37 protein-coding genes are annotated in these 41,165 nt (G+C 60.2%); 25 read left to right on the forward strand and 12 right to left on the reverse strand.

Annotated features, from left to right (window positions below; translation table 11 throughout):
- Nucleotides 1–271: 271 nt before the first annotated feature.
- Nucleotides 272–400: a hypothetical protein gene (locus M6G53_RS25535; RefSeq protein ID WP_301286277.1), complete on the reverse strand. Its 129-nt coding sequence runs from the start codon at nucleotides 398–400 to the stop codon at nucleotides 272–274.
- A 231-nt stretch (nucleotides 401–631) separates the two neighbouring features.
- On the opposite strand from M6G53_RS25535, the gene M6G53_RS21260 reads away from it, so the two are divergent.
- The 15 genes from M6G53_RS21260 to M6G53_RS21330 all read left to right on the forward strand — a co-directional run bounded on the left by M6G53_RS21260 (nucleotide 632) and on the right by M6G53_RS21330 (nucleotide 16,017).
- Nucleotides 632–1,018 (forward strand): DUF2502 domain-containing protein, encoded by a 387-nt coding sequence (locus tag M6G53_RS21260; RefSeq protein WP_253334318.1) that lies wholly within the window; start codon nucleotides 632–634, stop codon nucleotides 1,016–1,018.
- A 178-nt stretch (nucleotides 1,019–1,196) separates the two neighbouring features.
- Nucleotides 1,197–2,204 (forward strand): vitamin B12 ABC transporter permease BtuC, encoded by a 1,008-nt coding sequence (gene btuC / locus M6G53_RS21265; RefSeq protein ID WP_253334320.1) that lies wholly within the window; start codon nucleotides 1,197–1,199, stop codon nucleotides 2,202–2,204.
- Between the two features lie 43 nt (nucleotides 2,205–2,247).
- On the forward strand, nucleotides 2,248–2,799 hold the full coding sequence (locus M6G53_RS21270) for a glutathione peroxidase (protein WP_253334322.1): 552 nt from the start codon (nucleotides 2,248–2,250) through the stop codon (nucleotides 2,797–2,799).
- A 5-nt stretch (nucleotides 2,800–2,804) separates the two neighbouring features.
- Nucleotides 2,805–3,560 (forward strand): vitamin B12 ABC transporter ATP-binding protein BtuD, encoded by a 756-nt coding sequence (btuD, locus tag M6G53_RS21275; protein ID WP_253334324.1) that lies wholly within the window; start codon nucleotides 2,805–2,807, stop codon nucleotides 3,558–3,560.
- A gap of 400 nt (nucleotides 3,561–3,960) precedes the next feature.
- On the forward strand, nucleotides 3,961–5,115 hold the full coding sequence (arnB, locus tag M6G53_RS21280) for a UDP-4-amino-4-deoxy-L-arabinose aminotransferase (protein ID WP_253334326.1): 1,155 nt from the start codon (nucleotides 3,961–3,963) through the stop codon (nucleotides 5,113–5,115).
- Entirely contained in the window at nucleotides 5,102–6,082 is a 981-nt protein-coding gene (gene arnC / locus M6G53_RS21285) for an undecaprenyl-phosphate 4-deoxy-4-formamido-L-arabinose transferase (RefSeq protein WP_060445331.1), read from the forward strand. Before arnB ends, arnC begins: the two co-directional genes overlap by 14 nt.
- Complete coding sequence (arnA, locus tag M6G53_RS21290) at nucleotides 6,082–8,064, forward strand: bifunctional UDP-4-amino-4-deoxy-L-arabinose formyltransferase/UDP-glucuronic acid oxidase ArnA (protein ID WP_253334359.1); 1,983 nt, start codon at nucleotides 6,082–6,084, stop codon at nucleotides 8,062–8,064. The genes arnC and arnA overlap by 1 nt, the downstream gene beginning before the upstream one ends.
- Nucleotides 8,061–8,966 (forward strand): 4-deoxy-4-formamido-L-arabinose-phosphoundecaprenol deformylase, encoded by a 906-nt coding sequence (gene arnD, locus M6G53_RS21295; RefSeq protein ID WP_253334328.1) that lies wholly within the window; start codon nucleotides 8,061–8,063, stop codon nucleotides 8,964–8,966. The genes arnA and arnD overlap by 4 nt, the downstream gene beginning before the upstream one ends.
- A complete protein-coding gene (arnT, locus tag M6G53_RS21300) occupies nucleotides 8,963–10,627 on the forward strand; it encodes a lipid IV(A) 4-amino-4-deoxy-L-arabinosyltransferase (RefSeq protein ID WP_253334330.1) in 1,665 nt (554 codons plus the stop codon). The genes arnD and arnT overlap by 4 nt, the downstream gene beginning before the upstream one ends.
- Nucleotides 10,624–10,968 (forward strand): 4-amino-4-deoxy-L-arabinose-phosphoundecaprenol flippase subunit ArnE, encoded by a 345-nt coding sequence (arnE, locus tag M6G53_RS21305; protein ID WP_253334332.1) that lies wholly within the window; start codon nucleotides 10,624–10,626, stop codon nucleotides 10,966–10,968. Before arnT ends, arnE begins: the two co-directional genes overlap by 4 nt.
- Complete coding sequence (arnF, locus tag M6G53_RS21310) at nucleotides 10,965–11,357, forward strand: 4-amino-4-deoxy-L-arabinose-phosphoundecaprenol flippase subunit ArnF (RefSeq protein WP_253334334.1); 393 nt, start codon at nucleotides 10,965–10,967, stop codon at nucleotides 11,355–11,357. The genes arnE and arnF overlap by 4 nt, the downstream gene beginning before the upstream one ends.
- Nucleotides 11,358–11,533: 176 nt before the next feature.
- The gene (locus M6G53_RS21315) at nucleotides 11,534–11,998 is read left to right on the forward strand and encodes a C40 family peptidase (RefSeq protein WP_234590853.1); all 465 of its coding nucleotides are present in this window, start codon (nucleotides 11,534–11,536) and stop codon (nucleotides 11,996–11,998) included.
- Nucleotides 11,999–12,057: 59 nt separating this feature from the next.
- A complete protein-coding gene (lplA, locus tag M6G53_RS21320; RefSeq protein ID WP_253334335.1) occupies nucleotides 12,058–13,071 on the forward strand; it encodes a lipoate--protein ligase in 1,014 nt (337 codons plus the stop codon).
- 512 nt (nucleotides 13,072–13,583) lie between these two features.
- Nucleotides 13,584–14,315, forward strand: a complete 732-nt coding sequence (locus M6G53_RS21325; RefSeq protein WP_253334336.1) for an EAL domain-containing protein — start codon at nucleotides 13,584–13,586, stop codon at nucleotides 14,313–14,315.
- A 259-nt stretch (nucleotides 14,316–14,574) separates the two neighbouring features.
- A complete protein-coding gene (locus tag M6G53_RS21330; protein WP_253334337.1) occupies nucleotides 14,575–16,017 on the forward strand; it encodes a protein adenylyltransferase SelO in 1,443 nt (480 codons plus the stop codon).
- Between the two features lie 34 nt (nucleotides 16,018–16,051).
- On the opposite strand, the gene M6G53_RS21335 is transcribed toward M6G53_RS21330, so the two are convergent.
- The 9 genes from M6G53_RS21335 to ppsR all read right to left on the reverse strand — a co-directional run bounded on the left by M6G53_RS21335 (nucleotide 16,052) and on the right by ppsR (nucleotide 24,990).
- Complete coding sequence (locus M6G53_RS21335) at nucleotides 16,052–16,837, reverse strand: heme ABC transporter ATP-binding protein (protein ID WP_253334338.1); 786 nt, start codon at nucleotides 16,835–16,837, stop codon at nucleotides 16,052–16,054.
- The gene (locus tag M6G53_RS21340; protein ID WP_253334339.1) at nucleotides 16,830–17,834 is read right to left on the reverse strand and encodes a FecCD family ABC transporter permease; all 1,005 of its coding nucleotides are present in this window, start codon (nucleotides 17,832–17,834) and stop codon (nucleotides 16,830–16,832) included. Before M6G53_RS21340 ends, M6G53_RS21335 begins: the two co-directional genes overlap by 8 nt.
- On the reverse strand, nucleotides 17,834–18,664 hold the full coding sequence (locus tag M6G53_RS21345) for a heme/hemin ABC transporter substrate-binding protein (protein ID WP_436286546.1): 831 nt from the start codon (nucleotides 18,662–18,664) through the stop codon (nucleotides 17,834–17,836). The genes M6G53_RS21340 and M6G53_RS21345 overlap by 1 nt, the downstream gene beginning before the upstream one ends.
- Entirely contained in the window at nucleotides 18,661–19,698 is a 1,038-nt protein-coding gene (locus M6G53_RS21350) for a hemin-degrading factor (RefSeq protein WP_049271968.1), read from the reverse strand. Before M6G53_RS21350 ends, M6G53_RS21345 begins: the two co-directional genes overlap by 4 nt.
- A 66-nt stretch (nucleotides 19,699–19,764) precedes the next feature.
- Nucleotides 19,765–21,846: a TonB-dependent hemoglobin/transferrin/lactoferrin family receptor gene (locus M6G53_RS21355; protein WP_253334340.1), complete on the reverse strand. Its 2,082-nt coding sequence runs from the start codon at nucleotides 21,844–21,846 to the stop codon at nucleotides 19,765–19,767.
- 94 nt (nucleotides 21,847–21,940) lie between these two features.
- A complete protein-coding gene (gene hemP, locus M6G53_RS21360; RefSeq protein WP_016927944.1) occupies nucleotides 21,941–22,123 on the reverse strand; it encodes a hemin uptake protein HemP in 183 nt (60 codons plus the stop codon).
- A gap of 171 nt (nucleotides 22,124–22,294) precedes the next feature.
- On the reverse strand, nucleotides 22,295–22,780 hold the full coding sequence (locus M6G53_RS21365; RefSeq protein WP_038871031.1) for a glutathione peroxidase: 486 nt from the start codon (nucleotides 22,778–22,780) through the stop codon (nucleotides 22,295–22,297).
- A gap of 105 nt (nucleotides 22,781–22,885) precedes the next feature.
- Nucleotides 22,886–23,932, reverse strand: coding sequence for a 3-deoxy-7-phosphoheptulonate synthase (locus M6G53_RS21370; protein WP_015377715.1), 1,047 nt, complete (start codon nucleotides 23,930–23,932; stop codon nucleotides 22,886–22,888).
- Between the two features lie 197 nt (nucleotides 23,933–24,129).
- On the reverse strand, nucleotides 24,130–24,990 hold the full coding sequence (gene ppsR, locus M6G53_RS21375) for a posphoenolpyruvate synthetase regulatory kinase/phosphorylase PpsR (protein WP_253334342.1): 861 nt from the start codon (nucleotides 24,988–24,990) through the stop codon (nucleotides 24,130–24,132).
- A 462-nt stretch (nucleotides 24,991–25,452) separates the two neighbouring features.
- On the opposite strand from ppsR, the gene ppsA reads away from it, so the two are divergent.
- The gene (ppsA, locus tag M6G53_RS21380) at nucleotides 25,453–27,831 is read left to right on the forward strand and encodes a phosphoenolpyruvate synthase (RefSeq protein ID WP_253334344.1); all 2,379 of its coding nucleotides are present in this window, start codon (nucleotides 25,453–25,455) and stop codon (nucleotides 27,829–27,831) included.
- 475 nt (nucleotides 27,832–28,306) lie between these two features.
- Here ppsA and ydiK read toward each other — a convergent pair whose 3' ends face one another.
- On the reverse strand, nucleotides 28,307–29,407 hold the full coding sequence (gene ydiK, locus M6G53_RS21385) for an AI-2E family transporter YdiK (RefSeq protein ID WP_253334346.1): 1,101 nt from the start codon (nucleotides 29,405–29,407) through the stop codon (nucleotides 28,307–28,309).
- Between the two features lie 245 nt (nucleotides 29,408–29,652).
- Between ydiK and ydiJ the strand changes: the two genes are divergently transcribed.
- Both ydiJ and menI read left to right on the forward strand, forming a co-directional pair.
- Nucleotides 29,653–32,709, forward strand: coding sequence for a D-2-hydroxyglutarate dehydrogenase YdiJ (gene ydiJ, locus M6G53_RS21390; RefSeq protein WP_253334348.1), 3,057 nt, complete (start codon nucleotides 29,653–29,655; stop codon nucleotides 32,707–32,709).
- Complete coding sequence (menI, locus tag M6G53_RS21395; protein ID WP_253334349.1) at nucleotides 32,706–33,122, forward strand: 1,4-dihydroxy-2-naphthoyl-CoA hydrolase; 417 nt, start codon at nucleotides 32,706–32,708, stop codon at nucleotides 33,120–33,122. The genes ydiJ and menI overlap by 4 nt, the downstream gene beginning before the upstream one ends.
- Nucleotides 33,123–33,167: 45 nt before the next feature.
- Here menI and M6G53_RS21400 read toward each other — a convergent pair whose 3' ends face one another.
- Nucleotides 33,168–33,572: a hypothetical protein gene (locus tag M6G53_RS21400; protein ID WP_004931369.1), complete on the reverse strand. Its 405-nt coding sequence runs from the start codon at nucleotides 33,570–33,572 to the stop codon at nucleotides 33,168–33,170.
- Nucleotides 33,573–34,099: 527 nt separating this feature from the next.
- Between M6G53_RS21400 and sufA the strand changes: the two genes are divergently transcribed.
- The 7 genes from sufA (at nucleotide 34,100) to M6G53_RS21435 (ending at nucleotide 41,021) form a co-directional block, all read left to right on the forward strand.
- Nucleotides 34,100–34,471 carry a Fe-S cluster assembly scaffold SufA gene (gene sufA / locus M6G53_RS21405; protein ID WP_004931368.1) on the forward strand — a complete coding sequence of 124 codons (372 nt, stop codon included), beginning with the start codon at nucleotides 34,100–34,102 and terminating at the stop codon, nucleotides 34,469–34,471.
- Nucleotides 34,472–34,485: 14 nt separating this feature from the next.
- Nucleotides 34,486–35,982 (forward strand): Fe-S cluster assembly protein SufB, encoded by a 1,497-nt coding sequence (sufB, locus tag M6G53_RS21410; RefSeq protein WP_253334350.1) that lies wholly within the window; start codon nucleotides 34,486–34,488, stop codon nucleotides 35,980–35,982.
- A gap of 43 nt (nucleotides 35,983–36,025) precedes the next feature.
- The gene (gene sufC, locus M6G53_RS21415) at nucleotides 36,026–36,772 is read left to right on the forward strand and encodes a Fe-S cluster assembly ATPase SufC (RefSeq protein ID WP_253334351.1); all 747 of its coding nucleotides are present in this window, start codon (nucleotides 36,026–36,028) and stop codon (nucleotides 36,770–36,772) included.
- Nucleotides 36,747–38,033, forward strand: a complete 1,287-nt coding sequence (sufD, locus tag M6G53_RS21420) for a Fe-S cluster assembly protein SufD (protein WP_253334352.1) — start codon at nucleotides 36,747–36,749, stop codon at nucleotides 38,031–38,033. Before sufC ends, sufD begins: the two co-directional genes overlap by 26 nt.
- A complete protein-coding gene (gene sufS, locus M6G53_RS21425; protein ID WP_253334353.1) occupies nucleotides 38,030–39,256 on the forward strand; it encodes a cysteine desulfurase SufS in 1,227 nt (408 codons plus the stop codon). Before sufD ends, sufS begins: the two co-directional genes overlap by 4 nt.
- Nucleotides 39,257–39,292: 36 nt before the next feature.
- Nucleotides 39,293–39,709 carry a cysteine desulfuration protein SufE gene (gene sufE / locus M6G53_RS21430; protein WP_253334355.1) on the forward strand — a complete coding sequence of 139 codons (417 nt, stop codon included), beginning with the start codon at nucleotides 39,293–39,295 and terminating at the stop codon, nucleotides 39,707–39,709.
- 298 nt (nucleotides 39,710–40,007) lie between these two features.
- A complete protein-coding gene (locus M6G53_RS21435; protein ID WP_253334357.1) occupies nucleotides 40,008–41,021 on the forward strand; it encodes a L,D-transpeptidase family protein in 1,014 nt (337 codons plus the stop codon).
- Nucleotides 41,022–41,165 lie beyond the last annotated feature (144 nt).

The raw sequence follows: 41,165 nt of genomic DNA on the forward strand, positions 1-41,165 counted from the left end.
TTTACCAAACTGGGCCTGCCGAAGTTATAGGCAGGCGACGATCAACATAACCGAACCGCCGTATACGGACCCGTATGTACGGTGGTGTGGGAGGAGGCTGGTCGTGAGATCAGCCCCTATCCCGATTCTGGGATAAATTTCAGTTTATTCCTAATCGATAGTGCGAAGATTAAATCTATTTTTTTAACCACCACGGCGAAAATTTATTTAATCTCAATTGCGGAATATTCTTATATATTATATCGGGCCGAGTGTGGGGCTGTTTTTCATTTCAATAGCGGCCGTAATAATGACCGGGGCCGTCACCGCGGTGGCCGCCCCAGTGTGGGCCCCAGCAGCAGGCGCTGAGGGTCGACGCCAGGGCCACAACGGCCAGCAACAGTCCTATACGTTTGATCATTTTATTATCCTCCGGTGGGAATTCGCTTAATTATAATTGCCACGCCGTTTGAAGGTTGTCAGTTATTCGTTAAGCCTTGTCAGTGGCTATGATAATTAACGCCAGAGGCAAACAGTGTAGGAATTGTGTAAGGCCGTTGAAAACGATCTGAAAATAGGCGTCGGTGAGATAGTCGCTAAATAAGCGCGCTGATATAACCACTGCAACAAGGAAAATAGAGTGAGAAGGCAAATGAAAAAAATCCTGTTGCTGGTGTGCCTACCGCTGTTGTTGCCGTTGGCGGCGCAGGCCGATGTCTCCGTCGATATCAACGTGCCGGGGGTTTCCCTGCATTTGGGGGATCAGGACCGCCGCGGCTACTACTGGGATGGCTACGACTGGCGTCCGCCGCAGTGGTGGCATGCGCACCAGGGCCGCGGCCTGGGCGAGCGCAATGCGCGCGGCATGTATTGGGACGGCGGGCGCTGGCAACCTTCGCCGCCGCGCGGTTATGAACATCGCGAACCGGCGCGCAGCGGCAATCCGTTCCACGGTGACCGCAACAACCTCAACCAGGATCGCCGCGATGACGGCCGCGGTCAGCCTTATCCGCCAGGCAACCCCGGCCCGCATCGTTAAGCCCTGAGTTGATCGGCGGCTGGTTTTGCCATCATCATGGTGATGACGGGCAGGGCCAGCCGCTGCTTTCCTGCGCCATCGTTTACGCAAGGCTTCCCCTTGCGGCGTTAACCCCCTACTATTCGACTCAGACGTCAATTACCCGGCCACGACAGCGGCCGGCAGGGAACCGCCGCGCATGCCTACCAGCCACACCTTTACCTTACTGTTGCAACATCAGCGCTACCGCGATAAACGCCAGGTCACTCTGCTGGCGCTGGGCTTGACGCTGGCGTTGTTGTTCAGCCTTTGCGCCGGCGATCAATGGATATGGCCATCAGAGTGGTTCAGCGATCGGGCGCTGCTGTTCGTCTGGCAACTGCGTTTGCCGCGTGCGCTGGCGGTGATGCTGGTCGGCGGCGCGCTGGCGGTGGCGGGCGCGGTGATGCAGGCGCTGTTTGAAAACCCGCTGGCGGAACCTGGCCTGCTGGGTGTGGCGAACGGCGCCGGCGTAGCGCTGGTGCTGACGGTGTTGTTGGGACACGGCCTGCTGCCGGTGGCGCTGATGAGCGCCGCTGCGATAGGCGGGGCGCTGGCGATGACCTTTCTGCTGCTGGGTTTCGCTCGCCGGCGGCGGCTGGCCAATGCGCGGCTGTTGCTGGTTGGCGTGGCGCTCGGCATCGTGTGCAGTGCGCTGATGACCTGGGCGGTCTACTTCAGCACCAGCCTCGATCTGCGGCAGCTGATGTACTGGATGATGGGCGGTTTCGGCGGCGTCGACTGGCGCCAAAAATGGCTGGTGCTGGCTCTGTTGCCGGTGCTGCTGTGGCTGTGTGGCCAGGGGCGAGCGCTCAACCTGATGGCGTTGGGGGAGGTACAGGCGCAGCAGCTCGGGCTGTCGCTGCATCTGTGGCGCAATCTGCTGGTGTTGGCGATCGGCTGGCTGGTGGGCGTCAGCGTGGCGCTCGCGGGGGTAATCGGCTTTGTCGGGCTGGTGATCCCGCATATTTTGCGTCTCACCGGCCTGACCGACCAACGCTATCTGCTGCCGGCCTGCGCGCTGGCCGGCGCCGGCACGTTGCTGGTGGCCGATGTGGTCGCCCGGGTTGCGCTGCTGGCAGCCGAACTGCCGATCGGCGTGGTCACCGCCACGCTGGGGGCGCCGCTATTTATCTGGTTACTGACCCGGGTAAAAGGCGTAAGGTAGTTTTCTTCATTCACCTGCGATTAAAACCATAGGATGACAACCGATGAGCAAGCCAATCTACCATCTGCCGTTACAAACCATCGAAAACCAGGCCACCACGCTGGGCGCCTACCAGGGTAAGGCGCTGCTGGTGGTCAACGTGGCCTCTGAATGCGGCTTGACCAAGCAATATGAAGGGCTGGAAGCGTTGTACGAAACCTATCGCGATCGGGGGCTGGAAGTCCTGGGCTTTCCGTCCAATGAATTCCTGGGTCAGGAACCCGGCAGCAACGAAGAGATCCTGGCGTTTTGCCGCGGTACCTTCGGTGTGCAATTCCCGATGTTCGCCAAGATTGAGGTGAACGGCGAACACCGTCATCCGCTGTACCAGGCGCTGATTGCCGCGCAGCCGGATGCCGTCGCACCGGAGGGCAGCGAGTTCCTGGCGCGGATGACCAGCAAAGGGCGAGCGCCGAAGCATGCCGGCGATATTCTGTGGAACTTCGAGAAATTCCTCATCGCGCGCGACGGCACGGTGATCCAACGCTTCTCGCCTGACACCACGCCGGAAGATCCGACGCTGGTGGCGGCGGTGAAACAAGCGCTGGCAGGGTAAGGCGGATGCTGCAACTCGTTGAGGTTGGCGTGGCGGGGCGCCTGGCGCCTTTTTCGACACAGATTGACGGCGGGTTGCAGGTCCATCTGATTGGCCCGAACGGCGCCGGGAAGAGCACTTTGCTGGCGCGGGTGGCGGACATGCTGCCGGGGCTGGGCGAAGTCCGCCTCGACGGGCGCGCGCTGGCCGTTTACCCGAGGGACGAGCTGGCACGCCGGCGCGGCTATCTCAGCCAGCAACAGCCGCCGGTGTCGTTGATGCCGGTATTTCAGTACCTGGCGTTGCACCGGCCTGCGGCAGCGGCGCAAGCCGATGTAGAGCATGCCATCCTCTATTTGTGCCGGCGGCTGAAACTGGTGGATAAGCTGCCGCGCATGCTGACGCAGCTCTCCGGTGGCGAATGGCAGCGGGTACGGCTGGCTGCGGTGTTGCTGCAGGTGTGGCCTAGCGTCAACCCGCACAGTCGGGTGTTGTTGCTGGATGAACCGACCAACAGCCTGGATGTGGCGCAAAAAGTCGCGCTGGATCGCCTGCTGCGCGAATTCTGTCAGAGCGGGCGCTGCGCCCTGGTGTGTGCGCACGATCTGAACCATACCCTGCAGCAGGCCGATCGGGTTTGGTTGCTGCACGCCGGGCGGTTGGTGGCGCAGGGCGTCACGCGCGAGGTGATGACGCCGGCGCTGTTGTCCCAGGTCTATGAAGTGGATTTCCACCTGCAATGGGTGGGGGACGAACGTTGGATCATGACCAGAACGGCTTAAGCTTCTGCGTCGGCGCTGCTCAATGTAAACGGAATCTAAACACAGTGAATATAAATAGCCGGGTAAGCTTCGGTTAATGTCGTGCTGCCTCTCATTTTATCGTCGATTTTCTTGAAAAACGTCAGTGACGTGCTACGCTTGGTTCGGCAAAATAAAATAAGTAAATAATTATTAATAAATATAATAAACTGATTTTAATAAGAAATTTAAATTAATGATGACGGCGCCCGCCAATCAGTTCACCCGCTGATGACAAGTCTCGTCTTAAGGTTTAGTTAAGCTTGCGGCCTTACATTGGCAGTTAATCCACGGAAACGAATCTTCTCTGGCGTTTAATATCCGTTAAACGAAAGGGATTTACAGTGTCATCAAAAGCAGTCCGATACGTTTGGGGTTAACTATGGATCAATTTTTACCTTTCTCTCGCCCGGCCATCGGCGATGAAGAAATCGCGGCGGTAGAGAAAGTGTTGCGTTCCGGTTGGATCACCACCGGGCCGCAGAATCAGCAGCTGGAAAGCGACTTCTGTACTACTTTCGGCTGTAAGCACGCCATCGCCGTCAGTTCCGCCACCGCGGGCATGCACATCACGCTGATGGCGCTGGGCATCGGCCCCGGCGACGAAGTTATCACCCCTTCGCAAACCTGGGTTTCCACCCTCAACATGATCGAGCTGCTGGGCGCCACGCCGGTGATGATCGACGTTGACCGCGATACGCTAATGGTCAGTGCCGCCGATGTCGAGGCTGCCATCACCCCGAAAACCAAAGCGATTGTTCCGGTGCATTACGCCGGCGCGCCGTTGCAGATGGACGCGCTGCGCGCCGTGGCCGAACGCCACCGTCTGCCGCTGATCGAAGACGCCGCCCACGCGGTCGGCACGCGTTACAACGGCGAATGGGTCGGCGCGCGCGGCACGGCGATTTTCTCGTTCCACGCGATCAAAAACGTGACCTGCGCCGAAGGCGGCCTGATCGCCACCGACGACGACGCGCTGGCGGACCGCCTGCGTTGCCTGAAGTTTCACGGTCTGGCCGTCGATGCCTTCGATCGTCAGCAGCTTGGCCGCAAACCGCAGGCCGAAGTGGTGGAACCGGGCTACAAATACAACCTGTCCGACATTCATGCGGCGATCGCCGTGGTGCAACTGTCGCGCTTCACCGAGCTGAACGCGCGCCGCAAAGCGTTGGCACAGCGCTACCTGAGCGCGCTGGAAGGCTCGCCGTTCCAACCGTTGGGTGTGCCGGATTACCCGCATGACCACGCCTGGCACCTGTTGATGGTGCGCGTCGATCCGGAGCGTTGCGGCATCGATCGCGACCAGTTGATGGAACGCCTGAAAGAGGTGGGCATCGGTACCGGGCTGCATTTCCGCGCCGCACATACCCAGAAATTCTACCGTGAGCGTTATCCGCAGTTGTCGCTGCCTAACACCGAATGGAACTCGGCGCGGCTGTGCACCTTACCGTTATTCCCTGATATGACCGACGCCGATGTGGATCGCGTGGTCAATGCCTTGTCTTCTGTTGTGGAGTCTTTACGTGTCTCGCGTTGAACCGATTAAAAAAGTGTCGGTAGTTATCCCGGTATACAACGAGCAGGAAAGCCTGCCTGCGTTGCTGGAGCGTACTACCGCCGCCTGTAAGCAGTTATCTCAACCTTATGAAATCATCCTCGTCGACGACGGCAGCAGCGACAACTCCGCTGACATGCTGACTGCGGCGGCGGAAAAGCCGGACAGCCACGTGATCGCCGTTTTGCTGAACCGCAACTATGGTCAGCACTCGGCGATCATGGCCGGTTTCAACCAGGTGACCGGCGATCTGGTGATTACGCTGGACGCCGATCTGCAGAACCCGCCGGAGGAGATCCCGCGGCTGGTTAGCGTGGCGGAAGAGGGCTATGACGTGGTGGGCACCGTGCGTGCCAACCGTCAGGATTCCTGGTTCCGCAAAAGCGCCTCGCGCGTAATCAATATGATGATTCAACGTGCCACCGGCAAGTCGATGGGGGACTACGGCTGCATGCTGCGCGCCTACCGCCGCCACATCGTTGAGGCGATGCTGCACTGCCATGAGCGCAGCACCTTTATCCCGATCCTGGCGAATACCTTCGCCCGTCGCACGACCGAGATCGACGTGCGCCACGCCGAGCGCGAGTTTGGCGACTCCAAGTACAGCCTGATGAAGTTGATCAACCTGATGTACGACCTGATCACCTGCCTGACCACCACGCCGCTGCGTTTGCTCAGCGTGGTCGGCAGCATCGTGGCGCTGTCCGGATTTGTGCTGGCGCTGGTGCTGATTGCGCTGCGTCTGCTGCTTGGCCCTGAATGGGCCGCCGGCGGCGTGTTCACCCTTTTCGCCGTCCTGTTCACCTTTATCGGCGCCCAGTTTGTCGGCATGGGGCTACTGGGTGAATACATCGGCCGCATCTATACCGACGTGCGCGCACGTCCTCGCTATTTTGTTCAGAAAGTGGTCGGCGTACAGCAGGACCACAATACTCAGGAAGAAGAATGATGAAAGCTATTGTATTTGCTTACCATGATATTGGCTGCGCAGGTCTGAAAGCGCTGACTGAGGCGGGTTATGACGTGCAGGCCGTGTTCACGCACACCGACGACCCTGGTGAGAACAACTTCTTCTCCTCCGTGGCCCGGTTGGGCGCCGAATTGGATCTGCCGGTCTATGCGCCGGAAGACGTAAACCACCCGCTGTGGGTTGATCGCATTCGCGACCTGCAGCCGGACGTGATCTTCTCGTTCTACTACCGTCACATGCTGAGCGACGAGATCCTGTCGCTGGCGCCGCAGGGCGGTTTCAACCTGCACGGTTCGCTGCTGCCGCATTACCGTGGCCGCGCGCCGGTGAACTGGGCACTGGTGAACGGCGAAACCGAAACCGGCGCTACGCTGCACAAAATGGTGAAACGCCCGGACGCCGGCGACATCGTCGGCCAGCAGAAAGTGACCATCGCCGACAGCGACACCGCGCTGACGCTGCACAAGAAAGTGCTGGAAGCCGCGCAGGCGGTATTGAAAGAGCAGTTGCCGAAGCTGAAGAACGGCACGGCCACCTTCACCAAGCAGGATGAGTCTCAGGCCAGCTACTTCGGCCGCCGCACCGCGGCGGACGGCGAGATCCTGTGGCACAAATCTGCCAAAGCGATCAACAACCTGGTGCGCGCCGTCACCGAGCCGTACCCGGGTGCCTTCAGCTACCTCGGCCAGCGCAAGCTGATCGTCTGGCGCTCTCGCGTGCTGGATACCCAACACGACAAACAGCCGGGCACCGTCCTGAGCACTTCACCGCTGGTTATCGCCTGTGGCGAAGGTGCGCTGGAGATCGTCGCCGGTCAGAACGACAACGGTCTGTATGTGCAGGGCAGCCGCCTGGCGCAGGAGATGGGCATCGTCACCGATGTGCGTCTGGCCGCCAAGCCGAACGCCGTAATGAAACGCCGCACCCGCGTGTTGATCCTCGGGGTCAACGGCTTCATCGGTAACCACCTGACCGAGCGCCTGCTGCGTGACGATCGCTACGACATCTACGGCCTGGATATCGGTTCTGACGCCATCAGCCGTTTCCTCGACAACCCGCGTTTCCACTTCGTGGAAGGCGACATCAGCATCCACTCCGAGTGGATCGAGTATCACATCAAGAAATGCGACGTGGTGCTGCCGCTGGTGGCGATCGCGACGCCGATCGAATATACCCGTAACCCGCTGCGCGTGTTCGAGTTGGACTTCGAAGAGAACCTGAAGATCGTTCGCGACTGCGTGAAATACAACAAGCGCATCATCTTCCCGTCCACCTCAGAAGTGTACGGCATGTGCGACGACAAAGAGTTCGACGAAGACCATTCGCGCCTGATCGTCGGGCCAATCAATAAACAGCGCTGGATCTACTCGGTCTCCAAACAGCTGCTGGATCGGGTTATCTGGGCTTACGGCGCTAAAGAAGGCCTGAAGTTCACGCTGTTCCGTCCGTTCAACTGGATGGGGCCGCGTTTGGATAACCTGGACGCTGCGCGTATCGGCTCTTCCCGCGCCATCACCCAGCTGATCCTCAACCTGGTGGAAGGTTCGCCGATCAAACTGATGGACGGCGGCGCGCAGAAGCGTTGCTTCACCGACATCAACGACGGTATCGAAGCGCTGTTCCGCATCATCGAGAACCGCGACGGCCTGTGCGATGGCCAGATCGTCAACATCGGCAACCCGACCAACGAAGCGAGCATTCGCGAGCTGGCGGAAATGCTGCTGGAAAGCTTCAACAACCATCCGCTGCGCGACCGCTTCCCGCCGTTCGCCGGCTTCAAGGATGTGGAGAGCAGCAGCTACTACGGTAAAGGCTATCAGGACGTCGAACACCGCACGCCGAGCATCAAAAACGCTCGCCGCCTGCTGGACTGGCAGCCGACTATCGAGATGAAGCAAACCGTCGCCGACACGCTGGACTACTTCCTGCGCACTACCGTTCAGGAAGGGAACGGTGCATGAAGAAAGTCGGTCTGCGTGTTGATGTAGATACCTTCAGCGGCACCCGTGAAGGGGTGCCGCAGTTGCTGGACCTGTTCGACAAGTACGACATTCAGGCCAGCTTCTTCTTCAGCGTGGGACCGGACAACATGGGGCGCCATCTTTGGCGCCTTTTGCGTCCGAAATTTCTGTGGAAAATGCTGCGTTCGAACGCCGCCTCGCTGTACGGCCTGGACATTCTGTTGGCCGGCACCGCCTGGCCGGGGCGCAACATTTCACGCGCGCTGGGGCCGCTGATGAAACGCACCGCCGAGGCCGGCCATGAGGTGGGGCTGCACGCCTGGGATCACCAGGGCTGGCAGGCCAAGGTCGGTAAGTGGAACGAAGCGCAGCTGACCGAACAGGTGCAGCTGGGCGTCGACGCCCTGAGCGCCTGTACCGGCCAGCCGGTGAAATGCTCCGCCGTGGCGGGGTGGCGCGCCGATACGCGCGTGCTGGAGGTCAAACAGCGCTTCGGCTTCCATTACAACAGCGATTGCCGCGGCACCCATCCGTTTCGGCCGGTGCTGAGCGACGGGCGACACGGCACGGTGCAGATCCCGGTGACGTTGCCGACCTTCGACGAAGTGATCGGCAGCGAAGTCAGCATGGCCGACTTCAACGATTACATTCTGCGTGCCATCGAGAACGATCGCGGCGTGCCGGTGTACACCATTCACACCGAAGTGGAAGGCATGTCGCAAGCGGCGATGTTTGAACAGTTATTGCAACGCGCCCGGCAGCAGGGCATCGAATTCTGCCCGCTGAGCGCGCTGTTACCGCAAGATTTGGCGTCACTGCCGTTGGGCCGCATCAAGCGCGCTCCTTTCCCCGGCCGCGAAGGTTGGCTGGGCTGTCAAACCGATGTGAAGGACGTTACATGAAGGCGCTAAAAGGATCCTGGGCCATTCTGTTGGCCGTTTTTTTTGCTCTGGTTTACCTGATCCCGCTTAACGGCCGCCTGCTGTGGCAGCCGGATGAGACGCGTTATGCCGAGATCAGCCGTGAGATGCTGCAGCGCGGTGATTGGGTTGTGCCGCACCTGCTGGGGCTGCGCTACTTCGAAAAGCCGGTGGCGGGTTACTGGTTCAATAACATCAGCCAGTGGCTGTTCGGCGAAAACAACTTTGCGGTGCGTTTCGGCTCGGTGTTCAGCACCGGCATGACCGCACTGCTGGTGTTCGCGCTGGCGATGCTGATGTGGCGCAATGCGCGTCGCGCCAGCCTGGCGATGCTGATGTTCCTGTCGATGGTGCTGGTGTTCAGCATCGGCACCTACAGCGTACTGGATCCGATGATCTCGCTGTGGCTGGCGGCGGCGATGGTCAGTTATTACCTGACGCTGAAAGCCACCTCGGTCAAGGGGAAGCTGGGCGCTTACGCGCTGCTGGGCTTGGCCTGTGGCATGGGCTTTATGACCAAGGGCTTCCTGGCGCTGGCGGTGCCGGTGATCGCGGTGATTCCGATTGTCATCCAGCAGCGTCGCATCAAGGATCTGCTGTGCTACGGCCCGGTGGCAATCGTGACCGCCACATTGCTCAGCCTGCCCTGGGCGCTGGCAATTGCCCAGCGCGAACCCGACTTCTGGAATTATTTCTTCTGGGTTGAGCACATTCAGCGCTTTGCCGAAGATAATGCCCAACACAAAGAGCCGTTCTGGTATTACCTGCCAATCCTGCTGGCGGCGGTGCTGCCTTGGTTGGCGCTGCTGCCCGGTGCGCTGCTTAAAGGTTGGCGCGAGCGCGTACAGCGCCCGGAGCTGTTCTTTCTGCTGAGCTGGGCGATGATGCCGCTGATCTTCTTCAGCATCGCCAAAGGTAAACTGCCAACCTATATTCTGCCGTGCATGGCGCCGCTGGCGCTGCTGATGACCGCTTATGCGGAAGACTATGCCGCCACGCTGCGTGCCAGATTGTTCAAGGCCAACGCCTGGCTGAACGGCCTGTTCGGGGTGATCGGCATCGTGGCGCTGGTGGTATTGAGTTCCGGTCTGCTGCCGAAAGCGCATCTGTTTACCCCCCAGGAGTGGCCGAAAATGGTGCTCGGCCTGATCGCTTTCGGCGGCTGGCTGGCATTCGCGCTGGTCTCCGCACGCGATAACGGCCGCCAATGGCGCTGGGCGGCGGCTTGCCCGGTGCTGCTGTGCCTGGTGATCGGTTATGCCATCCCGCAGCAGGTGACCGATTCCAAGCTGCCGCAGAACTTTGCGCGCGCGACGATGGCCGAGCTGGGCGACAGCCGTTACGTGCTGACCGACAGCGTCGGGGTGGCGGCCGGTCTGGCCTGGGAGCTGAAGCGCAGCGACGTGCTGATGTACAGCCAGAAAGGCGAGGTGGCCTATGGCCTGGCGTATCCGGACGCCAAGGGCCACCTGATCAGCGACGCCGACTTCCCGCAGTGGCTGGCGCAGGCGCGCAAGCAGGGGAATGTGTCCCTGGTGTTGCAACTGTCCCGCGGCGAAGCGCTACCGCAGGATCTGCCTGCTGCAGACAAGGTGGATCGAATGAACCGCCTGGTGCTGATGTGGTATAAACAGCAACCATGATGGGTTTTCTGTTGGTGATCGTGGTCAGTCTGCTTACCTGCGGTGGGCAGCTGTGCCAGAAGCAGGCGGCGCACTGTTGGGAACGGCCGGACGAGGCGCGGCTGAAGAAAACGCTGCGCTGGCTGGCGCTGGCGGTGCTGTTGCTGGGGCTGGGCATGGCGGTGTGGCTCAATGTGCTGCAACGCCTGCCGCTCAGCCTGGCTTACCCGATGCTCAGCCTGAACTTCGTGCTGGTGACGCTGGCGGCGCGCTGGGTGTTTCATGAGCCGACGACCGCGCGCCACTGGTGCGGCGTGGCGTCGATTATGTTGGGGATCCTGCTGATGAGCGTGCATGCATGAGGGGCTATGTCTGGGGCGCCGCCAGCGTGCTGCTGGTGACGCTGGCGCAGTTGCTGATGAAGTGGGGCATGGTGCAAATCCCGCTGATGTCGTTCGCCGACGTCTCGCTGGCGCTGATCGGCGACTACTGGCTGCCGCTGTTGGCGGTGGGCGGCGGCATCTTCGGTTATGCGCTGTCGATGCTGTGCTGGTTCTTTGCGTTGCGCCACCTGCCGTTAAACCGTGCTTATCCTCTGCTGAGCGTCAGCTATGCGCTGGTCTACCTGGCGGCGGTGATCCTGCCGTGGTTTAACGAATCCGCTACGCTGCTGAAAACGTTGGGCACGCTGTTTATTCTGTTCGGCGTCTGGCTGATTAACAGCAAATCCGCGACAAAATCGCCGGAATAGGGTCAAAACCGGCGATCCTGCGATTATCTCCCTCATGGCGCTTGCCTTTTTCCCCGTGCGGGAGATAAATTAACGCGAAATAGCGCTCTCCTTACGTGGTGCCGGCTTTGCCTCGCAGGCGGTGTGGTGGTGTCGCGATTGGCATAATGCGGCAGCGTGTTCAATGAAGGGATATTATGCGGATGCGTGTGTGGTTTTTATTAGCCAGTTTGATCCTCGCCGGTTGCAGCAGCCATGCACCGCCGCCGAGCGGCCGGCTGGCGGACTCTATCGTGGTGGTGGCCCAGCTCAATGAGCAACTGCGTCAGTGGTACGGCACGCCATACCGTTACGGCGGCATGGATCGCGGCGGCGTAGATTGTTCCGGCTTTGTTTACCGCACGTTCCGCGATCGTTTCGACATGCAGCTGCCGCGCTCGACCGAAGAACAAACCTCGCTGGGCACCAAGGTCTCGCGCGATGAGCTGATGCCGGGCGATCTGGTGTTTTTCAAAACCGGCGGCGGTGAGAATGGCCTGCACGTCGGCATTTACGATACCAACGACCAATTTATCCACGCTTCGACCAGCCGCGGAGTGATCCGCTCCTCGCTCGATAACGTCTACTGGAAGCGGGTGTACTGGCAGGCGCGTCGCATTTAGCCTTAACCCGTTGATTTGGTGTATCATGGCGGCATCACGTATTTTGAACGGTGCCTGCCATGAACAGTCTGCGTTTACTGATCTCCGACTCCTACGATCCCTGGTTCAACCTGGCGGTGGAAGAATGCATCTTCCGCGAGATGACCACGCAAAAAATCCTCTTCCTGTGGCGCAATGCCGAAACGGTGGTGATTGGTCAGTCGCAGAACCCCTGGAAAGAGTGCAATACCCGGCGCATGGAGCAGGACGGCATTCGGCTGGCACGGCGCAGCAGCGGCGGCGGGGCGGTATTTCACGATCTGGGCAACACCTGTTTCACCTTTATGGCCGGCAAACCGGGTTACGACAAAAGCGTCTCGACCGATATCATTCTGCGGGCGTTGCGGCAGTTGGGTGTTAAGGCCGAGACGTCGGGCCGCAACGATCTGGTGATGGAAACCGCCGAGGGGCTGCGCAAAATATCCGGCTCGGCCTATCGCGAAACGCAGGATCGCGGTTTCCACCACGGCACGCTACTGCTGAACGCCGATCTGGCACGCCTGGCGGACTACCTCAATCCGGATCCCAAAAAGCTGCAGGCCAAGGGCATCACCTCGGTGCGTTCGCGCGTCGCCAATCTGGCGGAGTTTTTGCCGGGCATCGGCCATGAGCAAGTGTGTGAAGCGATCGTGCAGGCCTTCTTCGCCCACTATGGCGAGACGGCCGAGCCGGAGATCATTTCGCCGGACGTTTTCCCCGATTTGCCCGATTTTGCCGCGCAGTTCGCCAAACAGAGCAGTTGGGAATGGAATTTCGGCAAGGCACCGGCGTTCAGCCATCTGCTTAACGAGCGTTTCGTCTGGGGCGGCGTGGATCTGTTCTTCGATGTGGAGAAGGGGACGATTGTTCGCGCGCAGCTGTTCACCGACAGCCTGAATCCCGCCCCGCTGCAGCGGCTGGCGGAAACGCTGGTGGGCTGCGTGTATCGCAGCGAGCCCGTTGCCGCCTGCTGTGGCCGACTGATGGCGGATTATCCGCAACAGGCGGCGGAGTTGGCCGAACTGCGGCAATGGCTGAGTAATACGATCCGCTAACCGCAGGTCGGATGGCGAAGGGATGAGCGTGCTCATCCCTTTTTTTATCGCTGAAATCGACGTTTTTCAGGCGGGTAGCGCAGATTTTTCGAAAATCAAGGCGGGCATTTTTTTACGGTTTCAATGCCGCGAATAACGGGCGGAATTGATGCGTTATTAAATTTAATCAGTCATCGTTAACGGCAGGAAAAATCGGCGTTACGGCAGAAAGATTATTTTACTTTATTTAAGATTTTTCTTAAATAAAACAAGGGAGATAAGTCAAATTTAGCCCTTCATCCATTCAACTTAAGCCAAATACCTTTTCATATCGTGCGTTGGGCGAGAAAGTTGGCATAAGTTCGGCTGCTTTTCTTTTGCGCCTTTCGCGATTGTCGTATAGCTTTAATCTATCAATTAAATGATATTTCATGGGTATTTGTATTGATATTTCCGATTAATCCCAGAAGGATTGATCGATAAAATATATTGATATACGATGATACGCTAGCCATTCATCCTGTGGCATTAAAATGAACATCCAACTCGAAGCTGACTTTATTAGTAGCTATGTTTTTCAACCTGTTTACTCAATGGAGGGTAGGCTGTTGGCGGTAGAAATGTTGAGCCGTTTCAATAGTCTAGACGGTGATTTAGCCATGCCGGCCGAAATTGGGATTAATTTATTGGCGCCTGAACAAAGGATTGAGTTATTTAATGAGCAATTGAAACTTGCGGAGCGGCATGCGCACTGGTTTACCGGTAACAGCGTGCAGTTGACCATCAATATCGAAGAAACCATCGTCGAGCTTATTCTTTCCGATCCGGCGTTGTGCCAATGGATCAGGCAATATCCTTTTATTGCATTCGAAATGAGTGAGAGTTTTCCGAATCTTTCGGCCGGGAAGCACAACCCGAGCGTGCAGCGATTAAGCGAAATGTTTACGCTGTGGCTCGATGATTTCGGTTCCGGTAAAGCCACCTTGACCGCGCTGTACGATGGTTTGTTTGACTATGTAAAGATAGACAAGCGTTTTTACTGGCAGCTGTTTACCCATCAGGGATATGACGTGGTCATCGACTCGTTGTTAAAGAATATCAACCTGTTGTGTAAAGGCGTGATCGTCGGAGGAATAGAGAAAAAAGAGTACTTTAATAAACTCAGATACGCCGGTGTTTTAGGCCTGCAAGGTTTTTTATGGCCCAGCATTGGTGTGGATAATCTGCAAGCTTTGCTGGCGAAGCCCAGCGAGTTCAATAATTAAGAAGTGATATAAAAAACTACACACAATGAGGTAAATAATGCGCGGGGTGATGTTTGCCGTGATTCCGTCGCCGTTATTCGCCATCGTTTTTTGGCTGATGACACCGTTTGTCAGCCTGCGTTAAACCGCGTTTCCGCCGTCAGGTGGAAACGCCAAACTCCCCGCATCCATCCTGGCGACAGGGGGATGCGTTCTCCCTGCATTCCTTCGGTGTTAATCCGCCCGTTCAGGCTCTACACTACGCTGAAACGGAGGGCCTATGCCGCAGTTCGATAACGCTTACTATCAACAGTTACCCGGTTTCTACACCGCCCTGAATCCGACGCCGCTCAAGGATGCGCGCCTGCTGTACCACAGCGAGCCGCTGGCGCGCGAGCTGGGGCTGGATGAAAGCTGGTTTACCCAGGATAAAACCCCCCTTTGGGCGGGAGAGACGCTGCTGCCGGGCATGCAGCCGCTGGCGCAGGTGTACAGTGGCCACCAGTTCGGCGTGTGGGCCGGGCAACTGGGGGATGGCCGCGGCATTCTGCTTGGCGAACAGCTGCTGGCGGACGGTAGCCACCGCGACTGGCACCTGAAGGGCGCCGGGCTGACGCCATATTCGCGTATGGGGGACGGCCGCGCGGTGCTGCGCTCGGTGATCCGCGAGTTTCTGGCCTCGGAGGCGCTGCATCATTTGGGGATCCCCACCACCCGGGCATTGACCATCGTGACCAGCCGGCAGCCGGTGTTCCGCGAGCAGCCGGAACGTGGCGCCATGCTGATGCGGGTGGCGGAAAGCCACGTGCGCTTCGGCCACTTCGAACACTTCTACTATCGTAAACAGCCGGAGCAGGTGCAGCAGCTGGCGGATTTCGTCATCGCTCGTCACTGGCCGCAGCTGCAGGAGCAGGCTGAGCGTTACCTGCTGTGGTTTACCGACGTGGTGGAACGGACGGCGCGCCTGATCGCCCATTGGCAAACCGTCGGTTTCGCCCACGGCGTGATGAACACCGACAATATGTCGATTCTCGGCATCACCATCGATTACGGCCCTTACGGCTTCCTCGATGACTATCAGCCCGGCTATATCTGCAATCACTCCGACCATCAGGGGCGTTACGCCTTCGACAATCAGCCGGCGGTGGCGCTGTGGAACCTGCATCGCCTGGCGCAGGCCCTGTCGGGGCTGATGACCACTGAACAGCTGCAGCAGGCGCTGGCGGCGTATGAACCGGCGCTGATGCGCGCCTACGGCGAACAGATGCGCGCCAAACTCGGCTTCTTCACGCCGACGGCGCAGGACAATGAGGTGCTCACCGGGCTGTTGAGCCTGATGGCGCAGGAAGGGCGGGACTATACCCGCACGTTCCGCCTGTTGAGCGAAACCGAACAGCACCAGGCGCAGTCGCCGCTGCGCGACGAGTTTATCGACCGCGCGGCGTTCGACGCCTGGTATCAGCAATATCGCGGGCGTTTGCAGCAAGAGCAGGTGAGCGATGCGGAGCGACAACGGGCGATGAAGGCGGTGAACCCGCGGCTGATCCTGCGCAACTATCTGGCGCAGCAGGCGATTGAAGACGCGGAGCAAGACGACGTGGGCCGTTTGCAGCGGCTGCATCAGGCCCTGCTGCGGCCGTTCGACGATGCGGCGGAATATGACGATCTCGCCGCGCTGCCGCCGGACTGGGGCAAACATCTGGAGATTTCATGCTCCAGCTGAGATGAAGAAAGGGCGCTTAATGGCGCCCTTGAGGTTATTGACGCAGGTAAACCTGCGGCAGCGACACTTCGGGATGATGCACTACGCCGAGATCGGCCTGATACCAGCGGGTGAGGATCTCCGTCTGCAACACCTCCTGCGGCGTGCCGCTCGCCACCAGGCGCCCCTGATGCAACAGCAGGATCCTATCGGCATACAGCGCGGCCAGATTAAGGTCGTGCAGCACGCAGCAGACGCCCAGCGGCTGTTGGCGCGTCAGCGAGCGCAGCAGGCGCAGGGTGTGCTGCTGGTGGTACAGATCCAGCGCTGAGGTCGGCTCGTCGAGAAATAACCAGGCGGGAGACGGCTGCGGTTGCCACAGCTGCGCCAACACTCGCGCCAGCTGCACCCGCTGCTGCTCGCCGCCGGAAAGCTGGCGGTAGTCGCGCTGCGCCAGCGCCAGGCAGTCGGTCTGCGCCATCACCTGTTGGATCGCCTGATGCGCGTCGCGTTTGCCGTGCGGCGCTCGCCCCATGCTGACCACTTCTTCCACGCTGAACGGAAACGCCAGATCGCTGTACTGGCGCATCACGGCCCGGACTTTGGCCAACTGCTGCGGCGCCCAGTGCTCCAGCGGGCGGTCAAGCAGCCGACATTCGCCGCAGTCCGGCGTCAAATAGCCGGTCAGCAAGCGCAGCAGCGTCGATTTGCCGGCGCCGTTAGGGCCGATAATCGCCACCATTTCGCCGCCGGCGAGGCTGAGCGAAACGTCGTTGATCAGGCGGCGCGCACCGAGGCTGTAGCGCAGCTCTCGGGCCGTCAGGCAGGCGGCGTTATCCACCGGTTCGCTCCCGCTGGCGCATCACCAGCCACAAGAAGTAAGGACCGCCGATCAGGCTGGTCATCAACCCCACCGGCATTTCGGCCGGCGCCACCAGCGTGCGCGCCAGCGTATCGCTGACCAGCAGCAGGCAGGCGCCGCCCAGCGCGGAGCAGGGCAGCAGCCAGCGGTGATCGCCGCCAAGGCGCATGCGCACCAGATGCGGCACCACCAGACCCACGAAGCCGATCACGCCGCTCATCGCTACCGCCGCGCCGATCAGCAGGGCGCTCAGCAACAGCAACTGCAGCTTGGCGCGCTGGACGTTCACCCCGAGGTAGTGGGCCTCTTCGTCCCCCAGCTGCAACAGATTCAGCCGCCGCGCCTGCAGCAGCGTCAGCAGCGCCGTCGGCAGGATCAGCGAGGCGGAAACCGCCAGCGTCGGCCACTGTGACTGGCTGAGGCTGCCCATCATCCACAGCGAGAACTGGCGCAGTTGTTGATCGTTGCTGACGTAAGAGAGCACGCCGATGGCCGCCATGCACAGGGCGTTGATGGCGATGCCCGCCAGCAGCAGCCGCGACAGATTGCCGTGCCCGCTGCGGCTGATGCCGTAGATCAAGAGCGACACCAGCAGGCTGCCGAGGAACGCCGCCAGCATATGGCCATACAATGCGATCGTCACCGGCAACGCCAGCGGCATCACGATGAACAGGGCGACAAACAGCGCGCCGCCGCTGCTGATGCCCAGCAGGCTCGGATCCGCCAGCGGGTTGCGGAACAGCCCCTGCATCACCGCGCCGGACACCGCCAGCGCGCAGCCGATCACCACCGCCAACAGCACGCGCGGCAGGCGGATGTTCAGCCAGATGTGCCAGGCGGTGTCGCTGAAGGGTTCGCGCCACAGGGTGCGAAACGACAGCGTCAGCGCGCCCAGGTTGGCGGCGACCAGCGCCAGCAGCGTCAGCAACACCAGTAGACCGATGATGGTCAGCTGAGGCGAGGTGCGACAGCGCATTACTTTTGCTCCGCCGCGTGGCGCAGCTTGGCCAGCGCCGCCGGCGTTTCCAGGCCGAAGCCCAGCAGCGCCATGTCATCGACGATCAGCACCCGGCGCTGCTTGCCCGCCGGCGTCAACGCCAGGCCCGGCAGCGTCCACAGCTGCTGTTCGCCGCCGAGGGTGCGCACGCCGTCGGTGGTGACCAGCAACAGATCCGGCGCGCTGGCGATGACGCCTTCCTGCGACAGCGGACGGTAGCGGTCAAAGCCCTGCATGGCGTTTTTCAGGCCGGCGGCGGCGATCACCGCGTCGGCGGCGGTGTGTTGCCCGGCGGCCATCGGCGTAATGCCGCCGTGGCTCATCACGAACAGCACCTTGACCGGCAGCGGGGAGGTATCGACCGCCGCCAGCTGTTGTTGATAGCGCTCGCTCAGCTGTTTGCCTTGCTCAACGCGTTGCAACGCGGCGGCGATGACGGCGATTTTCTGCGGCACCGCCTGCAGGGTGGTGTCACCCGGCACGCTGACCACGTTGACGCCGCTGTCCGCCAGCTGTTTGAGCACCAGCGCCGGCTGTGCCAGCTCGGTGGTCAGCACCAGCGTCGGCTTCAGCGCCAAAATGCCTTCTGCATTCAGCTGACGCATGTAGCCGACGTCCGGCAGCTTTTTCACCGCTTCCGGGTGCAGACTGGTGCTGTCGCGGGCGATCACCTCGTCGCCGGCGCCGAGCGCGAAGGCGATTTCCGTCACGTCGCCGCCGATCGAGACGATGCGCTGCGCCGCCGCAGCGGTGAGCGGCAGCGCCAGCGCCATCATCAACGCCAGGCGGCGGATTAAGGAAGATTTCATGCGGCGATGTCCTTGGCGGCGAGCGCGGCAACCTGCTCGCGCCACTGGGTTTGTTCCGGCTGGCCTTCGGTACGCTGGCCATACAGCTGCGCAATCTGCGTGCCATCGGCGGCGAACAGCTCCAGGCTGGTGACGATGCCGTCCTTGGTCGGTTTGCGGGTGATCCAGCTTTCGGCGATGGCGTCTTCGATCAGGTGTAGCGTGAAGCGGCGGTTGAACACGTTGATCCAGCCTTCCTGCGGCATCAAACGTTCGATCTGGCCGGTGAAGATCTGCACGCAGCCACGGTTACCGACGAAGATCATGATCTCGTTTTGCTGCTGCTGCGCCGCTTCCAGCAACTGCGACAGCGCGCTGTTGTCCACCTGATAGGCCAGATCGTCGCCGACGGCGCGGAACGCCTGCTGGCGCGTCAGTTTGTTGCGGCTGAGCAGCTGGAAGAACTGGTGAACGTCGGTCATTGCGCGCCATTCGCCGTCGATTTTGGCATGATCCTGCGTGGTTTCATCCGCGGTGCTCGCCTCGGCGGGCTGCAGCGCCAGCGCCGGGTTTTCTTCGCTCAGGTGGCGCTCCACCAGTGCCATCCAGGCCGGCAGATCGGTTTCTTCGGTGGTATAGACCTTGTGCAGCGCATCGCCCTGTTGGTCGAAGAACTGAATGCTGTGGCGCACGCCGCGCTTGTTGGTTTCGCTCATGGCGAAGACGCTGGTCCAGTGGTTGAGGAACAGGCGCAGATCCAGCTCGCGCGGGTTGAGGATCAGCCCGGCGTGGCCGTTGAGGTGCTGATTGCGGTAGCGGCCCATCTGCTCATGCACCGCATAGCTGTTGCGGGTGATGGACTTGGTGACGCCGACCTGCTCAAGCTCGGTCAGCAGGGTGCGCGCGTCGGCCTGCAGGCGGCGAGTGTCGTGGCCGACGCGGGCGTGCGTCAGCTCCGCTTCGCTGACGCCGAGGATCGCCGCCAGATCGCGGGCGTATTTGCCGGGGTGATCGATTTTAGCCTGTTGGTAGCGTTCGTATAGGGTGTTGCTCATGCGGGATTCTCCTGCGCTGTAATGCGAACGGCGGACAACCGGGTTGTCCGCCAGATAGTCAAATGATTACCACTGGTAGCTGACCAGCAGTTTGGCGTTGCGGCCATCCTGCGGAATGCCCTGCGGCGAGTAATATTCTTTGTCGAAGGCGTTGCCCAGCACCACGGTGGTGGTCATGCCCTGCAGACGATCGCGGCCCTTGTAGCTCAGATAGAAGTCGTTGACGCCATAGCCGGCTTGTTCGGCCGTGCCGGTCTCTACGCGCGTCGCGCGTTCGGCGAAGGTGGCGACCCAGCCGGCGGACAGACCGGTTTCGCCCAGCGGCACGTCCAGCGAGCTGGTGACGGTGTCTGGATTGATGCTGCTTAACCAGTCACCGGTCGCTTCATTTTTGCCACGGGTACGGTTATAAGCCAAATCCCAGCCGAACCAAGGTGTTTTATAGCTGAGCGTAGCGTCCCATCCCCAGATTTTGGCGCGATCGATATTGGTCGAGAAGGTGGTGCAACTGATGCAATAAGGACCTCGCGGACCGCGACCCAGTTCCATCGTGACACCGGTGGTGATGTAGTCCTTGGCTTTGGTATCGAAATAGCTGGCTTTGAACTGCAGGCTATCATCGGCCAGCATCAAATCATCGAAACGCAGACCAAACCCGTACTCTTGGGTTTCGTTGGTTTCCGGTTTCAAATTCGGGTTAGGCACCCAATAGTTGGTGATGGTGGTTGGTCCCATTGGAATTGAGAAGTGCTTGGAGTCGTTGTACATCTCACCCATCGTCGGCGCGCGGAACGCCTGAGAATAGGATCCGAACAGCATCAACCAGTCGGTAGGCGTAATACTGACCGCACCGCGAGAGGACCATTTGTCCGCATCCACATCGGCATAGCCGTCGCTTGAGCCTTTGTAATTGTCATACCGGGTGCCGGCGAGCAGAGTGACAGGCAGATCGCGCAGCGTGATTTCATCCTGCAGCCAGCCTGAAGCGAAATTGATTTTTGCTTGCGGGAAACTTTCGGTAGCGCCGCCCGGTGTTTGTTCCTGTTTGTAGGCCTCGGTGCCGTAGGTCAGCAGGTGCGAGGCGAAAGTATCCGCAAACAGGCGCGTTCGGTTTTCGAGTTTGGCGCCTTTCGTGGTTTGTTTACGTGCTTCATCCTCGCTGCCATTGGCGTGAGCGTTAATTTTCACGTCTGAATAATACACTTTCGCTTCCGCATCCAGCCAATCCTGGCCGACCGGCTTCAGTTTGTAACTCAGTGCCGCGTCGCGTTGAATCGTCGAACGATCGGTCATTAAGTTTCCACTGGAGCTGGCTGGAGTTTGCGGGTTTTTCGGCTCCTGCGCGTTGTTATTGTAGTAACGAAGATTGCCGCTCAGCGACTGATTGTCGTCGAGCTTCCAGGTGCCTTTGGCCAGCACGTTGCTGATGGTTTCGTCGTTAGGCGCATCGAAGCCGTTGCCCTGACGCAGATCGCCGACGTCGCGAGTGCCGAACGACAGCAGGCCGTCGAGGTTATCGGTCTTGCCGTAGGCGCTGGCGCCCATGCCCAGGCTGTGATCGCCGGTGCCGGCGGTGCCGTAGACGCGGAACCCGGTATCGTGGCCCGGCAGCAGCAGATCGGCGGCATCGACGGTCTCATAAGACACTACGCCGCCCAACGCGCCGCTGCCGTACAGCAACGCAGAGGGGCCGCGCACGATTTCAATGCGTTTCACTAATGCAGGATCCAAAAATGTGCCGTTAATGTGGCCGGTATTGGTGCCTTGGCGGATGCCGTCGACCAACGTCAGTACGCCGCGCCGATCGTAACCGCGCATCATGAGATCTTGCCCATTGCTGCGCCCGGTGCCGTTGACGGTAATGCCCGGCACGCGGCGCAGCATATCGGCGGCGGTGCCTGCAGTTTGGCTTTCCGGCGAGTTGCCTTCGATGACCGTCACCATCATCGGCGCTTCAAAGCTGCTGCGTTGGTTACCGGTGGCGACCACGGTCATGGTCTCGTCGGCGGCTTTGGCTTTTTTAGCCGGCGCCGCGTTGGAAGAGGATGTTGTGCTGGTGTTTTGTGCCAAGGCCACCGTAGGCAGAGCGCAGGCAATCGCCAGACTCAAAGCGGAAAAACGCAGCCGGGTGGAAAATGTCAGAGGCATGGTGCAACTCTCCGTATGTAATAAAACATATCAATAGATTTGCTGGCTGCCTGGATCAAAAGATCGGGGTGGCTGGCGTTTGAGGATTCTGTGGTTATTTGGTCAGGATCAATTTCCCGGCTTTGGTCTGCCGCAGCTGATAGCGCTGGCCCTGATGGGTAATGAACGCGATGCCGTCGGCGCCGAGCAGCTGTGCGCTGTCGTAACTGGGCGGCGCGTTTGCGCTGTGCTCGGTCGGGGCCGCGGCGGCGGGGGTAGGCGTGTTGGCAGTATCCATCATCATTGTGCTTATAAAACAGATCATTAAATGGTAATTAATATCAAACTGAGAATCATTATCATGTGAAGGAAAGGTTACATCAAGGAAAATTTTCTTACCGATGGAACCTTTTTGTCGAACGGGCGTCCGGTGGCGGGCCGGGCGCACCCGGCCCGTAAAAAAGCGGCGTTACTTCAGCAGGGTTTCGATGCGGTCAAACAGACGTTCGGGCTTGGTGATCGGCGCAAAGCGCGTAACGCGCTGGCCGTCGGCGGTGAGCAGGAATTTGGTGAAATTCCACTTGATGCGGCGGCTACCCAAAATGCCGGGCGCCAGGCGTTTCAGCTCATTGAACAGCGGGTGCGCGCCGGGGCCGTTAACGTCTATCTTGCTGAACAGCGGGAAACTGACGCCGTAGTTGAGGCTGCAAAAGTTGGCGATCTCCAGCGGGCTGCCCGGCTCCTGAGAACCAAACTGGTTGCAGGGGAAGCCGAGTACCACCAGGCCGCGTTCGCGATAGTATTGCCACAAATTTTCCAGCCCGCGGTATTGCGGGGTGAAGCCGCACTTGCTGGCGGTGTTGACCACCAGGTAGGCGCGCGCCGGGAAATCGCCCAGCGTTTTTTGCTCGCCCTGCAGCGTGACGCAGGGGATGGATAACAGAGAGTGAATCATGCCGGGGCTCCAGGTGCGTTTCGGCGGGGGCTAAAAAGTTGCAATCAGTATAGATGAGCGGGGCGGGAGGGATAAAGCCGGGGCGAAGCCCCGGCCTATGTTGCGTCAGAAACGGCTATCGACCGCATCCGCCAGCATCGCCAGCAGCTGTTCGCTGTCGGACCAGCTCAGGCAAGGATCGGTGATCGACTGACCATAGGTCAACGGCTGGCCGGCGACGATTTTCTGCGTGCCTTCCACCAGGAAGCTTTCCGCCATCACGCCGGTGATGGCGGCGGAGCCGGCGCGGATCTGTTGGCAGACGTTGTCGGCCACTTCCAGCTGGCGGCGGTGCATCTTCTGGCAGTTGCCGTGGCTGAAGTCGATCACCAGGTGCTCCGGCAGATCGAACTCGCGCAGGCTGTCGCAGGCGGCGGCGATGTCGCTGGCGTGGTAGTTCGGCGTTTTGCCACCGCGCATGATGATGTGGCCATACGGGTTGCCGCTGGTCTGGTAGATGGTCATCTGGCCATGTTTGTCCGGCGACAGGAACATGTGCCCGGCGCGCGCCGCACGAATGGCGTCGATGGCGATGCGGGTGTTGCCGTCGGTGCCGTTTTTGAAGCCGACCGGGCAGGAGAGCGCCGAGGCCATTTCACGGTGGATCTGGCTTTCGGTGGTGCGCGCGCCGATGGCGCCCCAGCTGATCAGATCGGCGATGTATTGGCCGACCACCATGTCCAGGAATTCGGTGGCGGTCGGCAGGCCGAGCTGGTTCACTTCCAGCAGCAGGCGGCGCGCCATTTCGATGCCGCGGTTGACCTGGAAGGTGCCGTCCAGCGCCGGATCGGAGATCAGGCCTTTCCAGCCGACGACGGTGCGCGGTTTTTCGAAGTAGGTGCGCATCACGATTTCCAGACGATCCTGGTAGCGTTCGCGCAGGGCGTTCAGGCGGCCGGCGTAATCGACGGCGGCGTCGAGATCGTGGATGGAGCAGGGGCCGATCACCACCAGCAGGCGGCGGTCTTCACCGGTGAGGATTTTTTCTATCCGTTTTCGTGACGCTGTCACGTTATCGGCGATGGCCGCCGAGATCGGCAGCTTGTCTGCCAACGCTTGCGGCGTGACGAGGCTGTCGATGCGCGCGGTCCGCAGTTCATCTGTTTTGTGCATGATGTTCCCTGGAAACTGTTCTTCTCTGCGGCAGGAGTGCCGGGAAGTGATGGCGATCACAATAACGCAAAAAGCGCTGAATTCAACCGTAGAGATTGTGTTCTGTTGATCAAAGCCGCGAAAAAAAGCACAAAAAAATCAGCTGCTGCTGAAATAAACGGCAGACGGCGGGGCACGGTGGCCCCGCGAAGGAAGGCTCAGAACATGCGGCGGCTCATGCCGAGAATGTCGAGGATTTTGGTGGAGATCTCTTCGACCGAATAGTTGGTGGTGTTGAGGTAGCGGATCTGGTTTTTGCGGAACAGCGCCTCGACCTCGGCGATCTCCATGCGGCACTGGCGCAATGAGGCGTAACGGCTGTTCTCACGCCGCTCTTCGCGGATCGCCGCCAGCCGTTCCGGATCGATGGTGAGGCCGAAAAGTTTGTGCTGAAACGGTTTCAGCGAAGCCGGCAGGTGCAAATTGTCCATATCGTCGGCGATAAACGGATAGTTGGCGGCGCGGATGCCAAATTGCATCGCCAGATAGAGGCTGGTGGGGGTTTTGCCGCAGCGCGACACGCCGAGCAGGATCACCTGCGCCTGATCGAGGTTGCGCAGCGAAATGCCGTCGTCGTGCGCCAGGGTATAGTCGATGGCGGCGATGCGCGCGTCGTACTTGCCGAGGTTGCTGGCGGTCAGGCCGTGGGTGCGGTTCGGCACCGGCGTCGGCTCCACCTCCAGTTCGCCCTGCAGCGGGCCGACCAGCGCCTGCACGATATCCTGGCAAAAGCCCTCGCTCTGGACGATCACATCGCGCACTTCCGGCGAGATGATGGAGTAAAACACCAGCGGGCGTACGCCGGTTTCATGATAGATATCATTGATTTGCTGGCGTACAGCGCGAGCGCGCGCCTCGGTTTCGACAAACGGCAAGGTGTACGTGGTCGCCGTGACCGGGAACTGCGACAGCACCGCGTGCCCCAGCACTTCGGCGGTGATCGCCGTACCATCCGAAATATAAAAAACGCTTCTTTCCACCCGAGGCTCCTTACCTGAAAACGGTGTTCCTGCTGTCATCACTGTCAATATCATGGGCCGCAGACGATCCGCCGGTAAAGGGGCGAGGGAAAAAATTGTGACGGCGGGGCGGTAAACCGCGTCTTGCGGCCGCACCGGCGGGAAAGCGCGCTTTAGCGGGGGTAAAAATCGCGGCTCAATGAGGCTTTTCGAACCGAAGCGCAAATTTGCCGCTATTTTCACCAAAAACGGTAGCGTTTGCGTGGTCTTTAAAACAGAAGTTTAAAAAGAACGTAATTTGTTGAGAATTAAGCTTTTCGTGCGATTGGGAACGGTTCCCAGGCAAATCAGCCGGTTAGGACATTCTCTTAAAAACCACTTTCTTCAGTGGGTTGATCGATTCACCTTTCCATTTTCCCCGGATCAGTGTGCTAGTCTGATTCGGCTCCGTGTTGAGCGGCGCCGTAAAGCAAGCGAATTAAATCCGTCTTTACCCTACTGATAGCAATAAGGATTGTCTCGATGTCCAACAATGGCCCAGACTTGCGTAATGTGCTTTGGTACAACCAGCTTGGCATGCACGACGTTGACCGTGTCGGCGGCAAAAACGCCTCCCTCGGTGAAATGATCACCAATCTTTCCGATTTGGGCGTGGCCGTGCCGAACGGTTTTGCCACCACCGCACAGGCGTTTAACGATTTCCTCGAACAAAGCGGTGTTAACCAGCGCATCTATCAGCTACTGGATCAGACCGACGTTGACGACGTTACACAACTGGCCAAGGCCGGCGCCCAGATCCGCCAATGGGTGATCAACACGCCGTTCCACGCCGAGTTCGAGCGTGAAATTCATCAGGCTTACCAACAGCTCGCCGACGGCGAACCGGAAGCCTCTTTTGCGGTGCGCTCCTCCGCCACGGCGGAAGACATGCCGGACGCGTCCTTTGCCGGCCAGCAGGAAACCTTCCTCAACGTGCAGGGCATCGACGCCGTGATGGTGGCGATCAAGCACGTGTTCGCGTCGCTGTTCAACGACCGCGCCATCTCTTACCGCGTGCATCAGGGCTATGACCACCGTGGCGTGGCGCTGTCGGCGGGCGTACAGCGCATGGTGCGTTCCGATCTGGCCTCCTCGGGCGTGATGTTCACCATCGACACCGAGTCCGGCTTTGATCAGGTGGTATTTATCACCTCCGCCTTCGGCCTGGGGGAAATGGTGGTGCAGGGCGCGGTGAACCCGGATGAGTTCTACGTGCACAAACCGACGCTGCAAAACGGCAAGCCGGCGATCGTGCGCCGCAACCTGGGCTCGAAAAAGATCCGCATGGTGTACGCGCCGTCGCAGGACCATGGCAAGCAGGTGCGCATCGAAGACGTGCCGGAAGCGCAGCGCAGCCGTTTCTCGCTGACGGATGATGAAGTGCAGGCGCTGGCGCAGCAGGCGATCCTGATCGAAAAACATTACGGCCGCCCGATGGATATCGAGTGGGCGAAAGACGGCCATACCGGCAAGCTGCTGATCGTGCAGGCGCGCCCGGAGACCGTGCGCTCCAACGAGCAGACCATGGAGCGCTACCAGCTGAACGGCTCCAGCCCGGTGCTGGTGGAAGGCCGCGCCATCGGCCACCGCATCGGCGCCGGCCCGGTGAAAGTGATCCACGACATCAGCGAAATGGATCGCATCCAGCCGGGCGACGTGCTGGTCACCGACATGACCGACCCGGACTGGGAACCTATCATGAAGAAAGCCGCCGCGATCGTCACCAACCGCGGCGGGCGCACCTGTCACGCGGCAATCATCGCCCGTGAGCTGGGCATTCCGGCGGTGGTGGGCTGCGGCCACGCTACCGACGTGCTGAAAGACGGCCAGAAAGTCACCGTCTCCTGCGCGGAAGGCGACACCGGCTTCGTTTACAGCGATATGCTGGACTTCAGCGTGCAGAGCTCCGAAGTAACCGAGCTGCCGGATCTGCCGCTGAAGATCATGATGAACGTCGGCAACCCGGATCGCGCCTTCGACTTTGCGCGTTTGCCGAATGAAGGCGTGGGCCTGGCGCGGCTGGAATTTATCATCAACCGCATGATTGGCGTGCACCCGCGCGCGCTGCTGGAGTTCGACCAGCAGACGCCGGCGCTGCAAAACGAAATTCGCGCGCTGATGCAGGGATACGATCACCCGGTCGAGTTCTACGTCGGCCGCCTGACCGAAGGCATCGCGACGCTGGGCGCCGCCTTCTGGCCGAAGCGCGTGATCGTGCGTCTGTCCGACTTCAAATCCAACGAGTACGCCAACCTGGTGGGCGGCGACAAGTATGAACCGCACGAAGAGAACCCGATGCTGGGCTTCCGTGGCGCCGGCCGTTACGTGGCCGACAGCTTCCGCGATTGCTTCGCGCTGGAGTGTGAAGCGGTGAAACGCGTGCGTAACGACATGGGGCTGACCAACGTCGAAATCATGGTGCCGTTCGTGCGCACCGTGGCGCAGGCGGAAGCGGTGGTGGCCGAGCTGGCGCGTCAGGGGCTCAAGCGCGGCGAAAACGGGCTGAAAGTGATCATGATGTGCGAGATCCCGTCCAATGCGCTGTTGGCGGATCAGTTCCTTGAGCACTTCGACGGCTTCTCTATCGGTTCCAACGACATGACCCAGTTGGCGCTGGGGCTGGATCGCGATTCCGGCGTGGTGTCGGCGCTGTTCGACGAACGCAACGAGGCGGTGAAAGCGCTGCTGTCGATGGCGATTCAGGCGGCCAAGCGTCACGGCAAATACGTCGGCATCTGCGGCCAGGGCCCGTCCGACCACGAAGACTTCGCCGAGTGGCTGATGGAGCAGGGCATCGACAGCCTGTCGCTCAATCCGGACACCGTGGTGCAGACCTGGATTAATTTGTCGAAAAAGAAATAATGTCTCGGCATTGCTAAGGCATTAACGGCAGGCCGCAGTTTACGCTGCGGCCTTTTTATTTCTGAATGTAAATAACGGCGCGTAAAACAACCAATTTGGCGAAAAAAAGAATAAAAAAAAGCCCACCGTAGAAGATGGGCAAAGACTACACACAGCAATTTACATGTATGGCATTACATTGTTCAGAAAGGTTGCTTTAAAATCAGTGATTTGAAGCAATAGATGGCCATAATACTAGATTTTTGAACGCGACTAGTCATTAAGAATCATCCTAATCGATAGCGGCATCACATTTTATTTGCCGGCGTTATCTCTTTTTGCCGCTTGCAATAAACAGGGATTTACATTGCACCTTTCATTCCCCGAACCTCAATCAATATATAATGGCATTATATTTGGCAGAGATATTACTCGAATGAGGTAGGAAGAATGACGGGGAGAAATATTCCGCCCGACGATGCGGGCGGAAGGGGGATTAGCGTTTTTCCAGATCTTCGATGACTTGCTCCGGCGCGGTGGTCGGCTCCGGCGCTTCATTCATCCAGGCGGTCAGCAGGCGATAAGATACCGCCAACACCACCGGGCCGATGAACAGGCCAATCATGCCGAAGGCCAGCAAACCGCCGATAACGCCGGACAGGATCAGCAGCAGCGGCAGATCGGCGCCCATGCGGATCAGCACCGGGCGCAGCACGTTATCCAGCGTGGCCACCACGCAGCTCCAGACCAGCAGCACGGTGCCCCAGGTGGTATCGCCATGCCAGTACAGCCAGATGATGGCCGGCACCAGCACCAACAGCGGCCCCAATTGCGCCACGCAGCAGATGAAGATCAGCATCGTCAACAGGGTGGCGGCCGGAATGCCGCTCACCGCCAGACCGATGCCGCCCAGCACCGACTGCACCAGCGCCGTCACCACCACGCCCAGCGCGACGGCGCGGATCGCCTGGCCGCCCAACAGCACCGCCGCATCGCCGCGCGCAGAACCGAGGCGCACCGCAAAGTGGCGGATACCCAGTGCCACCTGCTCGCCGCGCGCATACAGCAATGCGCTGAACAGCAACATCAGCGCGCAGTGCAGCAGCAGACGGCCGATATGCGCCGCCTGCGCCACGAACCAGGTGGCGGTCTGGCCGAAGTACGGCTGCACCTTCGCCAGCAGCGCGGCGCCGCCGGCGTTAACCAGCGTGTGGTAGCTGGTGTAGAGCCTGTCGCCGATCATCGGCACGGCCTGCAGCCAGGCGAGGTCGGGAATGTGCAGCTTGCCCGGTGAACTGGCCCAGGCGATCAGCGGCGCGCTGTTATCCACCACGCTGCTGATCAGCAGGGAGATTGGCAGAATGAACAGCAGGATCAGCAGCAGGGTCATGACCAACACCGCCAGCGAGCGGCGGCCCCACAGCAGCTTTTGCAGTTTGAGCAGCAGCGGCCAGGTGGCGATCACCACCATGCCCGCCCAGGCGAAGCCGAGAATAAACGGTTGGATCACCCAAAAACAGGCGACGATCATGATGGCGATAAACAGCACGCCGAAAATAATTCGCGGTAAGTCGTAACGCGATTGCGGGAGTGGCATCAGTGGCTTCTCATCCTGGTCAATTAAATCCTTGGCACCGGCGAATCGGGGTGCCTGTCGGTCGGTATATCACCGCCGGGCGGCCGCCTGTGGCGGCGCTCGCAGGGCGGTAATAATGTGAATGCCTTCACTAAACGAGTATGTTAGTTTTTAGTGTCACTAAAAAATAGGGCGGGTCTGAATTAAAGGCCCGATTTAGCGTACATCAGCGCATAAAAAATAGACGGACAGGGTCAAAAAAGCGAATGATCCCACAGATTTCTCAGGCACCCGGCCTCGTTCAACGGGTGCTCGACTTTTTGGAAGCTCTGAAGCAAAACGGATTCAACGGCGATACCGCCACCAGCTACGCCGACCGGCTGACGATGGCCACCGACAACAGCATCTATCAACTGTTGCCCGATGCGGTGGTGTTCCCCCGTTCCACCGCCGACGTGGCGCTGATCGCCCGCCTGGCCGGGGAAGAACGATTCAAGACGCTGACCTTCAGCCCGCGCGGCGGCGGCACCGGCACCAACGGCCAGTCGCTCAATACCGGCATCGTGGTCGATATGTCGCGCCATATGAACCGCATTCTGGAGATCAACGTCGAACAGGGCTGGGTGAAAGTCGAAGCCGGGGTGATCAAGGATCAGCTGAATCAATACCTGCGGCCGTTCGGCTACTTCTTCTCGCCGGAACTGTCCACCAGCAACCGTGCCACGCTGGGCGGCATGATCAACACCGACGCCTCTGGCCAGGGCTCGCTGGTGTACGGCAAAACCTCCGATCACGTGTTGGGCCTGCGGGCGGTGCTGCTGGGCGGCGAGATGATCGACACCCGCGCCATGCCGACGGCGCTGGCGGAAACGATTGCTCTGGAAGAGACCGCCGAAGGGCGCATCTACCGCACGGTGCTCAACCGCTGCCGCGAGCAGCGTGCGCTGATCCTGGAGAAATTCCCCAAGCTCAACCGCTTCCTCACCGGTTACGATCTGCGCCACGTGCTGAGCGACGATCTGCAAACCTTCGATCTGACGCGCATCCTGACCGGCGCCGAAGGCACGCTGGCGTTTATCACCGAGGCGCGGCTGGACATTACGCCGCTGCCGAAAGTGCGCCGTTTGGTTAACGTGAAGTACGACTCCTTCGATTCGGCGCTGCGCAATGCGCCCTTTATGGTCGAAGCCAAGGCGCTGTCGGTGGAAACCATCGATTCCAAGGTGCTGAACCTGGCGCGTGAAGACATCGTTTGGCACTCGGTGAACGAACTGATCGCCGACGTGCCGGATAAAGAGATGCTCGGGCTGAACATCGTCGAGTTCGCCGGCGACGATCGGGCGCTGATCGACGGCCAGATGGAAACCCTGTGCCAACGGCTGGACGAACTGATCGCGCAGCGGCAGGGCGGCGTGATCGGTTACCAGATCTGCGGCGATCTGGCGGGCATCGAGCGCATTTACACCATGCGCAAGAAGGCGGTCGGGCTGCTGGGCAACGCCAAGGGCCGCGCCAAGCCGATTCCGTTCGCCGAGGACACCTGCGTGCCGCCGCAACACCTGGCGGACTATATCGTCGAATTCCGTCAACTGCTCGACGACCACCACCTGAGCTACGGCATGTTCGGCCACGTCGACGCCGGGGTGCTGCACGTGCGCCCGGCGCTGGACATGTGCGACCCGCAGCAGGAGGTGCTGATGAAGCAGATCTCCGATCGGGTGGTGGCGCTGACCGCCAAATACGGCGGCCTGCTGTGGGGGGAGCACGGCAAGGGGTTCCGCGCGGAATACAGCCCTGAGTTCTTCGGCGAAACGCTGTATGAGGAGCTGCGCCGCATCAAGGCGGCGTTCGATCCGGATAACCGCCTGAACCCGGGCAAGATCTGTTCGCCGCTGGCGGTGGAGGCGCCGATGATGCAGGTGGACGCGGTCAAACGCGGCACCTTCGATCGCCAGATCCCGGTCGAGGTGCGCACCTCGTTCCGCGGCGCGCTGGAGTGCAACGGCAACGGCCTGTGCTTCAACTTCGACGTGCGCAGCCCGATGTGCCCGTCGATGAAGATCAGCGGCAACCGCATTCATTCACCGAAAGGGCGGGCGACGCTGGTACGCGAGTGGCTGCGTCTGTTGGCCGAGCAGGGCGTCGATCCTTTGGCGCTGGAGAAACAGTTGCCGCAGCAGCGAGTCAGCCTGCGCGGTTTGATCGACAAGACCCGCAACAGCTGGCACGCGGGCAAGGGCGAGTATGATTTCTCGCACGAAGTGAAAGAGGCGATGTCCGGTTGCCTGGCCTGCAAGGCCTGTTCCACCCAGTGCCCGATCAAGATTGACGTGCCGGGATTCCGTTCGCGCTTCCTGCAGCTCTACCACACCCGCTATCTGCGCCCGGTAAGCGACTACATGGTCGCCGGCGTGGAGAGCTATACCCCATTGATGGCCCGCGCGCCGAAGGTGTTCAACTTCTTCTTCCGCCAGCCGTGGCTGCGGGAGATGAGCCGCAGCGCCGTCGGCATGGTCGATCTGCCGCTGCTGTCCAGCCCGACGCTGCGTCAGCAGCTGTCCGGCCACCGCGCGACCACGCTGACGCTGGAGCAGCTGGAAGGGCTGAGCGCCGAGCAGCGCGCAGAGCATGTGCTGATCGTCCAGGATCCGTTCACCAGCTATTACGACGCCAACGTGGTGGCTGACTTTGTCCGGCTGGTGGAGAAGCTCGGCTATAAACCGGTGCTGCTGCCGTTCTCGCCGAACGGCAAGGCGCAGCATGTGAAAGGTTTCCTGACGCGCTTTGCCCGCACCGCGCGCAAAACCGCCGATTTCCTCAACCGCGTGGCGCAGCTCGGCATGCCGCTGGTGGGCGTCGATCCGGCGCTGGTGCTGTGCTACCGCGACGAATACCGCGAGATCCTCGGCGCCGAACGCGGCGATTTCCAGGTGCAGCTGGTGCATGAATGGCTGCAGCAGCGGATCGCGGATCGCGTCGAACAGCCGGCGACCGGCGAGCCGTGGTATCTGTTCGGCCACTGCACCGAAACCACCGCGCTGCCGGCCAGCGGCCAACAGTGGGCGGCGATCTTCGCCCGCTTCGGCGCCAAACTGGAGAACGTCAGCGTCGGCTGCTGCGGCATGGCGGGCACTTACGGCCATGAAGCCAAGAACCTGCAAAACTCGCTCGGCATTTATGAGCTATCATGGCATCCGACGCTGCAGCGTTTGCCGCGGCAGCGCTGCCTGGCGACCGGCTATTCCTGCCGCAGCCAGGTGAAACGCATCGAGGGCAATGGCGTGCGCCACCCATTACAGGCACTTCTGGAGATGATTGAGTGAAATTGTGGAAACGTGAAACATCGCTGGAGCAGCTGAACCGCGCCGGCGACGGCTGCATGGTCAGCCATGTGGGCATCGAGTTTACCCAGCTGGGCGAAGATTTCCTCGAGGCGACCATGCCGATCGATGGTCGCACCCGGCAGCCGTTCGGGCTGTTGCACGGCGGGGCGTCGGTGGTGTTGGCGGAGTCGATGGGATCGATGGCCGGCTACCTGTGCAGCGAAGGCGAGCAGAAAGTGGTGGGGCTGGAGATCAACGCCAACCATCTGCGCGCGGTGTTCGATGGCCAGGTGCGCGGGGTGTGCCGCGCACTGCACGTCGGCCGTCGCCATCAGGTGTGGCAAATCGAGATCTTCGACGCGCGCGATCGGCTGTGCTGCACTTCGCGTCTGACCACGGCGGTCATCGACTGATTCCTGCCGGTTTCCGCAGGCCGCCGGCCTGCGGAGCCTTTTGCCTTACAGCTGAAACGGCACGCGTTTGACGAAGTCCTTCTGAAACGCGTTCGCCTTCTCCCAGGTGCCTTCCATTGCATATTTTTGGCAGATCAGCGTCAGCGTGTGGCGGGCGAAGTGGTAGCTTTGCACCCGAAACAGCTGGCAGCGCTGTGGGTTGTTGATCTCGACGATCAGGCGGTTGTGCAGCTTGCTGAGCGCGTGCAGGTAGCTGTCGTCGTCGCCGTTCTCCAGACACAGATTGGCCATGGTGAGGCTGACGCTGTTGTACCGCTTCAGATGGTCGATATTGCATTCCGGGCGCCGCAGCGCCGCTTCGGCCATATAAAAGTCCACCGTGGCGTCGCGCACGCTGAATTTGTAGTCATCAATCTTGCCCAGCAACCATGCGTTGATCGAAAGAGTCATTGGCTTCGCGCTCAAATTCAAACTGAATGATAATCATTATCATATAAACTGCCGCGTTGCCGATCAATCCCGGCGCTGCGTTTTTTTATTGCGTAGGAGGGGAAAAGACCGCCGCCGACCCAACTTAATCCTGAGCGACTAAACTTTAACCTGAGGGCCGCGCGCCTGCGCCGCGCCACGAAATGGCGATAAACGCACGTTTACGACAGACAGAATGCAGAAATAGGTATTTTCTATGAATGTTTAGATCGGCAACGCACCGCAGCGCTGTAACGCTGACGGGCCACCGGGGAGTGCGGTACGGTGATGCAGGATAGATAACGAATTCATAGGGATAGCATGCACACCTTGCCGCCTGACGCCGCAAGCCGCCACGGGTGTCCCGTTGGCTTGCCGCGCGCCGCAGCGAAAAACCGCGCTCGCGGCGGATACCCCCGCAAAACAAACGGTTGAAGTGATAATCGTTATCACTAACATATAAGCAACCCAGATTGGCTGTGGCCAAACACGAGTGTGAGGTAGACCCTATGCAAACGGAAAATGTCGGCACTTTTTCTCTGGATGAAAATGTCTGGCAAGGCATTTCGCTCAGCGACAGCGCCGTACGACAAATAACGAAACTGATGCAGCAGGATCCGCAGGTGAAAGGGCTGCAGCTAGGGGTGAAACAATCCGGCTGCGCCGGCTTTGCCTATGTGCTGGATCTGACCCGCGAACCCGCCGATGACGATCTGCTGTTTGAGCGCGACGGCGCCAAACTCTATGTGCCGCTGAAGGCCATGCCGTTCATCGACGGCACCACGGTAGATTATGTCCGCGAAGGGCTGAATCAGATATTCAAATTCAACAACCCTAAAGCTCAGCATGCCTGCGGGTGCGGCGAGAGTTTTGGCGTTTGAGCGATGCAATCAACATGACACGAAGCAATGTAGAAATGCCTAATGAAGTGCAGGCTTGGGTCAGCGAAGGTCGCTACAAAGAAGGTTTCTTCACCCAGCTGGCAACCGATGAGTTGGCCAAAGGCATCAACGAAGAGGTGGTGCGCGCCATCTCCGCCAAGCGCAACGAACCCGAGTGGATGCTGGAATTCCGCCTCGAGGCCTACCGCGCCTGGCTGCAGATGGAAGAGCCGCACTGGCTGAAGGCCAATTACGATCGCCTGAACTACCAGGACTACAGTTACTATTCGGCGCCGTCCTGCGGCAGCTGCGACGATGCCTGCGGTTCGCAACCCGGCGCCGAGCAGCAACCGGGCGCGGCGACGGAAAAAGATTACCTGACCAGCGAAGTGGAACTGGCGTTCAACCAGCTCGGCGTGCCGGTGCGCGAGGGCAGCGAGGTGGCGGTGGACGCCATCTTCGACTCGGTCTCGGTCGCTACCACCTACCGTGAAAAACTGGCGGAGAGCGGGGTGATCTTCTGCTCGTTCGGCGAAGCGATCCAGGAATACCCGGATCTGGTGCGTCAGTACCTGGGCCGCGTGGTGCCCTCCAACGATAACTTCTTCGCCGCGCTGAACGCCGCGGTGGCCTCCGACGGCACCTTCGTCTATGTGCCGAAAGGCGTGCGCTGCCCGATGGAGCTGTCGACCTATTTCCGTATCAACGCCGCCAAAACCGGCCAGTTCGAGCGCACCATCCTGATCGCCGACGAAGGCAGCTATGTCAGCTACATCGAGGGCTGTTCCGCCCCGGTGCGCGACAGCTACCAGCTGCACGCGGCGGTGGTGGAAGTGATCCTGCATAAAGACGCCGAAGTGAAGTATTCGACGGTGCAGAACTGGTTCTCCGGCGGCGACAGCAAGGGCGGCATCCTCAACTTCGTCACCAAGCGCGCGCTGTGCGAAGGCGCCGGTTCGAAAATGTCCTGGACCCAGTCGGAAACCGGCTCGGCCATCACCTGGAAATACCCGAGCGTGATTTTGCAGGGCGACAATTCGATCGGCGAATTCTTCTCGGTGGCGCTGACCAGCGGCCATCAGCAGGCGGACACCGGCACCAAGATGATCCACATCGGCAAAAACACCAAGTCGACCATCATCGCCAAAGGCATCTCCGCCGGCCACAGCGAGAACACCTATCGCGGCCTGGTGAAAATCCTGCCGGGGGCGGAAAACGCCCGTAACTTTACCCAGTGCGACTCGATGCTGATCGGGCCGGACAGCGGTGCCCACACGTTCCCTTACGTTGAAGCGCGCAACAACAGCGCTCAGCTGGAGCACGAAGCCACCACTTCGAAGATCGGCGACGACCAGCTGTTCTACTGTCTGCAGCGCGGCATCAGCGAAGATGACGCCATTTCGATGATCGTCAACGGCTTCTGCAAGGACGTTTTCTCCGAGCTGCCGCTGGAATTCGCCGTCGAGGCGCAGAAACTTTTGGCCATCAGCCTGGAACACAGCGTGGGTTAATCGCCGCATTTTTAGCGCCGTCGGCGCTATCTGAGGACACAGCATGTTAAGCATCAAGAATTTGAAAGTCAGCGTGGAAGGCAACGAGATCCTCAAGGGATTGGATCTGGAGATCAAACCGGGCGAAGTGCACGCCATCATGGGGCCGAACGGCTCGGGCAAGAGCACGCTGTCCGCCACGCTGGCCGGGCGCGAAGAGTACGAAGTGACCGACGGGGAAGTCACCTTCAAGGGCAAGGATCTGCTGGATCTGGATCCGGAAGATCGCGCCGGCGAAGGCGTGTTCCTGGCCTTCCAGTACCCGGTGGAGATCCCCGGCGTCAGCAACAACTTCTTCCTGCAGACGTCGGTCAACGCGGTGCGCAAATACCGCGAGCAGGAGCCGCTGGATCGCTTTGACTTCGCCGATTTCATCGAAGAGAAAATCGCGCTGCTGGATATGCCGGCCGATCTGCTGACCCGTTCGGTCAACGTCGGCTTCTCCGGCGGTGAGAAAAAACGCAACGACATTCTGCAGATGGCGGCGCTGGAGCCGGATCTGTGCATTCTCGATGAAACCGACTCCGGTTTGGACATCGACGCGCTGAAGATCGTCGCCAACGGCGTCAACTCGCTGCGGGACGGCAAGCGCGCCTTTATTATCGTGACCCACTATCAGCGCATTCTGGACTACATCAAACCGGATTACGTACACGTGCTGTCCCAGGGGCGCATCGTCAAATCCGGCGATTTCTCGCTGGTGAAACAGTTGGAGGAGCAGGGCTATGGCTGGCTTACCGACCAACAGTAACTCAAACGCGCTGCAGCAGCTGTATCGCCTGTTCGAAGGCCGCGGCGGCGAGCGTTCGCCGCATGCGCTGGCACACTGGCAGCAGGCGCTGCGCCTCGGCTGGCCGACGCGCAAGCATGAAAACTGGAAATATACGCCGCTGGAGGGCCTGCTGGAGCAGCAGTTCCTCGAGCCGCAGCCCGCGCCGGTGAGTACAGAGCAGCTCGACGCGCTGGCGCTCGGCATCGACGCCTGCCGGCTGGTGTTTATCGACGGCCGCTATAGCGCCGCGCTCAGCGATGGCGAACTGGGCGACTACCAGTTCGAGTTGACCGCCTACGGCACGCCGCAGGCGCTGCCGGAGCCGATCCAGCCGGAGATTTTCCTGCACCTGACCGAAAGCCTGGCGCAGGAAACCAGCCTGATTCGTTTGCCGCCCGGCAAGGCCCCGGCCCGCCCGCTGTACCTGCTGCACATCAGCAGCGGACGCGGCGCCAGCGGGGAGGTGAACACCGTGCATCATCGCCATCATCTGGAGATCGGCCGCGGCGCCGAGGCGCAAGTGATTGAACACTATGTCAGCCTGGGCGAGGCCGCGCACTTCACCGGCGCGCGCCTGACCGCCAACGTGGCGGACAACGCCGGGCTGTTGCACTGCAAGCTGGCGTTTGAGAGCCGGCCGAGCTACCACTTTGCCCATAACGATCTGGTTATCGGCCGCGACGCGCGGGTGAAAAGCGACAGCTTCCTGCTGGGCGCCGGCCTGACACGGCACAACACCAGCGCACAGCTGAATGGCGAAGGCGCAAACCTGGTGATCAACAGCCTGGTGCTGCCGGTGGGCAAAGAGATCTGCGATACCCGCACCTATCTGGAGCACAACAAAGGCTATTGCGAAAGCCGCCAGCTGCATAAAACCGTGGTCAGCGATCGCGGCAAGGTGGTGTTCAACGGCATGATCAAAGTGGCCAAGCACGCGATCAAAACCGACGGCCAGATGACCAACCATAACCTGCTGTTGGGTAAGGTGGCGGAAGTGGATACCAAGCCGCAGCTGGAGATCTACGCCGACGACGTCAAATGCAGCCACGGCGCCACCGTGGGGCGTATCGATGAAGAGCAGCTGTTCTATCTGCAGTCGCGCGGCATCGACAAACACGCGGCGCAGCAGATGATCATCTTCGCCTTTGCCGCCGAGCTGACCGAAGGCATCGCCAACGACATCATCCGGGAACGGGTGCTGGCGCGTATCGCCCAGCGCCTGCCGGGGGAGGCCGCATGAGTTATCCGATTGAGCGCGTGCGCAGCGATTTCCCGCTGCTGGCGCGTGAGGTGAACGGCCAACCGCTGGCCTATCTCGACAGCGCCGCCAGCGCGCAGAAACCGCAGGCGGTGATCGACCGCGAGCTGGCGTTCTACCGCCACGGCTATGCGGCGGTGCATCGCGGCATCCATACCCTGAGCGCCGAGGCGACCCAGCAGATGGAAGCGGTGCGGGAACAGGCGGCGCGCTTTATCAATGCCGCCTCGGCGGAAGAGATGGTGTTCGTCAAGGGCACCACCGAAGGCATCAACCTGGTGGCCAACAGCTTCGGCCGCCACCTGCTGCAGCCGGGCGATGCGATTCTCATCACCGAGATGGAGCACCACGCCAACATCGTGCCGTGGCAGATGCTGGCGCAGGAACGCGGGCTACAGCTGCGGGTGTGGCCGCTGCAGCCGGACGGCACGCTGGATCTGGCGCGGCTGCCGGAGCTGGTCGATGCGTCCTGTAAACTGCTGGCGCTGACCGAGGTCTCCAACGTGCTGGGCACCGTCAACCCGGTGCGCGACATCATCGCCCGCGCCAGAGCTCTGGCGCCGAATTTGACGGTGCTGGTGGACGGCGCGCAGGCGGTGATGCATCAGCGCGTCGATGTCCAGGCGCTGGACTGCGATTTTTACGTGTTTTCCGGCCACAAGCTGTACGGCCCTTCCGGCATCGGCATGCTGTATGGCCGCCAGGCGCTGCTGCAGCAGATGCCGCCGTGGGAAGGGGGCGGTTCGATGATCCGCCAGGTCAGCCTGACGGCGGGCACCACCTTCGCCGATCCGCCTTGGCGCTTCGAGGCCGGTTCGCCGAACACCGCCGGCATCATGGGGCTGGGGGCGGCGTTCGATTATGTCGAAGCCCTGGGCCTGAATGCGATCCACGATTATGAACAGTCGCTGATGCACTACGCGCTTGAGGCGCTCAGGCAGGTGCCGACGCTGAAAGTCTATGGCCCGGCCCATCGCGCCGGGGTGATCGCCTTCAACCTGGGGGAACACCACGCTTATGACGTTGGCAGCTTCCTCGACCAGTACGGCATCGCCATTCGCACCGGCCACCATTGCGCCATGCCGCTGATGGCGTTTTATCAGGTGCCGAGCATGTGCCGCGCTTCGCTGGCGTTATATAATACCCGCGAAGAGGTGGACCGGCTGGTGGCCGGGCTGCAACGCATTCATCAGCTATTAGGCTAGGCCGGGGCGTGTCCCCGGCGATACAAAAGGATCCCCATGGCGAATTTGCCGGACAAAGATAAATTGGTGCGTAATTTCTCCCGCTGTTTGAACTGGGAGGAGAAATACCTGTACGTGATTGAACTCGGCGCCAAATTGCCGCCGCTGGACGAGGCCGAGCGACAGGCCGGCAATCTGATCTCCGGCTGCCAGAGCCAGATGTGGATTGTGATGCGCCTCGATGAGCAGGGGCAGGTCGAGTTTCATGGCGACAGCGACGCGGCGATCGTCAAAGGGCTGCTGGCGGTGGTGTTTATTCTGTATCGTCAATTGACGCCGCAGCAGCTCGTCGAGCTCGACGTGCGGCCGTTTTTCGCCGAACTGGCGCTCAGTCAACACCTGACGCCATCGCGTTCGCAGGGATTGGAGGCGATGATCCGCGCCATTCGCAGTAAAGCCACGCAGCTGGCCTGAGCCTGAACGCCCCTCGTCCTTGAAGGCTCATTGATACATTCGCTTTGTCAATGAGTCTTTACAATCTACTGTTTCCCTCCCGATGACACCCCCAATTTAGTGATATTTCAGCAGCTTATCCGTTGACGTTTCGTTGACAATCAGCGGCGGTAATTACGTTATAACGTGTTGATTTTTAGAGAACTTATTGCCTTTGATACCAGCATTGCTAGTATTAATCAGGTATTGTCTGATTTACCCGCCGCCAGGCGCTGGTTAGCCTTGGGGACGAACCGTCATAAAAAATATAGGGATGATAATGAAACGTGCGTTGAGTTTAATGGGCATGGTCTTCGCCACCGTACTGGCTGGCACGCAGGCCGCCAGTGCGACCGAATACCCGCTGCCGCCGCCGGACAGCCGCCTGATCGGTGAAAACACCACTTATACCGTGCCAAACGACGGCCGTCCGCTGGAGGCGATCGCCGCCGACTACAAGATTGGCCTGCTGGGCATGCTGGAAGCCAACCCCGGCACCGACCCGTTCCTGCCGAAGCCGGGCACAGTGCTGACCATTCCGACCCAAATGCTGCTGCCCGACACCAAGCGTGAAGGGATCATCGTCAACCTGGCCGAGCTGCGCCTTTACTACTATCCGAAAGGTGAGAACAAAGTGATCGTCTATCCGATCGGTATCGGCCAGACCGGGATGCATACGCCGCTGGAGGTGACTTCCATCAGCCAGAAGATCCCTAACCCGACCTGGACGCCTACCGCCAACATCCGCAAGCGCTATCAGTCTCAGGGCGTGACGCTGCCTGCGGTAGTGCCGGCCGGCCCTGAGAACCCGATGGGGCTGTTCGCCCTGCGTCTGGCGATGGGGCGCGGTGAGTACCTGATCCACGGCACCAACGCCAACTTTGGCATCGGTATGCGCGTCAGCTCCGGCTGTATTCGTCTGCGCCCGACGGATATCGAGGCGCTGTTCAATATGGTGCCGCGCGGTACGCGGGTGCAGGTGATCAACGACCCGGTGAAGATTTCGGTCGAGCCGGACGGCAAGCGCTATGTGGAAGTGCACCAGCCGCTGTCGCGGGTAGAAAGCGACGATCCGCAGACCATGCCGATTGCGTTGTCTAAAGCGGAGAAAGCCTTCGTGGCGGATGGGCAAACCGATCGCGCCGTGTTCGATAGCGCGGTTGTACGCCGCTCTGGCATGCCGGTGCTGGTCAACGTGGGGGAGAACCCGTCTGAGGTGAGTTTGACGCCTGTAGCGGCGCCTGCGGCGAATAAGAGCCCATTCAAGGCTGCACCGATCAGTGCGGTAAACTAGGTTTGCGGGATTGAGCGTGACTAGTCCTGATATAGGTTGACACTTTTCAGCCGGATAACGCCCGATGAACCTCATCGGGCGTTTTGTATTTCAGCGACAGGTGCGGCCGCTGTGTGTTGTAGATGTTCACCGACTCCCTGACCA

Origin of the sequence: Serratia nevei (assembly GCF_024160145.1) — a bacterium.
GTDB classification, from domain to species: domain Bacteria; phylum Pseudomonadota; class Gammaproteobacteria; order Enterobacterales; family Enterobacteriaceae; genus Serratia; species Serratia nevei_A.

What these genes read in the sequence shown, in the direction of transcription:
- M6G53_RS25535 (WP_301286277.1), bottom strand. Translation starts at nt 400, where the DNA reads ATGATCAAACGTATAGGACTGTTGCTGGCCGTTGTGGCCCTGGCGTCG.
- M6G53_RS21260 (WP_253334318.1), top strand. Translation starts at nt 632, where the DNA reads ATGAAAAAAATCCTGTTGCTGGTGTGCCTACCGCTGTTGTTGCCGTTG.
- btuC (WP_253334320.1), top strand. Translation starts at nt 1,197, where the DNA reads ATGCCTACCAGCCACACCTTTACCTTACTGTTGCAACATCAGCGCTAC.
- M6G53_RS21270 (WP_253334322.1), top strand. Translation starts at nt 2,248, where the DNA reads ATGAGCAAGCCAATCTACCATCTGCCGTTACAAACCATCGAAAACCAG.
- btuD (WP_253334324.1), top strand. Translation starts at nt 2,805, where the DNA reads ATGCTGCAACTCGTTGAGGTTGGCGTGGCGGGGCGCCTGGCGCCTTTT.
- arnB (WP_253334326.1), top strand. Translation starts at nt 3,961, where the DNA reads ATGGATCAATTTTTACCTTTCTCTCGCCCGGCCATCGGCGATGAAGAA.
- arnA (WP_253334359.1), top strand. Translation starts at nt 6,082, where the DNA reads ATGAAAGCTATTGTATTTGCTTACCATGATATTGGCTGCGCAGGTCTG.
- arnD (WP_253334328.1), top strand. Translation starts at nt 8,061, where the DNA reads ATGAAGAAAGTCGGTCTGCGTGTTGATGTAGATACCTTCAGCGGCACC.
- arnT (WP_253334330.1), top strand. Translation starts at nt 8,963, where the DNA reads ATGAAGGCGCTAAAAGGATCCTGGGCCATTCTGTTGGCCGTTTTTTTT.
- arnE (WP_253334332.1), top strand. Translation starts at nt 10,624, where the DNA reads ATGATGGGTTTTCTGTTGGTGATCGTGGTCAGTCTGCTTACCTGCGGT.
- arnF (WP_253334334.1), top strand. Translation starts at nt 10,965, where the DNA reads ATGAGGGGCTATGTCTGGGGCGCCGCCAGCGTGCTGCTGGTGACGCTG.
- M6G53_RS21315 (WP_234590853.1), top strand. Translation starts at nt 11,534, where the DNA reads ATGCGGATGCGTGTGTGGTTTTTATTAGCCAGTTTGATCCTCGCCGGT.
- lplA (WP_253334335.1), top strand. Translation starts at nt 12,058, where the DNA reads ATGAACAGTCTGCGTTTACTGATCTCCGACTCCTACGATCCCTGGTTC.
- M6G53_RS21325 (WP_253334336.1), top strand. Translation starts at nt 13,584, where the DNA reads ATGAACATCCAACTCGAAGCTGACTTTATTAGTAGCTATGTTTTTCAA.
- M6G53_RS21330 (WP_253334337.1), top strand. Translation starts at nt 14,575, where the DNA reads ATGCCGCAGTTCGATAACGCTTACTATCAACAGTTACCCGGTTTCTAC.
- M6G53_RS21340 (WP_253334339.1), bottom strand. Translation starts at nt 17,834, where the DNA reads ATGCGCTGTCGCACCTCGCCTCAGCTGACCATCATCGGTCTACTGGTG.
- M6G53_RS21345 (WP_436286546.1), bottom strand. Translation starts at nt 18,664, where the DNA reads ATGAAATCTTCCTTAATCCGCCGCCTGGCGTTGATGATGGCGCTGGCG.
- M6G53_RS21350 (WP_049271968.1), bottom strand. Translation starts at nt 19,698, where the DNA reads ATGAGCAACACCCTATACGAACGCTACCAACAGGCTAAAATCGATCAC.
- M6G53_RS21355 (WP_253334340.1), bottom strand. Translation starts at nt 21,846, where the DNA reads ATGCCTCTGACATTTTCCACCCGGCTGCGTTTTTCCGCTTTGAGTCTG.
- hemP (WP_016927944.1), bottom strand. Translation starts at nt 22,123, where the DNA reads ATGGATACTGCCAACACGCCTACCCCCGCCGCCGCGGCCCCGACCGAG.
- M6G53_RS21365 (WP_038871031.1), bottom strand. Translation starts at nt 22,780, where the DNA reads ATGATTCACTCTCTGTTATCCATCCCCTGCGTCACGCTGCAGGGCGAG.
- M6G53_RS21370 (WP_015377715.1), bottom strand. Translation starts at nt 23,932, where the DNA reads ATGCACAAAACAGATGAACTGCGGACCGCGCGCATCGACAGCCTCGTC.
- ppsR (WP_253334342.1), bottom strand. Translation starts at nt 24,990, where the DNA reads ATGACAGCAGGAACACCGTTTTCAGGTAAGGAGCCTCGGGTGGAAAGA.
- ppsA (WP_253334344.1), top strand. Translation starts at nt 25,453, where the DNA reads ATGTCCAACAATGGCCCAGACTTGCGTAATGTGCTTTGGTACAACCAG.
- ydiK (WP_253334346.1), bottom strand. Translation starts at nt 29,407, where the DNA reads ATGCCACTCCCGCAATCGCGTTACGACTTACCGCGAATTATTTTCGGC.
- ydiJ (WP_253334348.1), top strand. Translation starts at nt 29,653, where the DNA reads ATGATCCCACAGATTTCTCAGGCACCCGGCCTCGTTCAACGGGTGCTC.
- M6G53_RS21400 (WP_004931369.1), bottom strand. Translation starts at nt 33,572, where the DNA reads ATGACTCTTTCGATCAACGCATGGTTGCTGGGCAAGATTGATGACTAC.
- sufA (WP_004931368.1), top strand. Translation starts at nt 34,100, where the DNA reads ATGCAAACGGAAAATGTCGGCACTTTTTCTCTGGATGAAAATGTCTGG.
- sufB (WP_253334350.1), top strand. Translation starts at nt 34,486, where the DNA reads ATGACACGAAGCAATGTAGAAATGCCTAATGAAGTGCAGGCTTGGGTC.
- sufC (WP_253334351.1), top strand. Translation starts at nt 36,026, where the DNA reads ATGTTAAGCATCAAGAATTTGAAAGTCAGCGTGGAAGGCAACGAGATC.
- sufD (WP_253334352.1), top strand. Translation starts at nt 36,747, where the DNA reads ATGGCTGGCTTACCGACCAACAGTAACTCAAACGCGCTGCAGCAGCTG.
- sufS (WP_253334353.1), top strand. Translation starts at nt 38,030, where the DNA reads ATGAGTTATCCGATTGAGCGCGTGCGCAGCGATTTCCCGCTGCTGGCG.
- sufE (WP_253334355.1), top strand. Translation starts at nt 39,293, where the DNA reads ATGGCGAATTTGCCGGACAAAGATAAATTGGTGCGTAATTTCTCCCGC.
- M6G53_RS21435 (WP_253334357.1), top strand. Translation starts at nt 40,008, where the DNA reads ATGAAACGTGCGTTGAGTTTAATGGGCATGGTCTTCGCCACCGTACTG.